A 57671-nucleotide genomic window follows, 5' to 3' on the forward strand; every position below is an offset into this window, starting at 1 on the left:
TTATATATAGAAGATTGTTGCCCGATTGTGTTCATTATATATTGGTAACCTAAGAAGGCACCGTCCATATTCCAATGATGATCTGTTTTGAAATACATGTCTTGTATTTCTTCGTTTGTATAGTTCTGTTTAAAGTGTTCCATCAGTTTTATTGGCTTTACGTCTGCTGGAAGCTTCTTTAGAAAGTAATTTAAATTTTCCTGTGCATATGTGTGAATATGAGAAGGTAATTTAAATGATAATGCATTCGTTTTTGACGGTGGTAAAGCAAAGTAAAACTCAACGTTTTGTTCTTTTAAAAACTGAGACAAATCGTTTATAGCGGGCATGGATTGGTCAATTTCATTATATTTTTTTGTCCATGCCGGGTTTTTCAGGAGCCATTTATCATCAGTTAAAATAATGTCGTTAATGAGAGATTTGCCCATATTAATTTGAGCAATCGTATAGTTTTTAATAAGCTCATCTCGTCCAATTAGTTGATCATTTGTGTATGTTTCGAAATCTTTAAAGAAGCTACCAGTTAGGAGAGCTTCTTTCGTAAGTGCTGGTTTTTGAGCGAGCGGCCGATTTTCAACTGGTGAAATGTCTCGGTCTGTTTTGAGTAACGATAATATGCCAAATGAAAAGATAATGGTGAGAAAACCGATAAACAGGATGAGGTTCCCCAATTTTTTCATAATAACTTTTCCTTCCTACATCAGTTAAAACCTGAAATAAATAAATGGATTATATGTTGAGTTAATCAAGTACATAACCGAAATCATAAATAATGTTAGTAATAATATAGGACGTACAAATTGCATTGTGAACATATACGTTTTTGGCGCAAGTTCTAGTATATTTTTCATTCTTTTTAAAATTGGTGTCGCTGCGATAAAGGCAATGAGAAATACGATAATGTATTCATGTACGTATAACATCGTATTGTCATCGATGAAAGATTGGCCGCTTATGCCGAACATCGCTTTTAAATATTGGAACGAGTAAGCGAAGTTGTCAGCTCGGAAGAAGACCCAACCGATCATAACGATTAGTAATACGTATGCATGTTGCAGCGGCTTCCATAGTTTGTTTAATATTTTTTCGAATCCAGCTTTTTCAATTGAAATAATAAAGCCGTAATATAAGCCCCAGGCGATAAATGTCCAGCTCGCCCCGTGCCATAAACCAGTTAACCCCCATACGATGAAGAGGTTACGATAATTCGCTAGTTTTGAAACGCGGTTTCCGCCGAGCGGGATATATATGTAATCGCGGAACCAAGAGCCGAGTGTAATATGCCATCTTCTCCAAAACTCTGAAATAGATTTAGAGATGTACGGATAGTTGAAGTTTTTCGGGAAATCAAATCCGAACATTTTTCCAAGTCCGATTGCCATATCAGAGTACCCTGAGAAATCAAAATAAATTTGCAGGGTATAGGCGATAATACCAATCCATGCCGTTCCAACACTCATTTCAGATGGTGGTAAGGCAAAGATTTTATCAGCGACGAATCCAACTTGGTTAGCGATTAATATCTTTTTTGCTAGTCCGAGAACGAAAATTTGAATACCTTCTGTGAATCGTTCAAAAGAATGGATGCGCGTTTTAATTTGCTCAGCGACGATATTGTAACGAACAATTGGTCCGGCAATAAGCTGAGGGAAAATAGAGATATATAGCGCTAAGTTAAGTGGATTTTTTTGAACATCCCCATCTTTACGGTATATATCGATGACATAGGACATCGCTTGGAATGTATAAAATGAAATTCCAATTGGCAGTGGAATAGGTTCCACATGAATAGATAAGTGCAAGACGTTGTTTAAAATGTCTGTGAAAAATGAAATATACTTAAAATAAGAAAGTAATAGTATATTTCCGACCACAGCCATAATTAAAAATGTGACTTTCATATTTTTTCGTTTATCATAATGATGCACGAGTAGGCCGAAGCAGTAGTTTAATACGATGGAAAAGAGCATTAAAAGAACGAAACGTGGTTCGCCCCATGCATAGAAAATTAAACTAAATGCAAGTAATACGAAATTACGTAGCTCGGCACGCACTATAAAATAGAGAAATAATACGAGAGGTAAAAAGATAAATAAGAAAATCGAACTACTAAATACCAAAGGACTCTCCTCACTTTTTCGAAATACATTTCGTACAAAAAAACCGACATATCTATTATATATTCTTTTTTATAATAGCGCCTTTAATATTTTAGCATGTTAATAATTCGATTAAAATAATTATCCTATATAATAGAAGGAAAGCGGTATGGAATCCTTTTGACACCCACTATCTGGATAAGATAAGATGAATAAGGTGTGATTTGTTTAGAAGGGAAGAGATGGTGTGTTATTTAACTCGTTTGAGTTTATTTTTTTATTTTTACCGATAGCATTTCTTTTATATTTTTTATTAAATAAATTTGGACAAACTACTTTAGCGAAAGCTTGGCTTGTGGCAGCATCTTTATTTTTCTATAGTTATTGGAACATAAAGTATTTGCCGCTTATGTTAGTATCGCTCATTGTGAACTACTTTATCGGAATGAGGCTCGTGAAGCATAAGAGTAAATTTCTTTTAACAGTAGGCTTACTATTTAATATCGGAATGCTTAGTTATTTCAAGTACTATGATTTCTTTTTGCAAAATGTAAATTCGTTATTTGGAACTCATTTTACATTATTATCATTAACGTTACCGCTTGCGATTAGTTTCTATACATTCCAAAAGATTGCGTTTTTAGTAGATACATATCGCGGGGAAACGGAGGCATGTCATTTTCTTGATTACGCTCTGTTTGTAACATTTTTCCCGCAACTTATTGCAGGACCAATTGTACACCATGCGCAAATTATGCCGCAGTTTGCGGATCGTAGTAAAAAGCGTTGGCAATCAAATTATATCGTTCTCGGTATTTTTGTATTTGCCATCGGTATTTTCAAGAAAGTAGGGATTGCAGACGTTTTATCTCCTGTCGTACGGGAAGGGTTTGATGTACAGCAGTCGCTAACTTTTGTTGAAGCGTGGCTTTCATCATTAGCGTTTACATTTCAGTTATACTTTGATTTCAGTGGATATAGCGATATGGCAATTGGAATTGCGTTAATGTTCAACATTAAATTGCCTCAAAACTTTAACTCACCTTATAAAGCGGTGAGTATACAAGACTTTTGGCATCGTTGGCATATGACATTAAGCCAGTTTTTAACGAAATATGTGTATATTTCTCTTGGAGGAAATCGAAAAGGTATTACGCGTACATACGTCAATATTATGATTGTCTTCTTAATAAGTGGACTTTGGCATGGGGCTGGTTGGACATTTATTTTCTGGGGATTTCTGCACGGATTAGCTTCTGTTATTCATCGTTTATGGAACAAAGCAGGAGGGCGCATGCCGGCCTGGGCGGGATGGCTCGTGACGTTTTTCTTCATTAATATAACGTGGGTATTCTTTAGAGCAACATCGATGCATGATGCGGTGAAAGTGTTAAAAGGAATGTTTGGATTTAATGGATTCGAACTAGCCAATAGCGTATTCCCGGTATTTATTATTGAGAAGCTACAATTTTTAAAAGGGTACGGTGTTTCATTTACTGAAGCATACCATGTTTCATTATTAAATACGGAAATAGTAGCGTATATTTTCGGAGCATTATGTATTAGTTTCTTCTTAAAAAATTCAATTCAGTTAAAAGACTCATTCCGTCCGACAGTATGGACGGCGTTATTTACTGCAATATTACTTGTGTATAGTGTATTGCATTTAACGAGTATTAGTGAGTTTTTATACTTTAATTTCTAGGTGGAGAATATGAAAAACAAACAGTGGCTTATTTTCGTTTTTGTATGTGTTTTTGTTCCCCTTGCAGGTGTTGGAATATTTAATGGCTATGCAGATTCACTTTGGTTATTCTCGCATAAAAATAAGTGGAATGATGTTCAGTTTGGGTTTAATGAGAGACAACAAAAAACGAATTATATAACATATCGTCCGTTTACTTATGATGGCGTTATACTTGGAAGTAGTAGAACAACGTTTATCAATGAGAATGATTTTACTGGATTAAACGCATTTAATTATGCGGTAAGTAGTATGGATCCGCGTGAGTACGATGCGTACATTGAATATGCAAAAGAGAGAAAAGGTAGTGAATTATCTTCTATTGTGATTGGTTTAGATTTCCTTGGAACGAACAAAAATAGAGAAATCGGTTTTGAAAAGCCAGAAGTATATATTAATGAGGCGCAAAGCTTACTATATCCAATTAAATCGTATGTGAGTATGGATGGAATTACATATTCCCGAAATACAATTCAAAACTCCATTCATCACAATAAGACTATTGATGTATATAATCGTGATAACATAAAATCGATGCGTGAGTATACGAAAGAAGAGCGTGACACACAAATTGCCGCGCAAGTAGATAAATTTAGTAGAGAGATTTATGGCGGGAATTATGAGTATCAAAATATGAAGGAAATATTAGGAACTGTAAAATCTCATAATCCGAATGCAAAGTTTTATATTTTTACAACTCCTGTTTCAGAGCCATTGTTCCGTGCGATGATTCAATCAGGACGTTGGGAAGATTATAAAAGGTGGCTCCATGATACTGTCGATGTATTTGGAGAAGTACATCATTTCATGTATTTAAATTCAGTAACAAAGAACTTAGATAACTATATGGATGGACATCATTTCAGACCAGAAGTCGGAAAGATAATTGCACATAAAGTTGTAAATGAAGAAGATCGTAATGTGCCGAAAGATTTCGGTATTGTTATTACGAAGGATAATATTGATGAGGTGCTGGAGCAGATTCATGCATCGTTTCAATAGAAAGAAATAGTTTTGTTTCAAAGGTCGAATCGTAATGTGATTCGATCTTTTTTTAGTAATCCACAAAAAATTTAATTAAGCGAGAAAAAGCAATTATGACTGGAGTAGAAAGAAGCAGCATCCAAATAGATGCTGCTTCTTTCTATTCTATTTCTAAATCAACAATTAAGTAGGCAAGTATAACAACGAAAAAAATGCTAACAGATGGCGCTGTTAATACGTGACCGGACATAAAGCCAATGCCAAGTGATAGGATGAGTGTACTAGCTAATAGCATATATTTTACAGTTATAATTTTCTTAAAGTTTGTGATCATACGGATGAATAGTTTAATACCGAAGTATAGAAGTGGTATTAAGTAAATAAGGAAACCGATAATTCCAAAGGCGAAAAATAGGTCATGGAAGTCCATTTCAATTAATTTAATTTTAACTGTGTAGTTACCAGCGTAACCCATTCCAAAAAGTTTTTGTGAGAGCGGTGCTTCTTTATAGTATTGTTTGTATACTTTTAAGAATTTGTCCCGATCACTATAAATTAAACTCTTCACTTCAGAGTCTGTTAGTTCACCTTTTGCGTGTTTTTTTGCATCCTCTAGATCTTCTTTAATTACTTTTCCTTCTTTTTTATCTTGTTCTTCTTGTACTGATTTTTTGTATTCGTATATTTGCATGTGGATTCCCATATTTTTTGCGATAGGAGTATGCGGTGTAAGAACAATTAAACCTCCTAGTACAACTGCTGCAACGATGGTGTTTACAAGATATGTGAATCCTTTTTTTTCTTTTTTACGGTTTATCATATATTCAATGAACGAGAAGAAAAGTGCTACGCCTAATGTTAGCACAATTGCACCATATCCAACTTTTGTTCCGACCATAATACTTGCATACATCGCAAGTATTGTTGGAATCCAGTAATATATTTTCGAGAAAGAAGTTGTTTTATAAATCGAATATAAGACAACGATTGGGAACATAATCGCGAAGAGAGCACTTAAATCATTTCCAGCAAAGAACCATCCTCTTGAACCAATTTTTGAGTGAGGATAGCTTGGGAAATCAGTGCCAGTTTGCATTGCGATAATCATTGTGATGCTTAAAATTAAAGTTGCATATAAGAAATATGTAATGATTTTATGAAACACATATTCTTTATTTTTTAGCTCTTTAAAGACGATAATATATCCAAACAGTAGCACAATTGGATATATGCTCTTTAAAATAAATTTAACTTCTTCTCCAAATGAAACTGGAGATTTAACCATCATATTGTTTACAAGACCGATTGCCAGTGCAATTCCGAGTAAACATAAATAGAGAATGTACTTTTTCGCGCCTTGTTGTTTATGATGAAGAAGTAGATAACCTAATGCAAGAAGCATAAAGGCGAAACGGACTACGATTCCGACTGTTGCGCTCATGTGTAATATATAGATTGAAAAAGACGTTAATAAATCTAAAATTGGTTGAAACACGATGAATAGCAGTAGGAAATGCGGGAAGTAGTTATCCGTCTGTTTTAACTTAGTAACCATATGTTCCTCCATTTCTTCATTCCTTTATTTCAGCACCCCTCTATATAATAGGAAGGGGAATGAATTTCTATATTTAATTTTTATATCAGACTTAAGAATACACCATTTCATTGTAATGGTAAATAGATGAAGAGCCGGGATAAACCGACTTTAATTTCTATATTTTTCAACGAAATTGTATGTTTTATGCAAGGCGATATACAAATTACGAGATTATTAGACAGAAAATTAAGAAAAAAGAAGGGTTTTTCACATCCTTTCTATAATTATATAAGTATAATCTTTGTGTAGAAAAGAGGGGTATATATAATGGAAGTAACAAGTAAAACAGAATCTGTCATTGTGAAATATGAAGGGCACGTTGCAACGGTTATGGTCAATCGCCCAGAGGTGTTAAATGCATTAGATGAGCCAACGTTAAAAGAGCTATTACAAAAATTGAAAGAAGTAGCGGAGAGTTCTGCACACATTGTTGTGTTATGCGGGAACGGCCGTGGTTTTTCTGCGGGTGGAGATATTAAATCGATGCTTTCAAGTAATGATGAAAGCAAGTTTGATGGTATTATGAATACTATTTCTGAAGTCGTTGTGACTTTATATACGATGCCGAAGCTTGTTATTAGTGCGATTCATGGACCAACTGCTGGTCTTGGATTAAGTATTGCACTAACAGCTGACTATGTGATGGCAGATATATCATCCGTTATTGCGATGAACTTTATTGGAATCGCTTTAATTCCAGATGGTGGCGGCCATTTCTTCCTTCAAAAACGCGTCGGTGAAAATATGACGAAGCAAATTATTTGGGAAGGAAAGAAATTATCGGCGAGCGAAGCGCTTGAAATCGGTTTAATTGATGAAGTAATCGGCGAAGATTTCCAAACAGCTGTGAAGCAAAAAATTAGTGAATGGTCACAAAAGCCGATCAAAGCGATGATTCAAACGAAACAAATTTTATGTGAAGTAAACCGTTCTAATTTAGAACAAACGTTACAACTTGAAAAACGCGGCCAATATGCAATGAGACAAACAGCGGATCATAAAGAAGGCATTGCTGCATTTTTAGAAAAACGTTTGCCAGCATTTAAAGGAGAATAAAGTGTAGTGGCAGTTTTACTGCCGGTTAATTTAGGATAAAGGGGAGAAAGTGCTAACACATTTTAGTATAATTGTGTTAGCACTTTTTTTAGGAGTAATATATGAAGAAATTGATTGGTGTTATCGTTATTATTTTATTTACATGCATAGTACACCATCTCTTGCGGTACGGACTGCACTATTCTTTGAAGGGCATCCAATTGTTGCTTTCTCAGGTGAAGTGGAGAAAGAACGGGATGTGAAAAAAGAGGCGATTCCTGATGAGTACCAAACCTTATATGGAGAGAAGAAAGAAGAAACAGAGCATTATTTCTTTCCGGCAGTAAGGGCACATGGATCAGGAATTGATATGTTAAGTGCTTGTGTGAAAAAAGAGTGGTTATTTTATAAGGCAGAGCTCGGCTGCTATTAAACATAGGAGGATGAATGATGTCAGCATATAACAAGTTAGTAAGAGATCGTGTTCCAGAGAAGATTTTAATGTCTGGAAAAACATATACAGCACAAAAATTAACAGGACAAGCATACATACAAGCTTTAGCGAAAATTGGAACAGAAGAAATTCGTGAATTTGCTTCTATGAAAGAGCGTGAACATGCGCTTGATTCTCTTGCGGATGCACTGGAGGTAATCATATCATTAGCGCGTGCAGAAGGTGCAACAATTGAAGATGTAGAACGTCTTCGTAAGCAGAAAGAGATAGAGCGCGGTGGGTTTGAAAGAGGTATTTACTTGTTGGATGTTTCAGAAGAATAGATTTGTAGGGAAAGCATAGCGTTACTCATTAACGCTATGCTTTTTTGTTGCAATTAAGCTAATAATGAAGAAGATAGCTGTTAATACCCAGCCAGTTGTAATAGAAGTAGTAGTATGAACTGCATAAGAAACTTGTAAACAAAGTAATGATGCTAGAAACCAAATGAGTGCAATGTGTACATATTTTTTTGATATATTCATATTGTGTAACTCCTTTTATATACTAAAGTGAATTTTATTATAATTTAGAAAATTAAGCTATATGAGTAGAGGATTTATAGTAAATTCGGTATACTAAATAATAGGAAAAATGAGGAGGAAATGACAATGGCACATCATACGAAAGAAACGATGGAATTGATTAAGGAGCTTGTCTCTATTCCAAGTCCATCTGGAAATACAGAGAAAATTATTCGTTTTATTGAAACCTATGTAAGTGAGTGGAATGTAGAAACGAAGCGTAACAATAAAGGTGCTCTTATTTTAACGGTAAAAGGGAAAAATGATGCACAGCACCGTTTATTAACAGCACACGTTGATACGTTAGGTGCGATGGTAAAAGAAATTAAGCCAGATGGTCGTCTCAGTCTTTCTATGATTGGCGGATTTCGCTGGAACTCTGTAGAAGGGGAATATTGCGAAATTGAAACATCAAGTGGTAAGACGTATACAGGAACGATTTTAATGCATCAAACATCTGTACATGTATATAAAGATGCAGGTGAAGCGAAACGTGATGAGAAAAATATTGAGGTTCGTATTGATGAGCGCGTATTTTCAGCTGATAAAGTACGTGAATTAGGAATTGAAGTAGGAGACTTCGTTTCATTTGATCCACGCGTTCAAATTACAGAGAGTGGGTACATAAAATCACGTCATTTAGATGACAAAGTAAGTGTTGCGATCCTATTAAAATTAATTAAGAGATTACAAGACGAAAACGTAACATTACCATATACAACTCATTTCTTAATTTCTAACAATGAAGAGATTGGATACGGTGGTAACTCTAACATTCCAGAAGAAACAGTTGAATATTTAGCGGTTGATATGGGAGCGCTAGGTGATGGACAAGCATCTGACGAGTATACAGTATCTATTTGTGCAAAAGACTCTAGTGGTCCGTATCATTATGCACTACGTAAACATTTAGTAGAGCTTGCGAAAACGAACAATATTGAATATAAAGTAGACATTTATCCTTACTATGGATCGGATGCATCAGCTGCGATTCGGGCTGGATTTGATGTGAAACATGCATTAATTGGAGCGGGTATTGATTCTTCTCATGCATTTGAGCGTACACATGAAAGTTCGATTGCTCATACAGAAGCACTTGTTTATGCATATGTATTATCAGAGATGATTGCAGAATAAGAAAAGAAATAGGCTACCTCTAGTAGCCTATTTTTTGTTTGCAGAGAAATCGACTTTATTTAACAAAGAGTAAGTTAATTGTAATTTATTTTACAATATTAAGAAAGTAGGTTTACTACATAATTCGAGTATTATAAAATAATAGAGGCGCACTAATTTTTTTTGTTCGGATTTTTCGAGATTTATATATTAAGATTACGCGTTATTAAAAGATGATTGTCGAGAGGAGTATTATTTTTTATGAAGTATCGTGCAGTCGCGGCAGGTATTTTAGCCGCAAGTTTATTATCGTCTCCAGTAAGTAGTTTCGCAGCAGCGAAGAAGTTTTCTGATGTTCCTTCATGGGCGCAAGAATCAGTTGATTATTTAGTAGGAAAAAAGGCGCTTGATGGAAAGCCAGATGGAACGTTTTCTCCATCTGAAGCAGTAGATAAAGGGTCAGCTGCAAAAATTTTAGCAGTCGTTCTTGGTTTACCAATTGATCCAAAAGCAAAGCCATCTTTTAAAGATGCACAAAACCATTGGGCAGCTCCGTACATTGCTGCAGTGGAAAAAGCAGGTGTAATTAGTGGAGATGGTACTGGTAAATTTAATCCATCAAGCCAAATTAACCGTGCATCTATGGCATCTATGTTAGTACAAGCATACTCATTAGATAAGAAAATTATTGGAGAACTTCCAACACAGTTTAAAGATTTGGAACCCCATTGGGGTAAGAAACAAGCTAATATTTTAGTAGCTTTAGAGATTTCTAAAGGTACGGGAAATGGCTGGGAGCCTGAAGGAACTGTAACTCGTGCAGAAGCAGCTCAGTTTATTGCGATGGCTGATCAAAATAAAACAGATACATCAAAAAGAATGTATATGAACAGAAACTTTATTACATATCATCAACCATCATTATCATCTGGTATTACTGATGTTCAGCATAAGCCACAAATGGTTGTAGTGAAAGAACAAAGAGCAGACGGCTGGTTAAAAATTGTAACAAGTAAAGGTGAGAAGTGGACACCTCTAACAGAAAAAACAGAAACGATTAATGAAGGATTTACTACTTATGAAGCAGCTTCACATAGTTCTAAAGTGCTAGGTACATATAATGCACAAACAGTAACGGTTATGGAAGAGAGTGGAAGCTGGATTCGTATCCGCGTAGGCGCTGGTTTCCAATGGGTTGATAAAAATCAATTAAACCCAGTAAAACAAGAGAACTTCTTAGAAGGTAAAGCAATTATTATTGATCCAGGTCACGGTGGAATTGACTCGGGTAATGTTGGTTATTATGAGAAAGAAAGTGAAACTGTATTAGATGTATCATTACGATTAAAGAAAATATTTGAGCAAAAAGCACCATTTACTGTTATGTTCACTCGTACAGATAATACACGTCCAGGAGTAGACTCAACAGATTCATTGAAAAAACGAGTGGAGTTTGCACAGGAACATAATGGAGATATTTTTGTAAGTATTCATGCTAATGGCTCTCAATATAAAAATGGACAAGGTACAGAAACATTATATTATCAGTCAGCAAGAGCAAAAGTAACGAATCCGCATGTAGAAGACAGTAAGTTATTAGCACAAAAAATTCAAGATCGTCTTGTAGCAGCACTTGGAACAAAAGATCGTGGTATAAAACATCAGGACTTATACGTAACTAGAGAAAATACAATGCCAGCTGTATTAACAGAATTAGCATTTGTAGATAATAAAAGTGATGCAGATAAAATTGCTACACCAAAACAGAGACAAGCTGCAGCGGAAGCGATTTATCAAGGTATTTTAGATTATTACGAAGCAAAGGGTAATAGCGTATCTTCTTTCCGTTAATACATTAAAAGAGATTGCCAATAGGCAGTCTCTTTTATTTATTAACGTTTCTCTTTATTTCAGGTATGTGATATCATTTAATTTTATCCGACTTTAATGGGCAGTAAGACCCCCACCTCAAAATGCAGCGAAAGCAGAGAAGTTAGGTGGGGGTCGGGCTGTCCATAAAAGTCCGATTGGTGAGGGCTGATAATCAGTGGGGATGAAGAACCCTCCACTGATTAAAGTTTCACTTTATACGAAACATTATTGTAATTATAACGATATAGAGGATGATCATAGATTGAATAATCATAGGAAAACACCTGCATGTATATATACGTATGCATTTCGCGAGGAGGAGCGTGCTTTATGTTACTTGGAAATGCGCTCGTTCTTTGGAATGGAGTCCCACGTTAATATTTTGAAAAGTGATGTCAAAATTGACCCGAGTAGAAGTCCTTTTATGAAAGAGCGCGTTGAGGTTATGTATGAAGGAGACGACTTAGAAAGTATTCTAAAACAAGTGGAACAAATTGATTTGGCGGGGGCGTCGTTTAAAGTTATTTTCGTTAAAATCAATGACCTCATTGGAGAAAATAAAATTGAATATGGAGAAAGACGTCTCATTGAACGAGACCTCGGCATGCATATTGAAGGAGAAGCGGATGTTCGTAATCCAGAGCGTGTATTCGGGATTGTTCCTCTTGGAGGACGTTGGTATTTCGGACACTATGTAGAAAGTGAGCCAGTTTGGTATCATCACATAAAAAAACCGCATAGTTATTCGACATCTCTTAGCACACGTGTTGCGAGATCAGTTGCAAATATCGCTGTACCAAATCCAGATGGAGTACGAGCAATTGACCCGTGCTGCGGCATTGGAACAGTAGTAGTAGAAGCACTTTCTATGGGGATTAACATCGTTGGTAGAGATATAAATCCACTTGTAGTGCTTGGAACGAGAAAAAACATCGCACATTTCGGGTTTGAAGGAACAGTAACAAAAGGCCCAATCGAGGAAATTACTGAGAACTACGACGTTGCAATTATTGATATGCCATATGACCTATTTACGCACGCAACACCAGAAGATCAATTCTCCATTCTTTCAAGCGCGCGCCGCATTGCTAAAAAGGTAGTCGTTGTCACAATGGAAACGATGGACGACATGATCTATGAAGCAGGATTTGAAATTACAGATCGCTGCATTACAAGAAAAGGATCATTTACTAGACAAATTCTTGTTTGTGAATAAGAAAGGAAGGTCACCCGTTTGGGTGACCTTTTTTTGCTTTGTATGAATGTGTGATTGGTTGGTGGTGTAGATAGATGAATTGGCGGAATTTGTCGATAAGTCGATATTCCATGTCGAATCGTCGGTAAATTTAAAAAATCGCCGATATATTGCGTTGAATCGCTGATATATTCCGAGAATCGCCGATATCGTTACATTAGAATGTTACTGTTCTTTTAATTTCTCTTGTTGTGCAATGAGTAAATTACGTAAGACGTGTCCGCGGTAACTTTCTAGTTTTCTTCCTTCATGATAGCGAACACCTAATTTTTTTAGTTCAGCTACGTACCAGCCTTTTGTTCCGTAATACATGGGATCACTTCCTTTTTGCTTTTGAACAGTATATGTTGGGGATGGAAGTAACTTTCCATTGAAAATAATAAGCCTGGCTGTATCAAGTGGTTCCATAAAATAGCTTCTGGATCGTGTATAAAAAAATAGACAGTACTGTATGTTTTTTTAAACAATGTATACAAATTCATACCCTATGCGTTGGCATGATATTTGCAATGAAAATAGTATCAACATATAGGGGAGAGATAGAAATGAAGATTAGTAAAGTGTACACGACGATTGATGCTCACGTAGCTGGGGAACCGCTTCGAATTATTACAGGCGGCGTGCCGGAAATAAAGGGAGAAACGCAGCTAGAAAGACGCGCATACTGCATGGAACATTTGGATCATCTTCGCGAGATTCTTATGTATGAACCGAGAGGACATCACGGCATGTACGGTTGTATCATTACACCGCCAGCAAGTGCACACGCTGATTTTGGCGTATTATTTATGCACAATGAAGGCTGGAGCACGATGTGTGGTCATGGCATTATTGCTGTTATTACAGTCGGAATTGAAACTGGTATGTTTGAAGTGACAGGTGAGAAACAAAAGTTCATTATTGATAGCCCTGCTGGGGAAGTCATTGCGTACGCAACATATAGTGGGAGTGAGGTAGAGTCCGTATCATTTGAAAATGTTCCTTCATTTGTATACAAAAAAGATGTTCCTATTAAAATAGATAACTATGAGTTTCAAGTAGATATCGCATTTGGCGGAGCATTCTACGCGGTAGTAGATAGTAAAGAATTTGGCTTGAAAGTCGATTTTAAAGACTTATCTGCTATTCAAGCGTGGGGCGGTAAAATTAAGCGCTACATTGAGAGTCAGATGGAAGTGAAGCACCCACTTGAAGAAGGGTTAAAAGGAATATACGGTGTTATTTTCTCAGATGAACCGAAAGGGGAAGACGCAACGTTACGAAATGTAACGATTTTTGCTGACGGGCAAGTAGATCGTTCTCCTTGTGGCACAGGAACTTCCGCAAGAATCGCAACTCTTTTTGCAAAAGATGCCCTGCAAAAGGGAGAAATTTTCGTCCACGAATGCATTACTGACGGGAAATTCGAGGGAGAAGTATTGTCGGTAACAGCGGTAGATACATATGAAGCTGTCGTTCCGAAAGTAACGGGGCATGCCTTTATTACAGGATTTCATCAGTTCGTTGTAGACCCGAGAGATGATTTGAATCGGGGATTTTTGTTAGGATAGAAGGAGGAGGTGGAAATATATGCTAGTCATAAGCGCGAACGAACAACGAAACTTAGTAAATATGAAAGAAGTCATTGCATACGCGGCGCTTGCTTTACAAGAATTTTCTGCAGAAAGAACGATCACGCCAATTCGTACTTCGCTGCCATTTGCGAATGAGAAAAATACTGCATTAATTATGCCCTCAGTAGCGGAAGGACTTGAGGCACTTGGCTTAAAAGTAGTAACAGTAGTCCCCGAGAACAAAAAGATAGGAAAGAAAACGATAAACGGGATTGTGATGCTATCAGACTTTCAAACGGGAGAACCACTCGCACTTTTAGAAGGTTCGTACTTAACGATGATCCGAACAGGCGCCTTATCAGGAGTAGCGACAAAATATTTAGCACGTCATAACGCAAAAACGTTATGCATTATCGGAACGGGTGAACAAGCGAAGGGAATTGCCGAAGCAATATTTGCGGTTAGAGATATCGAAAAAGTCATTTTATACAATCGCACAGAAAAAAAAGCGTATGTATTTGCGCAATATATACAAGAGAAATTCAATACACCTGCTTATGTTAAAACAAATGCAAATGAAGCAATAAGCGAAGCAGACATCATCGTCACAACTACGAACACATCCACACCAGTCTTCTCAGAAAAACTACAAAGAGGCGTCCACGTAAACGCCGTCGGCTCATTCAGACCGAACATGCAAGAACTACCATCTCACGCCATCGTGGGCGCTAACAAAGTAGTAGTCGAATCAAAAGAAGCAGCATTAGAAGAAACAGGGGACCTTCAAGTTCCAATAAAAGAAGGTCTATTTGAAGCAAGCGACATCCATGCCGAACTTGGTCAAATTATAAGCGGAGAAAAAGCTGGTAGGGAGAACGATGAGGAGATTACTGTTTTCAAATCGGTTGGTTTGGCGGTGGTGGATATTATTGTTGCGAAGTATTTGTATGAGAGAGCGGTGGAGCGTGGAGTTGGGGAGAGGATTGAGTTTTGAGAGGGGCTGCCTTTTGGTGGTCTTTTTTTGCATAAAATCTTGTAAAGCAAGAAAAAGTAGAGCATCTATATGAATTCAATTACATATCCAGTAATAACTACAACACGGCCCTTCAATTAGCATCTAGTATTGCTACTGGTCTGGCTGAAGTTCAAAGTAGAAAAGAATTTAGTCCTGTAAGTGGTATATTTAGTACACAAGGGTTGAATATGGGTTGAACAACTTCTATCCAAGCAATTACAGAAAAAACATTATTCTAAAGAAACCGGTATTATAGAAGAAACGTTGTTTGATAAACTTAAAGATACTGTTGAAAATAACGTAGAAGCGATGGATCAGTTGTACGAAAAATTTATTCGCCAGATGAAAATTTAGGAGGCTATTTATGAATGATAGAGATTATATTTATGAAGAATTAAGTGATTTTTTAGGTGGAACATTCCATCAAGATATGGAAACACCAGAAAAAGCCTTACACGAATTTATAGAAGAAGCTCACAAAATTTGTATAGAAAATACTATAAATTATATAACTGTATTTTTAAACAGTAATCTATCCACGGAAAAAAAAGAAGAATTCATTGAATATTATACAGATATTTATTTTCCTGCTTTAAAACTAGCGCCCCTAGAATGGCTTGAACAAACAGGTGAAACATTAAAACAAGCATTAAAAAATACTTAGTGAAAATCGACCGCTTATAGTAGGCGGTCGTTTCTTCGTCTTAATTTACATTCACATACGCATCGCTAATTGGGGTACCGCCAAATGCCCGTCGAGCTAAAATTTTGAAGTACCCCCAAATGAAAACTTTCTTTCTCTAGAGTTAGTTACTTTGAAAAATCGGCAGTTTTTTCGTTTAGGGGTATTTGCTTTCCTTAGCTTGAGGGCGATGTGGGATTTTAGATTAATGGTCAGTGACTGTCTATATTTGCATGTCTTATCATATAATGCCCCTGATTTTCAAATGTAATTTTAATGACATGCTAGATTATATATTCCGCCCTTAATATATTTAAAGGGTGATTGGGTATTAAGATTAATTAATGGAATGAAAGATTTGGATTAAATGCACCTATTATTACATTCGGGAATAATATCACTAATGCTGAAAAGATATTTGATCTAGGGGTTATTTTGAGTATTTTAAAAATAATTAAGGAGAGAAAAAGTAGAATGTTTCATGATTAAAATTGATTATATGCTAATATTTCAATAGAAAGGGGAAATATTTAAAAATTCACAAAAAATATTATAATTTATTTAGTGAAATTAACCAGTGTATATTATACTCATTATGTATTAAAGGGGAAATGAAAAAAGCTTGGTCAACAGTAGCGGGGTGGTTTAATTAACATGAAAAAAAGTATAGATTTTAATAAGAAAGCTTTTGCGCATTATATGGCACTTTATCCTGTAAATGAAATAAGAGTCCACGTAATTGTCCTTGTCCTTTTGGGGGCAGACGTGTTTGTTCTTTTGCCTGCGTTCGCAAATCCTTTTCGATTACTCTATGTATATATAGTAACTCATCCAGTTATTTTTTTAAATTTGTGGGCAATATGGATTGCTATCAATCCTCGGAAACGACAATTACAATACACTCTATTTCGAGGAGTATATGGTACCATATGTTCAGTCGGATTATTGGTTATAACTCAAAAATATGCCTATGAAGTGTTACAATTACAAACTCCCATCTATTTTATTCTTTCATTTGGTTTGTATGGTTTTGCTTTGTATCATTTTTATAAAAATCATATTGAAAAACTTCAGGAACCAAGAAAAAAATCAAAATCATCGAAAGGAACTGGTGGTGTAAAAGTAGCAGCTATTGCAGCGGGATTGGGGCAGTTAATTGCTAATATAATTCTTAGCATTGCAACACAACAGATGGGGGCAATTGTATTTATGTCTGCATGCACAGTGATTTCGTTTGGTTTGTTTTATATGATTATAGAACTCCATAAGTATTATTACTTACAGAAGCATATAGAAGATGGAGGGAAAATACGTATAGGCTTTTAAAGAGAATTTGTTGCATTTCAAGTATATAATCGCATTCTTCTTATAGTTGGTTAAAGGATAGAAGAAATAGGAGGAAAGTTAATCTAATAAATGAAAAAATTATTTTATCTGTTGTATTTTGTTTGGTAATGCTATTATCTATTTTTATAGTTTAAATGTATTTTTTAATCATAATCAAATTGATAGTTTATTTTTTAAAGGTTTTGAAACAGTTGAAGAGTTAGAGTTAAGAGATAAACTATCAAAATTTTAGTGAAAAGGTAGATTAATTATATGTTTTCAGGATTTCAATGGTTTCCTAAAAAATGAGGAAAAAGAAAAGTTTCAGAACAGTTTCATCAATCAAAGTTTGCTGATGAAGGTAAAGGTATTTTGATTACTATTTATGCTATAGATTTGTATTTTATATCTATTCCTTTAAAGGTAAAAAAATATAATTAGTTTTAATCATAAATATATTCTTTATTTGAAGGTTGGGGTAGTACCCCATCGCCATCAACTTAAGAATTCACAATTACCCCAAAACAAAAAAATGAGCTCTTTGTTATAAGTTAGCATAATTTTTGGTTCTGGGGGGACTATAAAATTCTATTTTTATTTACCGATTACTACCAATAATTTTGATAAGCGAGAGCTTCAACTTTTGTAGAGGTAGTAGCAACCACTAAATAATTGTTATCTACTAAAATGGTATATGCATTTTGTGGGATTACGTTGCTGGGATTTAATTATCTTGTTTGTATCAAATTGATTTTGCGGAAATATTAAATCGTCGTAACAAGACTTTAATTCGTTATATATATAATATTTATATTCTAATAAAATATATTTTGCTAATGACTAGATGTTAGAGATAATGTATTTTGCTGACTATCTATAAAATCGCTGGTTATTACTTATAAGTATCTATAAATATCTATAAAAATATTTAAAATATTTTTATAGATATTTATAGATACTTTTGATAAACTATTTTACGATAAATTTTTTTTAGCGGGTATAAAATATGAGGACTTATGATGTGAAAAATTCAATGTTTAGCTTACTAGATTTTTATATTGAAAATCTAGAGATAAGGGAGGAAATATATAAGTTTATTGAGTCTAAAGAAGAACACGGATTTTATTTTAGTAGATTAACAATTTTACATTTTGAAATGTTTAATGGCAGTTCCAATGAAATTATTAAAGCGGCTTCAGCAGTTGAGTACTTAAATTTAGCTCTTGATATCATAGATGACATTCAAGATGAAGATTATGCAGGAAATGCATGGGGAAGCATAAATAAGGCAACCTTGCTTAATTATGCTATTTTGCTTATTTTTATTAGTCAAAAAATTTTGATAGATATTGAGTTAATGAAAAAAGATGCAATTTTACGTTATTTTAATGAGCTTACTATTACAGCAATTCAAGGACAGCACTTAGATTTAAATATGATTTGTACAAATGAGGAACAATATTTAGAAATAATAAAAAAGAAATCTGGTGCATTAACGTCTTTAGCAGTGGTAATTGGTGTTTTAATTGCTCAAGAAAATTATGCATTAGAAAGTATCATTGAGTATGCAACATACATAGGGATTTCAGGACAACTGCTTAATGATGCTTCAGATGTAATTAGATTAGATGATAAAAGCGATGTAAGAAATAAAAAATTGACGTTTCCCGTTTTATATTTATTAAATCATCCAAGTCAAAACCTTACTATTGTAAAATCCTACTATAATGATGAGATCGGTTTCGGTGAATTGATTGAAAATAGAGAATTAATAATCAGGGAAATATTAAATTCAAAAGCAATAGAATATACACTAATTTACAAAGAAATTTTTGTTCAAAAAGCACTTGAAATAGTAAAGGGAATCGCTTTTTCTAATCAGAAAAAAAAATATGAATTTATAGACTTTTTATTAGGTGGGGGAAAATAATGAAAGAGTTAATGTATTATTTAAGTCAAAATCCAGAACTTGTTTATAAATTAGAGAAAAATGAGTTAAGTTTAGTTATCGATCCTAAATGGGGAGTTAGCAATGAAACGATAGTAAATGTTTTGAAAAAATCTATTGCTACTTTGCGTAGTGAGTATTGGCAATAACATTTTTAACCGATTAGGGATTTCCTAATCGGTTTCTTAAGTAGAGGGGGAGGAATAGTGAAAAGAAAAAATATTTATATATCAATGATAATAATTACCTATTTTTCTTTTTTGCTATATATTGGAGTGAAAATAATTTTCAATCCATACATTGGAGTAGAGGTTAAAAGAGAAGGGGCAACTTTAACTATTACGGATGTTTATAAAAATAGTTGGGGCAGTGAATATTTGAAAGTTAATGATAAAATAATTGAGGTATTCCCTTATTATGATGAATCTTCTGGGAATTTAGAAGGTGCGAAAAAAATAAAAGTTATAAAAAACCACAAAATTATAGAGTATGAAGTGAACTATAATCATTTGTTTAGCCAATTATTTTATCATTTAATTATTCCTTCAATTTTTATTGGGGTTTGTTTAATATATTGTTTTGTATTGTATCGAGATGAAAATTTTAATGAATTACATAGAAATATTATTTTTATTTGTTTAATGCTGTCAATTGGCTATTTTAGTGCTGGTGCTTCGGCGAGAGGAGATATACTATCAAGAGAAATAACAGGTTTATGTTTTAACATAATACCAGTTCTATTAGCCCATAATTTATATTACACTTTTTCATATTTGTTTATAAAAAAACATATTTATAAATTTTTCTATTTTGCTTATATACTATCATTTATTATTTGTATAACTGATTTGCTTGGTCATTCAGTAGATATAAGTAAAGTTACAACTGTAATAAGATTAGTTTTTTTTAGTTTAAGTAACTTATTATTATTTATTTTTATTATAAAAATATATTTTCAGGTGAAAGAGAAAAAAGATGGTCCGGTGCTAAGGATATTTTTATGTGGTCTTTGCATTTCCTTCTTACCGATTTTCATTTTATATGTTATTCCTAAAATATTGTTCGATAAATGTATAGTTCCTGCAGATACTGCTGCATCTTCTTTGATAATTTTACCAACAACATTGTTCTATTTAACTAAACAAGAAATATATTTTGACGTGGATTATTTATTAAAGAAAATTAAACAGTACTCGTTATTTGCGCTGTTTCCTAGCGTTATTATTGTAATGCTTAGTACTAATATAGAAAATGAATTGAGTTATTTATTTTTATTTATTATTTGTTTACTTATATGCTTTAATATTATTTTCTTTTTAAGGGATAACTTAGAGGAAAAATTTAAAAAGCATTTTACTCATCAAAATAGTTTATATAATTTTATAAAAAAGACATCATATATTTATTCATTAGAAGATTTAGTAGATTGCATGAATCAGGAAATACAGGAAGTATTTAATGGTGTAGAGGTTACTTCTTTTAAATTAAGCATGAAGACAAAAATGTGTTGTAGCGAAGTTGCTTTAAACTGTAGTCATGTTGATTTATTGTTTCAAAAATTACTAAACAAAGGAAATGATATATACGAATTAAATAATGTTATTAATGTGGAGAATCAAGTATATTTAGTTTTAGGTGAAAATAAATCAATCTACACGATACTGCATTTAACGGAAAAGTTAAATAGCATTCAATTTAACCCTGAAGAAAAAAAGTGGATTGAAATGCTTATGTATTACGCGTGTATTGTGTTTGAAAACTTGAAGAAAATAGATGTACTTCTTTTAGAAATTAAACAATTAGAAAAAGATACTTCTAAATACCCTTATTGGGTTTCAAGGTTATTCTGTACCATTTCAGAAAAGGAACACATGAAATTAGCAAACGAGATACATGACAATATCTTACAAGATCAACTCTTGATTTATAGAGAGTTCGAGCAAATAACAACTACTTTAAAAGATGGACATGAAATTCCTATTGAAAAAATAGATGTTCTAAAAGAAAATTTATTAGATAATATTTATTTAATTAGAGAAACTTGTAATAATTTAAGACCTGCATTTTTGCAAGAAATTGGAATTAATGAGGCGTTGAAGAATTTAATTCAAAAAATTCAACTTCATGCTAATTTTGAGGTTATATATTACTTTGATGAGTTGCAAAATTTCTCTAATGAGGTAACTATAAATGTTTATAGAATTATACAGGAATTATTAAATAATGCTATAAAACATTCGTATGCAACTAAAGTAATAATAACGCTACAAATAAAGGATGGTAATTGTATTTTAAATTATAAAGATAATGGAGTGGGATTTAATTCTAGGTATACGGAAAACACCAGCTCAATTGGACTTTTTAGTATAAAAGAAAGAGTTCATGCGATGAAAGGAGATATCACTTTTACTTCAGTACCAAGTGAAGGATTAAGTGTAAATATTTCTTTTGTAGAAACAAATATTTGGTAGGAGTTGTAAACAAGGATTATGACTAAAGTAATAATTATTGATGATCATCCAGCTGTAGCGCAAGGAACTAAATATATTCTAGAACAAGAAGGTAATTTTAAAGTTGATATGACCTTTTCTAGTATAGAAGGATTAAAACTGATGGAAAGAAATAAATATGAAGTAGTAATTTTAGATTTACATATGCCTGAAATTAACGGTATAGATTTAGCAAAAATGATTTATAAGAAACATCAGGCTAAAATTATTATTTATACAGGATATAATATAGATAACTATTTTAATTTACTTGTAGAGTGTGGAGTAATTGGATTAGTTAGCAAAACTTCTTCTCCATCACAATTAGTTAATGCAATAAGGTGTGCAATTCGTGATGAAGCAGTGCTACCTGTTACTTTACTAAGGCAGTTACGTCGAACATCTTTAAAAGTATTAGACGATCAGTCTAATATAGATGTAACAGTTACTGAAGAGGAACAAGCTATCCTTATTGAAATAGATAAAGGATTGACTAATAAATCCATATCTCAAAAATTACATGTAAGTCAAAGGACTATAGAACATAGATTGACATTAATATTTCAAAAACTAAACGTCACATCTCGAATAAAGGCAGTAGCAAAAGCAAAAGAATTAGGATTAATTCCTGATAATAAGAATTTAAATGATTAAAGCTCTATTATTTTAATAGAGCTTTAATTATTTAGAAATCAGAAAATTAAATTTTTTAAGATAATTTAGACCGCCAATAAAATGTGGTAATCCGCATTATGTTGGCGGTCTAAATTGTTTGTAAATTCTATATAATAAGAAATTGAAAGGAGGGCTTCATATTTATCTTATTGGTAGCGATATTATTGAAGTAGATAAAGTGAAAGAGTCTATTAATTATTTTGGAAAAAAATATTTACTAAAACTATATACTGATAAAGAGATAGATTATTGTATGAGATTTTATAATACATACGCTCAAAATTTTGCTGCTAGATTTGCTGTAAAGGAAGCAGTTATAAAAATACTTAATCCAAGTGATTATCACATTAGTTTCAGAGATATTGAGTTAGAAAAAAATAATGATGGTTCTTGTAATGTAAGACTTCATAATAATGCAAGGATTTTAGCTAAAAACAAAAATATTAATGATTTTTCTGTAAGTTTAAGTCATGAAGAAAAATATGCATTAGCTACTGTAATAGCTAGTGTTAAACGAGGAGATTAAAAAATGGAAGAGCAAATTAAAATGATTTTGAAAAAATATGGAAAATTAACAGTGGAAGTAGAAGAGTTAAATGAAAATAGTAACTTATATGAAGCTGGTTTGTCTTCTCATTCTAGTGTTAATGTCATGTTAGCATTAGAAACGGAATTTGATATAGAGTTTTCAGATGAACTACTAAGCAAAAAGATGTTTGCTAGTATTACGAATTTAAAAGAAGCTGTTCAAGCAGCCCAGAATTAATTAAAGGAGAGATACTAAAATGATTATTGAAGAACTATCAAAAAAAGATATTATTTTTTCTAACCTTAAAGAAATTGGGAAAGTTATGCAAGATAATGCTGATGATGTAGATAAGAAGGGAAGATTTCCTCATGAAGCAATAAATGCAATGAAAGAGTTTAAACTAATGGGGGCATATATTCCAGAAAATCTTGGTGGTCTTGGATGTAATATGAGGGAATTAGTTGAAATAGGTAAAGAACTTGGTAGATATTGTGCTGCATCAGCAATGATTTGGGCTATGCATCAAATTCAATTAGCTTGCTTAGTACATCATGGTATGCATATGGATTCCATCCGTGATTACCTAAAACGTGCTGCAGAAAACCAACACCTTATTGCATCTATTACTTCAGAAGTAGGTGTAGGAGGAGATATTGGTAGAAGTATTGCAGGTGTGGAGATCACAAATCAAATTGGGACTTTACATAAAAAAGCATCAGTGATTTCTTATGGGAAATATGCGGATTCTTACTTAACGACTGCAAAAAAATCTCTAGATGCTTCTGAAACAGATCAAGTTTTAGTGTTATTTGAGAGTAAAGATACAGTGGCAGAACAGACTACTGTATGGGATCCTATGGGAATGCGTGGAACATGTAGTCCAGGGTTTAATATTCAAGCTACCTTTCCTACAGACTATATCCTAGATACACCATTTAAGGATATTGCAGTCCAAAGTATGGTACCTGTAACTCATATCTTGTGGGCTTCAGTTTGGAGTGGTATGGCAAGAGATGCCGTGTCAAAAGCTCAAAAAGCTACTAAATACAAAATGAAACAAAATTTAAAAAATGGAATTCAGGGCACAGTGAATAGTCAATTAGTAGAAGTTGATAATAAGTTGACACTAATGATTAATAATTTGGATATTTGTACTGATAAATACAGTGGATTAATTAATGAGATTAATACAGATTCTCGAGGCTTATATGCATTAGATTTCACTTTACAACTTAATAATTTAAAAATGGTATCTTCAGAAATGGCTGTAGAGATTGTACAAAAATCAATGTATATCTGTGGAATTGTAGCTTATTTAAATAATACACCATATAGTCTAGGGAGAAGTTTTAGAGATATTATGTCATCGGTAGTTATGATTCATAATGATCGTTTATATGCAACAAATTCTTCATTACTTATGTTACAAAAATAAATTTAGATAGGGGAAATAGAAAATGGAAGCAGTACTTACAAAATCATTATTAGATGAAGTTATTGAAGCAGGACATTTTATTCCAACAGGTGTTAAAGGTGTTTATGGTAAAGGAAAAGATATGAATCAGTTACTAATTAATCTGGAAAAATATATTTCAGATATAGGTCGTACTTCTGATACAGAAATAATGATGTTCCCTCCAGTAATGAATAAATTGAATATAGAGAAAACGGAATATTTAAAATCTTTCCCGCATTTATTAGGGAGCGTTCATGCTTTCTTTGGAGATGAGGAAAATCATAAACAAATGTTAGATAAAATCAGTAATCAAGAGGATTGGACAACTGAATTTAAACATACTGATGTGGTTATGACACCAGCTGCATGTTATCCTGTTTATCCAAATCTATCTGGTGATTTACCTGAAAACGGAAGGGTTGTTGAGGTATCATCATTTTGTTATCGACATGAGCCATCTGATGAACCAACAAGGATGCAATCTTTTAAAATGATTGAGTTTGTAAAAGCAGGTACACCTGATGATGTGAAAACTTGGAGACAAGAATGGCTTGAAAAAGCTCAAGTGGTTTTATCTAATTTAGAATTAAACTATGAAGTAGAGATTGCGAACGATCCGTTTTTTGGAAATGGAGGTAGATTGCTTAAAATTAATCAAAATCAATTGGAACTGAAATATGAGATTGTTATACCTATAAATAGTTTTGAGAAACCTACTGCGGTTGTTTCTTCTAATTATCATCAAGATCATTTTGCTAAAAAGCATCAAATTTTCACAGAAACTGGAGAGGTAGCTCATACATCTTGTATTGGTTTTGGCTTAGAAAGGTTAGCTTTAGCGCTACTTAAAACACACGGTCTAAATGTATCTCTATGGCCTGAAAGTGTCAAAAAAGAGCTTAATTTATAAAGATGAGGGGGTGTTTTAACTGAAAAAGTATACACTAATTGGAACACTGGTATTAATACTCTCAGCCTTTTTGTCTTCAATTAATCAGGTTTTCTATGCAAAGTGGGTTCAAGATATAGATCCATTTGTATATAGCTTTTTAAGCTTTTCTATAACATTGCTATTTTTCTTAAGTTTAACTGTTCTTAAAAGTATTAAAGTTAAAAAATCTAATATTAAGTTAAATAATAAAATAACAGGTATGAATAGTATAGTCGTATTAAATATAATTACAGCGATAATATTTATATGTTTTTATTATGCGAACAAGTATATAGAACCGGCTATTGTAAGTGCAATTGAAATAGGGATTGGCCCTATAATAGCATTAGTTTTAAGTTTAATTATTCAAAAAAGTAATATATTAAAATTTGATATTTACGTCTGTCTGGGTATATTGATAGGAACTTTAATTCTAGTTTGGGCTTCGTTAAGCGGTAAGTCAGGGATAGCAAGTGACGCTTCATTCACGTATAAAGGTTTATTGGCAACATTTACGGCTGGAATAGGTATGGTTTTAGCAACTATTTATTCTAAAAAGTTAAGTCAAGCTGGATGGAGTACATACGAAATTTTAGCTCACAGATTTTATATGTTAGTGCCTGTCACAATAGTTTTTGTTCTAAATAAAAAAGCTTCTTATATCCTTGATGTATTTCAAAGTAACTGGAATTGGATAATTTTATTTACATTTTTAGGTTTAATTATTCCATTATACCTAATTCAGGTAGGAATAAAATATTGTAATCCACTTTTTGTGTCGGTCACTCTAACACTCGGGCCAGTCTTTACTTTTGTTTTTCAATTGTTAGATCCAAGAGTTAAGTGGTCATGGATATCGCTATCTGGGATTGGATGCCTTTGTGTATTTGTAATAATCAAAATGTTCATTCAAAATGTGGGTTTAAATAAGGAAAAACCAAAAGGGGAGAAATTAAAGCATGCGTAATGATGATTATTGTGTCATTGTAGATGCCTATTCTACAGGAAATCAAATGGCAAAACATTTTAAAGAATATGGATTTGAGGTAATTCACGTACAAAGTTCAAAAATTATCTCTTCTGTTTTTGAACCTTCATTTAGAAGAGAAGAATTTGAAATTAATATTATTCATAATGGAAATCTAATAGAAACATTAGAACAAATTAAACAGTATAATCCTAAACATATTGTTCCAGGTGCTGAAACAGGGGTAGAACTAGCTAATGAACTGGCTAAGGAATTGTATTTACTAAGAAATGATGATGATAAAGTACATGCTAGACGAAATAAATTCATAATGAATGAATTAATTAGGGAAGAAAAGCTTCCAGCGGTAGAACAGTTGAAAACTAACGATCCAGAAAAAGCTATCGACTGGGCTCTTGATCTTAATAAGTGGCCTGTTGTAGTTAAGCCTCTTCATAGTGCAGCTTCTGATGGAGTAGCCTTTTGTTACAATGAGAATGAATTAAAAGATGCTTTTAATAAGATTGTTAATATAGAGAACTCACTTGGAATATTAAATGATGAAGTTTTAGTTCAACGCTACCTTGAAGGACCTCACTATGTAGTTAATGCTATGACACATGAAGGAAAACATTTTATAACAGATATATGGAGACATGATTTCTTTAAAGGAAATGGCACAACTGTCATTTATGACAAAATTCAACTGATGCCATATGATCGTAAACATTATTATGAGATGACTAAATATGTTGAGGATATTATTACTATTTTGGGAATTCAATATGGTCCAACTCACACGGAGGTTAGATTGACAAATGAAGGGCCTAGATTAGTTGAAGTGAATTGTAGAACTATGGGTCTCTCATTAAAAGAAGAAGTAATTTCAGATGCACTATCTTATAGCCATTCTTCATTAGCGGTTGATTGTTATGCTAATCCGAAAAAATTATTAGAGACGTTACAAAACCAAGAAAACTATTGTATTAAAAAGTATATTTCTGTAGTATTTTTAAATTCGCAGCAAGAAGGAGTAATTGAAAGTATCGATGGAATAGACTTCGTCAAAGGATTATTATCTTTTGCAGATATACAATTAAGTAAAAATGTAGGAGATAATTTATACAAAACTACTAATGTAGAGACGCATCCTGGATTTGTTATATTAACTAGTACATCAAAAGAGCAAATTGAAAATGATTACCTTGAGCTACGTAGACTTGAAGAATCAGAAGGATTCTTTAAAACTAAAATGCTTGTCAAAAAATAAATACCTATATATACAGCATGTTTTTAGTAAAAACATGCTGTATATAATTTCTATAAAAGAGGTTATATCTATGGGCGGATACTTTGAATTTTTAAGAAAGAAAGATGATGCAGAGTTTACGTTATTCTGCTTTCCTCATGCTGGAGGAACAAGTGAGTTATATAAGAATTGGGATGAAATTATAAACGAAAATTGCAATGTGTGTATACTAACTCTACCAGGAAGAGGGAGAATGGCTTTAGAAAGGCCGTTTCAAGATATAAGTAAGGTGTTAGAACAGCTGAGCCGAGATATTGAAAGCCTTTTAGAAAAACCATTTATCTTTTTTGGTCATAGTATGGGCGCATTAATAAGTTATGAATTAGCTAAATTATTACAGAAAAATTTAAAAAAACAACCAGATCATATATATGTATCAAGCTATCCCGCTCCTCATTTATTAAATGAAAATCTAATTAAAGATGAAATAAATGATGCAGAGTTAATAATAAAATTAAAAGAATTAAATGGAACACCAAAAGAAATATTAAGCCATAAAAGGTTTATAAAAATGTTACTTCCTATTATAAGGGCGGATTTTGCAGTTTTAAATTCTTATAACTTTAAAGAAGGGGTAATTCTTGATTGTCCAATAACAGCTATTATTGGTACTAATGACAATTTAAATATTGAACAGGCAAAAGAGTGGTTTAAGCATACTACTAATATGTTTACTTTAAAAATTTATCATGGGGATCACTTCTATTTAAATGATTTTAGTATACAAAATGAGTTGGGGCAATTAATTGAAAAGGATTTCGCAAAATTATAAATGAAAATTTAATTTAGTTTACTAATTATTGAACCAGGGGGTATTTATGCGACAAGATGAGAATTTGCCACATTTGCATCAAAGCTTAAAAGAGAGGCATATTACACTTATGTCTCTTGGTTCTACTATTGGAGTAGGATTATTTTTAGGTTCCGCATCTGCTATTAAATTAGCCGGTCCATCTATTTTATTTGCATATACTATAGCTGGATTTGCTATTTTTTTTATAATGAGAGCGTTAGGGGAAATGACTATTCATAGACCCATATCAGGATCTTTTGGCCAGTATGCATATGACTATTTAGGTCCACTAGTGGGATACCTAACTGGTTGGAATTATTGGTTTTTATGGGTTATAACCTGTATGGCTGAAATAACCGCTATTGGTGTATATATGCAATATTGGTTTCCAAATACACCACGTTGGTTATGGGCCCTATTGGCACTATTATTAATGAGTATTTGTAATTTTATGGCTGTAAAGCTTTATGGAGAATTAGAGTTTTGGTTTTCGCTTATAAAGATAGTGACTATTATTTTTATGATTGTTGTTGGGACAGGGATGATTTTATTTGGTATAGGTAATCAGGGGATTCCTACTGGAATTCATAATTTATGGGATCACGGCGGGATATTCCCTAATGGTATAAAAGGGTTTTTACTTTCATTACAAATAGCATTATATGGATATTTAGGAATAGAGATGATTGGTCTAACAGTAGGAGAAGCCCAAAATCCTAAAAAGTCAATTTCAAAGGCAATAAATAATGTGTTTTGGAGAATTTTAATATTTTATGTAGGAGCTTTATTTGTAATAATGTCAATTTATCCATGGAATAGTATTGGAGATCAAGGAAGTCCATTTGTATTGACTTTTGAGCAAATAGGTATAGCTAAGGCAGCGGCTATAATAAATTTTGTAGTGGTAACAGCAGCACTTTCTTCATGTAATGGAGGGTTATTTAGTACAGGTCGAATGTTATTTACATTGGCGAGACAAGGTAAGGCACCTCGGGCATTTGGAGAATTAGGTAAAAATGGAGTTCCTATTAAATCGACGTTAGTAACATCCGCTGTTTTATTAATAGGAGTAGTCCTAAATTATTTGGTGCCAGGAAAAGTGTTTACTTGGTTAACTAGTATTGCTACATTTGCAGCGATTTGGACATGGATAATAATAATAATATCTCAGTTGCAATTTAGAAAAAAATTATCTAATACGGAAAAGAAAAAGTTATCATATAAAATTCCCTTTTTTCCGTATAGTTCCTATATGACTCTAATGTTTTTATTAGTTATTTTAGTAACTATGCTATATTCGGATGACAACCGCATAGCGTTAATCGTTGGTCCTATATGGATTTTAATGCTAACAGGAATCTATTATAAAAAGTTTAAAAAAGATAGCACGTTAAGTCATCGAAATCAACGAACCTCCTAAATTGATTTTTAAAAAATTTAAGGGGATGACTATTATTGTGGGATGGGCCACCATCCAAAGTAAGAAAATCTTGGGCATGTGCTTAATTATTAAAGAATGCAGATCTAATAGGTTAGCAGATGGTGGCTCATTTTAATTTAAAGTTAGTTAAGAAGAACTAGGGAAGGGTAAGAACTCTAGAAAGATTTTTAATTGCTTTTTTTAACTATGGTTTGTTTATTTTCAACAAAATAATATCATTAATAAATAAAAAAACTTTATACTTAGATTTACATTTTTTTATTTTGTCTGAAATTTTAAAGATAATTATATATTTATTAGAAAAAAATTAGGTTTAGGAGTGTTAATTATGCCAAAAAATACAGTAGAAGAAATTATGAAAGCAAGAAAAAGTGTGAAAAAATACGAAAAAGGAATAAAAATCCCTCAAGATCAAATAGAAGATATTTTAAAATTAGCTACTACTGCCCCTTCAGCTTGGAATTTGCAGCATTGGAGATATATAGTTATTTCGTCAGAAGATGGTAAGAATCGCTTATTACCAATTGCGTATAATCAAAATCAAGTAGTAGATTCATCTGTAACAATAGTAATTTTGGGAGACTTAGAAGCTAATAAATCTGCCTATGAAATATATAATCAAGCAGTTAAAGAGGGACATATGAATCAGCAAGTTTGTGAAACTTTAATCGATCAAATTGAAAGTGCCTATAAACATAATAAATCATTCGCAAGAGATGAAGCTATTTTAAATTCATCATTATTTGCAATGCAGATTATGCTGTCAGCGAAATCAAAAGGGTATGATACCTGTGCGATGGGGGGATTTAATAAAGCAGCGCTTATAAAAGAATTAAATATTTCAAGTCGCTTTGTACCAGTTATGTTATTGACAATTGGTAAGGCGGCAGAACCGGCTTATCCAAGTTCTCGTATTTCATTGGATAGATTGGCACTTAGAGAAGAATTCTAATAAAACAATAAGAAATGGAATGATGAATAGCTATGCGAGAAAAAAAGAGATTAGCAATAATTGGCTCGGGTGTTTCTGGTTTGTGTACCTTTAATTATTTAATTAAGGAATTCAAACTTTTAAACGTAGACCTAAATATAACAATGTATGACAGGAACGCTATGATTGGGCCTGGATTACCATATCAGGAAGATTATGATGTCTTATTATTAAATAGACATTCTCAACAAATGTCCGTGTTCAATGAAGAACCTGATGACTTTTGGCAGTGGTATAAAAAGAAACATGAAGTACATTTTTTTCTAGATGAATTCCTTCCAAGACGTTTTTTTGGACAATACCTTAATGAAACTTTTCATAAATCATTAAAAATAGCTAAAGATAAAAATATTTATGTAGATGTTAAGTTTGATGAGGTTGTTAATATACAAGCCATAAATGATGATAAATTTATTGTAACATCTTTGAAGGATAGAACAGAGTATGATTACGTGGTATTGTGTCTAGGTCACACTAAATTATCTGATTATTACGAATTGGAAGGTAACGAAAAATTTATTTATGACCCTTATCCGTTAATAAAAACCTTAAATAATATAAATGATAAAGAGGACATAGGTATTTTAGGATCTAGTTTGACTAGCATTGATGTTAGTGTAGTTTTGAAAGAGAAAGGGCATCTGGGGAAAATCCATATGTTATCAAGAAATGGATTGCTTCCAGCTGTTAGGGGGAATATTCAGCCGTATAAATTAAACTTTTTTACTGAAGAAACTCTAAATGAGTTACTTTTAAAGAATAATAATGAAATTACACTTGAACAGATAATTAATATTCTAAGTAAAGAATGTCAGTATGTCGGTTTGGATTTGAATAACATGATATACAAAAGAAAACATAACCTAACACCTAGTCAAGCAATAGAAAGCGATATGAAAAATCTAAATGAGATAGGTTTATGGCAATCGATTCTAATGACGGTAAATGATGTGATTAGTGAATATTGGTATTATCTAAATCCAAATGATAAGATGGTGTATTTGAAAAAATATGAACGCTTATTTATGAGTGAAAGGAATCCTATGCCTATATTAAATGCAAAGAAGATTTTAGAAATGTTAAAAGAAAACAGGCTTGTGGTTAAAAAAGGAATAAAAGATATAAAAATTATAAATGATCAGTTTCAAGCTTATTTTAAAGATTCTGAAGAAAAATATGGATACATTGTTAATGCAGTGGGATCTACAAAGTATTTACACAAATCTTGTAGAGATCAATTATTAGATCATTTAATAGAGTTTGGAACAGTAAAACTAAATAATTATGGTGGTATTGAAGTAGATTTTAAATCTGGAAGTATTATTAATGCAAATGGTAAGGTAAATAAGCAGCTAAAAGCTTTAGGGCATATTACTTGTGGAACTTATTATTTCACAAGTTCTGTTGAAATGATATCTAAGCAGGCAAAACTAATATCAAATGATATTTTAGAACATATGTCTAAAATCGCATTGGTGAGTGTATGAAATTGAATTTCAGAATGGTTAAGAATAAAAATAATTTACTTTTAATAACTTTAATTTGCTTAGTGTGTATACCTCAACTATCTATTAGTTTATATTTACCTTCATTACCTCATATGTCAAATGATTTTAATACTGGAAATGATTTAATGCAATTAACATTAAGTATATATATGGTTGGATATGCCATATCAACTTTAGCTTGTGGAATATTTTCTGATAGATATGGGAATAAACCAGTAATTACTTTTGGATTGTTCTTATATTTATTGGCAACAGTTATTTGTTTATATACCTCAAATATTTATGTTTTAATTTTGGGTAGATTTCTTCAAGCACTTGGAGGCGGTTGTGGTACGGTACTGGCTAGAGTTATTGCTAAAGAAAAGTTTAAAGATAAAGAACAATTGAATGTACTTACAAATTTATCGACGGCAATTGCAGTTACACCAGCAATTGCACCAGCGATTGGAAGCTTTATTCAGACGTATTTAAGTTGGAGATATTGCTTTGTATTTTTATTAGTTCTTGTGTCTATCGTTTTAATTTTAACTTTATGCATTTTAGAAAAAGAAAAAAATGTACAAGGTAAAAAGAATATAAATTTAAAATCTATATTTAATAATTATAAATTATTACTAACACATAAAATATTTTTAGCTTATAGTGTTGCTATAGGACTTGCTTGGTGCGCATATTATACATTTATTCAATCATCTTCTTTTGTATTACAAGGATTCTTTCATGTTAGCCCAAAATCATATAGTTTAATGTATGCTTTGGTAATTATAGGATATATTATGGGGACCACTTTTACTAGAAGAAATGGGAGTAGGGTAGGCCTAAATAAAGTAATTATGTATGAAAGCTATATTGCCCTTTTTTCTTCAATATTAATGGTAATAGCCGTTTGGATTATTCCTTATAATCCATTTGGTATAATATTCCCGATGATGTTACTAATGATTGGTGTAGGAGGGATTTTTCCTGCATGTCAGGCTGCAGTAATGAAACCATTTAATGAAATTGTAGGGACCGCTTCAGGATTGTTTTTCTTTATACAAATGATATTTGGCTTCTGTTGTGGCCTTATACTTAGTGCTTTTAATATGACATCGCAGCTTCCAATGGTCTTAACTATTTTAGTTTGTTGTATTCTGTTAGTTGCAAGCTTTTACCAATTAATTTATAGGAATTTTAAAGAAATAAAACGTGCTTAATAGCATTCAATTTAATAAACCTTCAAAATAACTACTTAAAAACCAGTTATCTGAAGATAACTGGTTTTTATTTATATAGATCAAGATTTTAAAAAAGCTATTATTGTAGCTACACCGATGGTTGTTATAATTGTATTTCTTATAAGAGTATTTAGAAGTTACATCACTTACAGGTTATAGTAATAATCAAATTGTACTAAAAATTTAGTTAGTATGCAAAAAATGAGAAGAATGTTTGACACTCTTCTCATTTTCTGTGATTAGGGTCTGCATACTCACCAAATATGCAGTTGAGTAGATTGATGGATAAACAATCTACTCAACTATTATAACAAAATAATTAAAGCATTAGATATGTAATGTTACATATTTGGTGCTAATAAAGTTGATATTCGTTCTTTTAGTTAGAAAGATGTTATTGCCTGAAGTAATTAAGAATATTAATTTAGAAATTGTTGAGGGAGTATTTCAACTGTATAACAACATTTATAAATTCTAATATAAGGTTGTATATTTATTACCTGTTGTGGTAGTTATAAGATTATTTTTAATAATAAAAATGAGAAGAATATTTATCATTCTTCTCACTTTTAGTAATTAAGGTTGCCTACATACATTTTCGTATGTGTGGATTCGATGAATGTAAGATCCACATAACTATTATAACAAAATGATTAAAGGTCTTCATATGCAATATTGCATATGAAAAGTAGATATAATAGCACGGTTTTTTTTATGATTAGAATTATTATTGTATTCTTTCTGTTTTTATCTGTGAAATTATGAAGGGCTATGATGTTTCATTGTGGGTGAAAGAATACAAATCTTTCGTAAGTGAACCTAGTATTATTAATTTCTAGACACACATCTTTTTATGAAAATATAGAAGTGAATTTCAATAATTCTTATTTATCTTATAAGAATTATAAGGTATAATAAAATTAGGTGCAAAGATGCACTATTTGAAAAAGAGTTCAAGGCAAAAAAGGAATCCGTAAAGGATTCCTTTTTTTGTTTTTTAGAAAATGAAACAAATTTGTAATTATCTCCTTTAATTCACTGGTTTTAAAGTTAGTTACTATATACTTTATTAAAAAGCCAGTACAACCATAATGTGAAGTCTCGATAATATTGAACTTGAATATACAATTGCGATTAATTATTATACTAGTCTGCCAAATAATCAATTTAAATCAGAACATTCAGAATTTAAGGGGTTGCTTTTAAATTATATATTAATGAATTATGCCTCCGTAGATAAAACAAATTGAGTTCAGATAAACGAAGAACATAGAATACATAATTTTTAACTAGATTTATTGTTAACTAATTTATCCCCATCACCAAGCTCCGCCTCAATCTGCGAAGTTTTCGATGACTCATCCATACGCCAATACGTAATAAAGCTGATCGCGATACATCCAGCTACGTAGAAGTAGAATAGTGATTCCATTCCGATACTTTTTAGCCATAATGCGATGAACTCAGCTGTTCCGCCGAATATCGCAACTGTTAGTGCATAGGGTAAACCTACGCCTAGTGCGCGAATTTCAGTTGGGAAGAGTTCTGCTTTTACAATTGCGTTAATTGATGTGTAACCAGTAACGATAATGAGGCCGACCATCATGAGTAAAAATGCTACCATTGGTTCTGTCGTTTTTTCCATGAAGAAGAAGATCGGCGCTGTTAGTAATGTTCCGAGAATACCGAATGCCATTAATAGTGGGCGGCGTCCGATTTTATCGGATAGTAGACCCGCAATTGGTTGAAGTACGACGAAAATAAGTAGTGCGACAAAGTTAATCCAACTTACAACTTCTTTTGGAAGACCGACTGTGTTTACCATGAACTTTTGTAAATATGTTGTGTACGTATAGAATGCGACAGTGCCTCCGAGTGTTAGGCCGACTACTGTTAATACTGCTTTAGGATGTTTCATAAGCGCGCGAACGGTTCCTGCGCTTTTTCGATTTTGTGATTTTACGTTTGCGAACTGCTCCGATTCATCCATCGTGCGGCGAAGCCATAATACAGCTACTGCGCCCATCGCTCCAATAATGAATGGAATGCGCCAGCCCCAAGCTTTCATATCTGGTTCGCTTAGTAATTGCTGAAGAACAATTTGAACGCCTAACGCAACCATCTGTCCAGCAACGAGCGTTACATATTGGAAACTTGAATAAAAACCGCGGCGTCCACTACTAGCCATTTCAGATAAATACGTTGCGGAAGTTCCGTACTCTCCGCCAAGTGATAATCCTTGCAGTAAACGAGCAAGAACTAAAATAATAGGTGCCATAATACCGATACTTTCGTAACTCGGTGTACAGGCGATAATGAAAGAACCGCCGGCCATAACGGTAATAGAAAGCGTTAGTGCTGCCCGGCGTCCGTGCCGATCCGCATAACGTCCCATTAATAAACTTCCGATAGGGCGCATTAAAAATCCAACTGCGAAAATAGCTGCTGTGTTCAGTAACTGACTCGTTGGATCGCCTTTAGGAAAGAACTCCGCTGAGAAGTAAACAGCGAAAGCAGAGTAAACGTACCAGTCGTACCATTCAATTAAATTGCCGACAGAACCTTTGAAAATATTGCCGGCGACTCGGTTAGATTTTGCTTGAGCCATAATTATTCCTCCTCTTGCTTAGTAATAAAAGGTATATATATGAAAGCGTGTTCATTGTAGTTGAATTGTACTGTCTATAGAATTAAATCTCAATATTATGACAATTTTATTCTTTTTGTACTTTATGTACATGGAGAGTTTTAATAGTTGCTTCATTATTCGTTTTGTCATAATAATAGAAAAAGGAGATTGATAGTTTTGAATATTTTATCAAAGGATATGAAGTATGAAGAAATCACGCAAAGTGTCATTACAAACGAAAATAGTAAGTTTAATTATTACGTTAATTTTATTTGTCGTTCTCCTGTTAGCGGGGATATTTGTTTACATTCAGTCCGTTGATACGAAGCGCCAAGTGGAGCAGCTAGCACTGCAAACGGCTAAATCTCTTTCTTTTATGCCAGCTATAAAAGAGGCTTTTCAATATAACGAACATAAAAGTACAATCCAATCCATTGCGGAACAAGTTCGTGAGCAAGCTGGTGCAGATTATGTAATTGTGGAAGATCGGTATGGGGTTATGTATTCCCATTCTAATTCGGAGTTAATTGGCACAAAGAGTAACAATCCATATAACTATGAAGCACTCACTTTTGGTGGCTATTATACGCTCGAAGGAAATGGTACAAGTGGTCCAGCTTTAATGGCTAAGGCACCTATTATTGTTCATAACGGGGACTATGATCAAGTAGTAGGCGTTGTGACAGTAGAGTTTTTAATAAAAGGTATTGAATCTAACATATTGAGTAGAACGAAAGAAATTATACTCTTTTCCTTAGCGGTATTAGTAGCCGGCATTGTTGGTGGCATTCTTTTAGCGCGTAGCATTCGTAAAGATACACTCGGTTTAGAGCCGAATGAAATCGCAGCGTTATACCGGGAAAGAAGCGCGATACTACTATCTATAAAAGAAGGAATTATCGCCATTGATCAAAACGGTTTTATTACGATGATGAACACATCAGCAGAAGAAATGCTTCATGTACATGATGATTATATGCAGCAGCACATTTCAAAAGTTTTACCGGAATTTCATATGGAGAGAGTACTAGAAAACGATCAAGAAATCGTATTTCAAGATAAAGTGTTTATTTTAAACATGACACCGATACTTGAAAACAACAGTACGGTAGGAGTTGTATGTAGTTTTAGAGATAAAACAGAACTGCAAAACCTTGTAAACACAATATCTGAGGTGAGAAAGTATTCAGAGGACTTACGTGCTCAAACGCATGAATTTACAAATAAACTTTTCGTCTTATCGGGATTATTGCAATTAGGGCATTACAAAGAAGCAATTGAATTTATCCAACAAGAATCTAATATTCATCAAAGCCAAAACCATATTTTATTCCATCAAATTCATGATGCGAAAGTACAAGCTATTTTATTAGGAAAAATCGGAACAGCGTCTGAAAAGAAAATTGATTTTCATATTGAAGGAGATAGTGCACTTCATCCGTTACCAGACCATATAAAAGTTTCACACCTTATTACGATCCTTGGAAACATAATCGATAATGCATTTGATGCGGTGAATGAACGAGAGGAAAAGAGTGTTTCTTTCTTTGTTACAGATATTGGGCACGATATTGTGTTTGAAGTGATAGATAGCGGGATAGGAATACCGGAAGAAAAAATCACGACCATTTTTCAAAAAGGATTTTCAACGAAAGGAAATAATCGTGGTTATGGGCTAGCAAACGTGAAAGAAATGGTAGATGTACTAGAAGGAACGATTGAAATTCAAAACGAGAAAAATGGGGGAGCTATTTTTACAATTTACCTTCCGAAAACATTGAAAGAAAGTACATGACAAACAGGGAGATGGGCATATGTTGAAGGTTGCAATTGCAGAAGATGATTTCCGCGTCGCGCAAATTCAGGAAGAGTTTTTATCAAAAATAAAAGACGTAAAAGTGATTGGAAAAGCATTGAACGCGAAAGAAACGATGGAATTACTACAAAGGGAAGAAATCGATTTGCTTCTATTAGATAACTATTTACCAGACGGAATTGGCACAGACTTATTACCGAAAATTCATGCAGACTTTCCAAACGTTGACGTCATTATGGTTACAGCGGCGAATGAAAACCATATGTTAGAAAAAGCAATTCGAAACGGCGTAAGTAACTATCTTATAAAACCGGTCACGTTAGAAAAGTTCGTTCGCACAATTGAAGACTATAAAAGAAAGAAACAATTATTACATAGTAACAATGAAGTGAATCAAACACTCATCGATAACTTCTTCGGCATTTCGCAAACACAAGATATAAAAAACTTACCGACAGGCGTTGATCCGTTAACACTGCAAAAGGTAAAAGGAATTATAAAAGGATTCGAAGAGGGTATTACAATAGAAGAAATGGGAGAACAAATGGGGGCCTCGAGAACGACCGCAAGAAGATACTTGGAATATTTAGTAGCGACAAACGAATGCACAGTAGAGTACACATACGGCATTATCGGACGACCAGAACGAAAGTACCGAATAGGAAGAGGACTATGAAAAAACGATTATTACTATGTATATGGATCATGACAGGAGTAATAGCTGGTTGTTCTTCGGAAAAATCTCAAACGAATACAGTAAACATAGACAAAGTAGAAATCGTTGCGCCGAACGTTCAAGGAGCCGGATGGGACCTAACAGCACGGGCAATGCAAAAAACGCTGACGGAAGAAAAAATCTTCACAAAACCAATTACTGTCACAAACAAAGTAGGTGGAAGCGGTGATGTCGGATGGAAATATACGAAACAAAAAGGCGGTCACGTACTGGCGATTAACTCAAGCTTACTCATAACGAACAACCTACTAGGCCACAGTAAACTAACATATAAAGACTTCACACCGCTCGCCACACTTGCATCGGACTGGGAAGTCGTTGTCGTATCAAAAGACTCAAACATAGAAAACGCAAACGAACTAATGAAACAACTGAAACAAGACAAGGAAAACTTCAAAATCGGCGTTGCCCCCGGCCTAGGAAACGACGATCACCTATCATTTGTACAAGTAAGCAAAGCATTCGGCATAAACCCAGCCGAACTACAATTCTTCGTCTACGAAAACAAAGAAAAAATCATAAACGCCCTAACGAACAAACAAATAAGCGCCGCAACCATGACCCTATCCGAAGCCGAAAAACAATACAAATCCGGCAAAATAAAAATACTAGCCGTATCCGCACCAAAACGACTAGACCGACTACCAGAAATTCCAACATGGAAAGAACAAGGAATCAACGTCATCTTCCAGCACTGGAAAGGAATTATGGGCCCAAAAGATATGACGGAGGAAGAGGTTGCTTATTGGGATGGTGTTATTAAGAGGATGGTTGAGAGTGATAGTTGGAAGTTATTAGTGTGTACAGTTGTAATGTTTTCTTTACTTGTGACAGATATATTAATTAGTCATAATGTAGAACGGGCAACAGAGGATAGCCAAGCAGAGAAAGCAAAAACGATTGCACGTATTGTGGCGAATGATTCAGTTGTAATCGATGGTTTAACAGGCAAAGCAGATACTTCCGCAATCCAAACGTATACAAATAGGATATTAAAAAATATAGATGTTCAATTTATTGTCGTTATGGACATGGGCGGAATAAGAAAGTCTCACCCAGATCCAAAGAAAATAGGTCATCATTTTATTGGAGGAGATGAGGGACCTGCATTGAAGGGACAGGAACATGTTTCACTTGCAGAAGGAACTTTAGGGATTTCTATGCGAGTATTCGTACCTATTTTTGCTGAAACAGGTCAGCAACTTGGTGCGGTCGCTGTTGGCATTTCAGCTGATAATGTGAAAGAGAGTGTGAAAAAAAGTAGACATATTATTTATATCGGTGTTGGAGTAGGAATATTAGTTGGTATTATAGGGGTGGACTTACAGGAGATATTATCGGTAAAAACCTTGAATCATATACACCAAATTCACGTATAAAAGAAGTGTTGCAAACAGGAGATGTTCAATTAAACGAGGAACAGACTGTTTATGGGATTACGATTGTTACGAATCGAGTTCCTTTATATGTAAAAGGAGAAATAGTTGGTGCAATTGCAACATTTCGTGATAAAACAGAGATTAGACAATTAGCAGAAGAACTAACTGGTATTAAGCTATATGCGGAAGCATTACGGGCACAATCTCATGAGTTTATGAATAAAATGCATGTCGTTTTAGGCCTTACACATATGAAACAGTATGAAGAATTGCAGAAATATGTAAGTCGTATGGTATCAGAACATCAATATGAGATTGGTGGTGTTATGAAAAGAATTAAAAGTCCAGTATTTGCTGGTTTTTTACTGGGTAAACTTAGCTATGCTAGGGAGAAAAATATAAAGTTAATTATAAGTGAAGATTCGGACTTACCAGATATATATGATGAGTGTATCATCCATGAACTTATTACGGGATAAATTGTTTACAAAAGGTTATTCCACAAAGGGAGATAATCGCGGTTATGGCTTATATCTTGTAAAGGAAAGTACGCAGCGAATAAATGGGGAGATTTATATTTATTCATCGTTAGGAGAGGGAACAAAGATAACAATTGAGATACCTAATAGTAGGGATGAGGGGCAAATATGATTAAAGTTTTAATTGTAGAAGATGATCCGATGGTAGCAATGTTAAATACACATTATTTAGAACAAGTAGGAGGGTTTGAACTTGTTCAAGCAGTTAACTCAGTAAAATCGGCGATAGAAATATTAGAGAAATCACGAGTAGATTTAGTCTTACTTGATATTTTTATGCCTGAAGAGACTGGATTTGAGCTTTTAATGTATATTCGAAATCAAGAAAAAGAAATCGATATTATAATGATTTCAGCTGTACATGATATGGGGAGTATTAAAAAAGCATTACATTATGGCGTAGTAGATTATTTAATTAAACCATTTACATTTGAAAGATTTAAAGAGGCATTAGCTATATATCGAGAAAAGCTTACTTTCATGACAGAACAACAAAAAATTAGTCAATCGGAATTAGATTCGTTAATTTTACAAAAGGAAAAAAGAGAGCCTATTGTCACTAAAGAGCTTCCAAAGGGATTAACAAAACAAACGTTACAATTAATTTGGGAGAAAATCGAGTCACTGAATGGACGGACGTTTACAACAGATGAAATGGCGCAATTAGTAGGGATTTCAAGAGTCTCTATCCGAAAGTATGTCATGTTTTTGACTGAAATCGGAATATTAGAGAATAAAATGTTTATACATAGGAGGTTCCACTTCATGAATCCAAATAATCGCTTAACAACAAACCAAGGTGCTCCAGTTGGAGATAACCAAAATTCTCGTACAGCTGGTCGCCGTGGATCGGTATTATTAGAAGACTATCATTTAGTAGAAAAGCTTGCTCATTTTGATCGTGAACGTATTCCAGAGCGTGTTGTACATGCACGTGGTGCAGGTGCTCACGGTGTATTTGTAACTAAAAACAGTATGAAGCAATATACGAAGGCAGCATTTTTACAAAATGAAGGAACTGAAACGCCTGTATTCGTTCGTTTCTCAACAGTTATTCATGGCCAAGGCTCTCCAGAGACAGCACGTGATCCGCGTGGATTCGCTGTTAAATTTTATACAGAAGAAGGAAACTACGATATCGTAGGTAATCATTTACCAGTTTTCTTCATTCGTGATGCAATTAAATTCCCTGACATGGTGCATTCTTTAAAGCCAGCACCTGATACAAATATTCAAACGCCAGATCGTTATTGGGATTTTATGACGTTAACACCAGAATCTACTCATATGATGACATGGGTATTTTCTGATTACGGTACACCAGCAAACTATCGTGAAATGGAAGGTTTCGGTGTCCATTCATTTAAATGGATTAATGTAAAAGGTAAAATTGTTTACATTAAATATCATTGGAAACCACAGCAGGGTGTACGAAATTTAAGTACAAAAGAAGTGGAACAAGTACAAGGTAAAGATTTCAATCATGCAACTCGCGATTTATTCGATGCGATTGAAAAAGGAAATCATCCAAAATGGGATCTATACGTACAAGTGATGCAATTAGATCAAATGGATTCTTTAGATTTCGACCCATTAGATCCAACAAAAGTATGGCCGGAAGATTGTTTCCCACTCATTGAAGTAGGGACAATGACACTAAATCGCAACCCACAAAACTTTTTTGCGGAAGTAGAGCAAGTGGCCTTTACACCAAGTGCAACTATACCTGGTATTGAACCATCTGAAGATAAACTATTACAAGGTCGTTTATTCTCTTACCCAGATACACAGCGTTACCGACTTGGTGCAAATTATTTACAAATCCCTGTAAACTGTCCATACGCAACTGTTCGTAATCAACAACGTGATGGTGCGATGCAAGTAAATCAAAACCCATCTACAATAAACTATGAACCGAGCCGCCATACTGAAAATCCAGTTGAAGACCCAACTTACCGCGATTCAACTATGAGAGTAGGAGGCTATGTATCTCGTGAAAAAAATGAGAAACCGAACGACTTCAAACAAGCCGGTGAGCGTTATCGTTCATTCTCTAAAGAAGAGCAAGACAATTTAATTGCAAACTTAACTAATGACTTGAAAGACGTAAATGAGCGTACGAAACTACTAGCTATTTGTAACTTCTTCCGTGCAGATCGCGAATATGGTATTCGCTTAGCAGAAGCATTAAATGTTGATAGTGGGGAGAGTAGGGGATTTTTGGAGGAGAGTAGTGGGTGGTATGGGGGGATGGTGAAATTTAGTGACTAATACTCTTCTATTGGTTTGTTTGTAAAAATTAGTATATTCAACGTTAATAATGCTGAATTTTAAGGTATACTTTGGGAGTAGCAAATTAATTGAATGCTAGAGAAGTATTGTAACTAAGATATTTAGGGAGATAGAAAAATGAAAGTAGAAACATATTCTTATAGGTATGCAGAAGAGATTTTGCAACATCCCCGTTTTGAAGCTGCATATAACGAATTGATAATGGTTTGTCGTGATTGCCCTGTTCCAATATACAAGGGGAAATCGGGCAGTCAGTCACAGCTGGAAGTTATACAGCAGATAATGAATACTTATTTTCTTTTGAGATTCGAAGAACTTGGCTGGGAAAAAGAGCCTCGAGCTACACCGAATACATCTGATGATGCATTACGCTCTGATTTTCGAAAATACTATATTGATCCTGATACAGGAGAAGTTATTCTTAAACTTCAAATTGAAGTTGAGTTTGGTAACGTTGCTTCCAGTTATCGTAACTACTTCAAGTTTCAACTTAGCTTTTCTTATGATTTAACAGATATATGTATTTTAATTGTTCCTTCTTATGAACTTTGTAAGAGAATTGATAGTGGTGTTTCAAATTATGAAAAAACAATAAGGGAAATACCAGCTGCAAAACTATCTGTTACTGTTCCAACACTAGTTATTGGACTTTTTGATGATGGCTCTACAGCCTGGAATGTAAAAGATATTACAGAAGATTTAAAAGTTTTGAAAGGAGCACTAAAAGATACATATCCTCAGCATTGTGAGATAGTGAAAGGATACATAAATGATTTAAAAGTATAAAAGGTTAGGGAAAGTACTTATTTTTATTGGGATTGTTTTTTGAATATTCATCAATTATTAATTATATTATTAGGGATTTCAACTTCAATTAATGTTGGAATAACTAGATAATCGGTCATTAGAGATACGATTTGTAAAATCGTAACAAATTGATAAAAGCAGATATCTTTAGGGATAAAATTGATATCTGCTTTTTATCATGAATGGTAATTTCTTTATAAATTAAATTAAATCCTTATGATTTTTTATCAGTAATAATATCAGCTATGTATGAATTATTTAACCAATAACACTGCTTTGTAATTTGCTGGCCATCAGGTAAAGTTACTTTATCGGCACCGTTGCGGGCTTTTGGTCTAATATGCGTGACGCCGTTAAAGTTTATTTTTGGTAGGTTATTTGCTTCGACGACTTTATCACCACGTTTTCTATATTCAATTTGAATACCCTCATGTATTACTTTATTAACTTCTTCCCATAGTTCGCGTATTTCTTTTTCTATTGTAGGCACAGGCATGTTCCAAAGCTTAATGCCTTTAAAGTAGAGTTTACGGTTTGGGTTTTCTTTTTTTGTTTGGTTAAATTCAAAAATTACGAATAAAAATTTGGTTTGATAGAAGCGTTCTCGGATTTCGCTTTCTTCCCATGATTCATTTGTCCATTGATGAAAATCAATTGTTTCAAATGACATGCTTTGTTCTGGCTTTCCGTTTGGTTCTAAACGAATTGTTTTGAACTCTATATTGGCTTTTGCAAATTCTTCAATTTTATCGAGTCGAGTTCCTTTAATACCAAGTAAAGAGCTTACTAATAGTGGAACAAAGCTTTTAGTTGTAGGTTTGTAATCAATAGATAATTTTTGAGCGATTTCTTGATCAGTTAAGCCTATGTAATTTTCAAATTTTGAATAAAGGATTTCTTCTAAAGATTTTCCTTTTAGTTCATTTGTTGTTGTAAAACTTACTAGTTCTTCGTTTAGGTGATACCTGCGAACTAGTGCTGTCATATAAGAAGGCTTTAACGAAAAAGCTCTTTGCATTGCTGGAATTTCAGAATACGGTTGTGAGCGAAGTGAATTTTTATTAGAACCCTTAGTGCAAGCTCCTAAATAGTTTGTATCACCTTCAGATAATTCATGTGCTTTGCCGGCACGAATTTTATTTACGATGGTTTCCCAGTCTTGTCTGATTATTTCTAAATCAGCTTCGGGATAGGTGAATAAAAGGCTTTTTGTAATGTGAAAATTTTTACGGTCTACACCAGGTACCCATTCATAAAACATTAATAGTAGCTTTTTGTTTTTCTTCCAAAAGCTTGAGGTTTCAAAGTGTGTATGAACTTCTTCCATATAGTTGATAATATTTAAGACTAGCCGCTCTTTGGCAGATAATGAACCGTTTTTATTTTGTTTAAATGCAGTTACTTTAAGTTCAATACCAAGGTGCTTAAAGTCAGCTTCTGCATTTGAATTGACTTCATATCCAAAAAAGCTTTCTTCGATTACTTGTCCTAGTCCACCTTTCGATTTAGCATTTGCAAGTCGGTTAGTGGAATCAATCTCACCAAATGTTTTTCCTTCAGCTTCATGTGCTTTTCTCATTAGTTCTTCTATTGTAGTATAGTCCATAATAAACTCCTTTCTGTATCCAGTGCTGCGGTGTATGATTTTAAACAATACATATTAAAGTTATGCTATAATAAAAAGCTGTTTCAATTTTATATAAGTAAAATTTATAAGAAGGAAAAGACAATTAGTTTTATTAGGTAACGGCTATATTGGATCTGTTCAAGGGAAGTTTCTTCCTTTATAATATTGATATAGTAGCGAACTGCTTTCTTAATTGTTACAAGCCAAAATAAGGAATTGTAAAAAAGTATGGTTCTTGAAATGTTATAGTTGATCTTTTCCTCACTTTTTATTATAATGAAGCATAGATAAATAAAATACCGAAAGGATGTTCGTGTATTTATGGTGAAAGTAGTAGAACTTTTCGCGGGAGTAGGAGGTTTTAGATTAGGACTAGAAGCAAACGAAAACTTTGAAGTTCTTTGGGGAAACCAGTGGGAGCCCTCAACTAAAGCACAACATGCATTTAATTGTTATGCAACTCGCTTTGAAAATAAAGGAATACATGTAAATAGAGATATAGCTGAAGCTTGGCCGGAAATACCTGAGCATGATTTATTAGTAGGAGGCTTCCCTTGTCAGGACTATTCTGTAGCACGTACTTTATCGAATGAAAAAGGAATACAAGGGAAAAAAGGTGTTCTTTTTTGGGAGATAATGAACATAGTTAATTCTCGCAAGCCAAGATTTGTTTTGTTAGAGAATGTAGATAGATTATTGAAGTCACCAGCAAAACAAAGAGGTCGTGATTTTTCTATTATGCTGGCTAGCTTTAGAGATGCAGGTTATGTAGTGGAATGGAGAGTCATTAACGCTGCGGATTATGGAAATTCACAAAGAAGACGAAGAGTATTTATTTTTGCGTACTTAAAAGAATCTCATTTCACATCTGTTCAAAGTAAAATGAAGCCGTTAGAGATATTGTGTGAAAATGGATTTTTTGCTCCGATTTTCAAAGTGCATGAAGCGCCTGAGGAAAACAAAAAAAGAGGGCAATTTGAGTTGCCGGTCGATATTATTGAGGTTTCTGATACATTTAAAGCTGAATACTATAATTCTGGCGTAATGATGGACGGGCAAGTATATACGGAAGAAGTAGTTCCGGTAACTGAAAATCCAGAGACTTTAGGTGAAGTTGTTCAAAAAGTATATGATAAATTTGGTCCTGCAGATGAATCATATTATTTGAAAATGGATAAGATTAACAAAAAGGGAAGAACGGAATTTGAGGAACTCAAGTATCTTAAAGGTCCGAAAAAAGAAGAAAGAGTATCAAAGGCGACAGGTCATAAATATTTCTACTCTGAGGGAGGAATGGCTTTCCCTGATGATTTAGATAAGCCTGGACGCACAATGTTAACAAGTGAAGGAACATGTAATAGAAGTTCCCATGTAATAGAGGATCCTCATACAAAAAGACTAAGATATTTAACGCCAGTTGAGTGTGAATTGTTAAATGGTTTCCCGATGGATTGGACGAATACAGGAATGCCACAAAGAAACAGATACTTTTGTATGGGAAATGCTTTAGTTGTTGATTTGGTGGAACGAATGGGTCAAAGGATTTTAGAGATTAACGAAGAAGAAGAGAAGATGGATAGTATTGTGCAGTTGAGTTTATTCTAGGGAATAAACCATATGCATGCTTATTAAAAATTTGAAATAATAAAGAGTTGAGATAATCTGGGTTATATAGCTAGCTATATAACCCAGATTATTTTTTTGCAAATTTCTAATTGAGAATGAATAATCCACTAATTTCCTTTTTTCTTAATACCAACAATTCTTCTATAGATATTGTATAATATGGAATATATTCGAAACGTATTTTTAGATTAAGAGGTGTTACATCATTGGAGAAATATACATTTGATTTTCTACAAGAGGTATTCCCCGAGTTAGCGGAGATGGGGAGAGATATTGAAAATGTTTTTTATCAAGATCCCCAATCGGTTTTAATTAAGGGAAGAATATTTGCAGAGCTATTATCAAAACGCATTGCGGAAGAACATGAACTGCACGACGTACAATACTTAAAGCAAGTAGAGCGTATTCAAAAATTAGAAAGAGAAGATATCTTATCAAAGGAAATTTCACGTTCATTTGATACTGTTCGCTATTTAGGAAATAAAGCGGCACATGAACATATTGAAAGTGGGGTAGAGAGTGCTTTTAAAATGCATAAAAATCTATTCCAAATTGCAGTGTGGTTTATGGAGGTATACGGGAGTTATGAGTTTGTTGTCCCGAAATACAAACATCCACAGCCGAAGAGTAGTGTACATATTGTGGAGAAATTAGAAGAAAAGATATCTGCTAGTTTAGAAGAAAAGTTAAAAATGCTAATTGAGATTGCAAGTAAACAAAATACATCAAATCAAACTGAGGAATTAACAGAAATAAATAACGCTGAGATTGCGGTAGGGTTAGAAATTGAAGATAAACAGTCTGTAGATAATGAAGAAGAAGCAGATAACAATTTTGTGTATGATGATTTTATTTTAGGAGAAGGAGAGAGTTATTTACTAGCAGAACTCTCGAAGCTGAAAGAATCATCTCAAGAGGCTATCGAAAATCCTAATGAATTTAGTTCCTTTAAGGATTATTTACATGTAGAAAGAACGATACAGAACGATATGATGTCTGCTCTAACAGCAGCAGCTGGGCAAAATACGAGTCAATTAATTTTCTTGTGTGGTAGCGTTGGAGATGGGAAATCACATTTATTATCGTATGTGAAAAATAAATATCCTGAATTGATGGAAGAGTTTTCGGTGCATAATGATGCTACGGAAAGTTTTGATCCACAAAAGAGTTCCCTTGATACATTAGCGGAAGTATTAAAGCCATATAGTGATAGTGAGATTGATGGTTCTAGATTTAAGCTAATTTTAGCTATTAACCTAGGAGTTCTGCATAACTTTATTGAATCAGATTATGCAAAAGAGCACTATCAAATTTTAACAAAATTCATTGAGGAATCAGGAATATTCGAGGCAAATGAAATTGCTACTAATCAACAAAGCGGTAATTTCCACTTGATTAGCTTTAGTGATTATCAACCTTTTGAATTAACCAGTGAAGGGCCAAAATCAGATTATTTTTCATCTATTTTAAAGCGAATTGTGGTTGAGTCAGAAAAAAATCCATTCTATCAAGCTTATTTAAAGGATAAGCAACGTGGTATAAATGGATTCTTTATGGTGAATTATGAGTTATTGCAACAACAACAAATACGAGATGGTGTTTTAAGTATATTAATTGAAGCAATAGTTAAGCATAAGATGATTATTTCGACACGTTCCATGCTTAATTTTATTTATGATATTTTAGTGCCTTCTCATGGGAATGAAGATTTTCTTGGGGCAGGTATGATGGAAAAAACCGAAGCCTTATTACCGAATTTATTATTTGATGGTCAAGAAAAATCAAATTTACTAGCAGTTATTTCTAAAATGGATCCTATTCATCTACGATCAAATAGTGTAGACCAAATGCTAATTGAGCTAAACAATTCAGTAAATATGAAGAATACTTTCCAAAAGCATTTGAATTTACATGGACTTGATGGATGGATAGAAGGGCTAGAAGAGATGGGACCTTTCTTCGAGTTAAGTGATTCATCTAGACAGGTATTCAATAAAACATTAATACGTATGTCATTATTTTTATCTCCGGTTTTAAATGAAATATTTGGGGATGAAAATTATAAAAAATATATGGAATATTTATATGCTTTTAATAAAGGAAATCGATCTGATTTAAAAGGTATGTATAATTTAGCGAGAAAATCAATTTTCTTATGGAACGGAAGTCCGAAGTCAGATTATGTATTCATGGATTACTCAAATGATACTACTCAGGTTGCACAGTCTCTTAAAATTAAGCCGTTTGTAGGACATTTGAAAGGGGTAGAACCGGAGGTTTTAAATCGATTTAAATTAAATATATTACTTGCTTTTTCCAATGAAGATAAAGTAGCTCCTGTATATTTAGAAATTGATTATCCATTATATGAAATGATGGTCAAACTTTCAAAAGGTTATCGCCCGAATAAAAAGGATAAAGAAGATTGTATTCAGTTCGTTGAATTTGTGGATAAGATAATGAAATTAGGAAATAGAGAAAAAGAATTATTGTTTGTTCAATCTAATGAAAATGGAATGTTTAGACTAACATACGACGAAGATTTTGAAGAATTTACGTTTAGAAGGGATTAGAAAATGATTGTAAGAGAGAATTTAGAAGATTTGAAAAACTCGCTGAGTATTAAACCAGAAAAGTTAGGATTAAAACATACAATAAATAAAAAAGCCCCTCTGTTACCTTTCTCTACCCGAGGAACAGAGCGGGCAAAATTCGCAAAAGGGTTTCAGGGAGTATTAGGAGAGTTTACGCGTCTAGTCAGCGGAAATAAGTTGAAAATGGAAGTTAATCTAGAAGAACTTATTGGAGAGATTAGTAAATCTGTTGATGTATCAAAGCAAGATAAGTCGCAATTTGAACAAATACTACGTACCTTTTTGCAGGATAGTGATAATACAATTAAAATTTTTCATTTGCATTTGTTTCAATATTTACCATTAAGTGATAAGGCTGATAAAAAAGGAGAACAAGATATTGCTAGATTCCTTTTAGACGTCTTATTAGGTGAAAAAGAAACAGTAGAAGAGATTTTTGGAAAAAGCGATTCAACAGATTTAATGTCACGTCTTGTGTTAAAACAATTAAATCATTTGGAGAGCGACGAAAAAGAACGCCGTCCTTATATTAATCAAATTCCATTTATCTCAAAGCTATTCAAAGAAGATTTTCAATTTTTAGCAGAACATAAAGATTATTTTAGAACTCATTATCATTTGTTTCTTAGTTATTATTACTTTTTATATATTACTCAATTGACTTTAAAGCTTTCACAAGTTGGGAAAGCGAACTTTAGTGAGAACAACGAAGTTTATTTTACACTTGACTGGGAGTCTACGAGTAAGAATAGAAAAGGTTATACTCATGGTTATCAAATGATTAAAGATACAGGTAGACATTTACTACTACATATTAATTGCTTAGAACATTTAAATTTCCTAATGGGAGTAGAAAAAGCGGGTGGCTATCCTGAGTTAAAGGAAACATATCAGCAATTATCCGATGAGGATAAAAAAGTATTTTTAGAGATGCTTTGTGATTGGGTTATGGAATATAGAAGACATTTAGGTCTTGGGGCTTATGAAGGAAATTTAGAATTAGAATATGATACGCTTGTACAATCCTTATTCCGTAGTATAGAAGAAGCCTATGAAAAAGATACGATGCAAGGCCCTCGACATAGATACTCTTTATCAATAGAAGAGGTTGGGAAAAAATATTTCTTAAAAACTCGAGGTTCACTTGGTTATATGCTTAATCTTAGTCAAGATATGTTATTGCTACTAACAGCATTGAGTTTAAAAAAGGAAAGAAAACCTTTGAAGCAAGTATTTATAGATTTAGAGGCTAGAGGTTTATTCTTCGATCGTTACTCAAAAGAAGAAATTGTACAGTTATTTGATAAGCTGAATTTAATAGACAAAAAAAGTGATAGCGGTGATGCACAGTATGTTAAACCAATTTTATAATTATCTTTCAGATAAACTAATAAATTATTTACAAGCAGAAAATCTTAGAGGTGGAGAGCGGTTTTACCTTCAATTTGATAATCATGAACAAGTACAAGCATTTTATGACACATTAAAAGAACAAGATTTATCGCAGGCGTTTTATTATCAGCATAAGCAAGGAACTCCATACGAAACGATTGCTATTAAGGTTTCAGAGGAAATGAAAGTAGTTGTTGCGACTACATCGGCAAACGTTACTCCGGACTTTTTAGTAACACTTCGTAATGAAGTCGGTGAACAAAAGGATATTTGGGAGAAAACAGCTTTACTTAGTATATGTCATGAGACACTGGACAGTATTAAGGGTGGTAGCAGTGATTTGCAAAAAGAAGGTATGCCATTTAATGTAAAATCAATTTTGAAAACATTAAAAGAAGAAATTGAAACTTCTTCTTTAAATAAAGAAGAGAAGGAAGTACTTTCATTTTATTTACGTAAAAAATTAGATGATACAATTGTGCGACCATCTCTTTGGGATTATGAAGAAATTCTTGGGTTTTTATCAAAACAAGAGATTGCGAGAGAAGACTATTCTAATCTAGGTATTTTCTATGATGAAAATTTAAATCAATTTACTTCAGCTCAAATGAAAAAAAGGCTAGAAGAAAATGCTTCATTCTTTGAGAAAGTTCAACATATGCATGAGTATGAACATTTAGAGAGTCAATTAGAAAAATTATTTGATGAGAAAGGTGTTTCTCGCCTGAAGAAAGAAGATTGGCAGCAAGCAGATTATGTTCTTGTTAAAGATTCTTACGACAAAATGACTGAGATAGATCGTCCATTAGAATATATTGAATCACCAAAGAAATATTCAAAAGAAGGTCTGCTATATTGGGAGAAAGCACAAGCTGAGACAAAGGCTGGGAGACGTAAACGCCATATTATCGTTTTTAATCCTACACAGATAGAAGATATCAACCTGAACTTTGAATTTGAAGAAAAGTTGAAGAAGGAATACATTCATAAAAATTCACAGGGGTTCTGTGGGATATCTGGGAAAAAACTAACTGTTAGTTTAGTGCATAAGCAAAATGTGACTTCATTCCATAAAGTTGTATATACGCATAAGATGCAATCTAAGTCGAAATATGAGTTTCATATTGCTGTTATAGAATGTGAAGCCGCGTTTTTACAATCGCTTCAAACGATTTATGAAGTGAATGTAAATAAGAAATACGTAGTTATGAATAAAGCTGAAGAACGTATTGTTTTTGGAGATATTTCTAATGAGCCAGAAGAAGTATTTATTGAGGAAGATGCACAGATTATAAATTGGCAAGGTGGAAGTTTTGAAGTCTCTGAATCTTCCCCTGCATGGAATGATGATAGCTTATCATTTTCTGTTCAAATTGAAACCTCTTTAATTCCTATTCTTATTAGAGAGCAAGTTGCAAAGACTGTTCCAGTATCAGGAGAAAGGGTATGGAAATTAAAAAGAGAACATCAAGAAAGCTTTGAATATAACCTTGATACAAATAAATTAAAACAAGGTGCAAGGGAATTTTCAGCACGAGAAGGATTTCGAAATTATTTACAAGACGAGAGAGTATGGATTGAAAATGAAATCGCTTTTGCAGTTAGAGGGGTATCAGGCCTAAATAAGGTTGAATTATTAATGAACCCACCATTGAGAGATGCGTATCAACAATTATTAAATTACTATAAGTTTAATAATACGGTTCCTAGTCTTTGTTTTGTGGATGATCAATTAAGAGACCTATCTATAAGATACTTGAAGGCTTTTAACGAAAGCGTTGCTCATATACAAGAAAATGTAATGTTAAAAGAAGAAGAAAAGAATCTGTTTAAATTGGGAGTTATTGAAGAGGAACAAAGAGTCATACTAACACCGTTGCATCCTCTTAATGTTGCCTATCAGTTAAGTATTAATGATGAAATTAAAAACGAAGTAGTTGAAATGCATATTTTAAACCGTTTGCATCCTAATAATCTATTGCCATATATATATGGACAGAATGATGAATTGTATCGACCAGTTTCTCAAAATGAAGCACCTGAATGGACTGTTTATGAACCACTTCATAAGGTTGCGATTGGGGAATCTAATGCATTTTTAGCTAATGTAGTTGAAGAAAAGCTTCAACAATTTGTGGAGCATTTCCAATACTTATTTTTACAAGAATCTAAATCTCCGATACGAATCAATGTGATTAATATAAATAATGATAAAGAAGTTGTAAGAGGTTTAGTACAGTTTATTAAGAAGCAGATAGATAAAAAAGGGCCGTCCAAAATCATACCAGTAGAGGTTGCTTTATATCATGAGAGTAATATACTAAGCGCTTTTGAAAAATTTTCTATATATGATGATGTTCAAAAATTCGAGGAGTTCTTTGAGTTATCGTTAGCATCAAAGAATCTCGATGCTGTAGACGTATTAAGGCTGATTCGAGAAAATGTTTTTTATTATAAACTTATTGGTACGAAAGAATATGGTTACGCTCATATTTCATTCTATAAAATGATTTCAAATGAGAAGCATGCGAAAAGTACAATGGAAGATATTGAAACAGGATTATCTTTAAATGGAATGTTATCATCTCTATCATCTATTAGTACAGAAGTAGATTATCGTACAGGATTTGGATTAAAAAATGTATTGAATAATGAACATTTGTTAATTCAAACTGCTAGAGGAATGAATGAATTAGGAAGTAATTTAAATAACGATGGTACAAATCCTTATCGTAAGAATGAAACAATTGTTACGAGAACATCTACCTATGATGAACAAGTTCTAGAACATTTATATGAATCTTCTTATTGGGTAACATTTATTGAACCTAATGTAGGTTTAGATTTCTTCCAAGATTCATCACGTAATTTATTGGTCATTCATTATAGTGATCAATATTCTTCATCAAGCCAGTATGATGCAATTACAGTAACGGATAAAGCGAGACAATACCGAGCGGTTATTGAACAGTATCTGGCAGAAAAAGAAATTGTATCAACACCTGAAAAAATTAATACAGCTATTAGAGCTTTCAATAGTTTAAATGGTGAGTGGTTACTACGAATTATAGGAAGTAAGGGACAATTCTCAAGAGAAAAGTTAAGCATTATTTCAGCTGTGAAGTATATATTAAGTGCTTTAGATCATGAGAATATTTTATGGGTTCCTATCTCATTAGAAGAAATATTGCGTGTTGCTGGAGCGGTGAAATTAACGAAAAGTGAAGGTGTATTTTCTGCAAAAAATCTAGGCGGAAAAGGTGCACATAGTGACGATTTACTGTTAATCGGAGTAGAAATGCAAGATGATAAATTATCAGTGCATTATTATCCAGTGGAAGTGAAAATCGGCTTAAATCAAGACAGTGCTATTGCGAAAGCAAAAGAGCAAATTAATGCTACTAAGCAACTATTTGATACACAACTTTCTAAAACAAGTGAAGACGGTTTACATGTGTTTAAACATAAGTTTTTCCGAAACTTCTTTGTGCAGTTATTGCTAGCGAATGCCGAGAAATTCATTGCAAACAACATTTGGCCAGAAAAATCTTATGAGAAAATTGAAGAACTAAAGAAAAGATTATTAAATGATGATTATGAAATGAGTGGACATTTAGATGATAAAATCGGAAAAGGAGCAATTTTATCATTCAAAAAGGAACAATCATGGAGATCCATTAAAATAGAAGAAGATATTTTATTAGTGGAATTAACCGAAGAGGATGGATATGAAGGAGTAGTCGAAGAAATTGAGGCACTTAAAATGAAAATCCATTCTGGCGGAACTGATATTAATCCAAATAGATTATTGAATCAGAATCATGATTCTAATCAAGTGTTAAAAAAAACTAGCAATAAAGTCGTTCCAACTGTACCTCATTCTGAAGAAGAAAAGGAAGAAAAAGGAAGGGGAGGAACAAAAGAATTAAAAGACATCCGCGTTTTGTTAGGAACAGTAGAGGGATCGACTCAAGAAATATATTGGGAATTCGGAAATTCAGAGCTAGCAAATAGACATATTTTAATTTCGGGTAAATCAGGACAAGGTAAGAGTTACTTCATTCAATGTTTACTACTTGAGCTGGCGCAAAATGGAATTTCTAGTATGATATTTGACTATACAGATGGATTTAAGAATTCTAAGTTAGAACCGGAATTCAAAGAGAAACTCCAAGATAATATTGAACAATTCCTAGTAGCAAAAGATAAATTCCCAGTAAATCCATTTAAGCGAAATCAAAAAGAATTGGATGAAGGAATTTATATCGATGAAGATAATACAGATGTTGCTGAAAGAATTAAAAGTGTATTTTCAGCTGTATATAAAGATTTAGGCATTCAGCAACAAAACGCTATATATGAGGCGGTAATGCGCGGTTTAGATAAATATGGCGAAGGTATGAATTTAAATTATTTATTAGCAGAATTAGAAGAGGATACTTCTGGGCCGGCTAAAACAGCCAGGTCACAAATTAAGCCATTTATTGATAAGAATCCATTTAATCATAATGCTGTATATAATTGGGGGGATATACTGAACCAAAAAGGTAAAGTGTTTATTGTACAATTAACAGGCTTTAATAGAGATGTACAGCTCATGATTACAGAGTTTATCTTGTGGGATATTTGGAACTACCAATTGCATCACGGAGATAAAAATAAACCATTCCCAGTTATATTAGATGAAGCGCAAAATCTTGATCATAGAGAAAAATCACCGAGTGCCAAAATTTTAACTGAAGGAAGAAAATTTGGTTGGTCAGGTTGGTATGCAACACAATCATTAAAAGGGCAATTTACAACAGATGAAATTTCACGACTACAGAATTCAAGTCAAAAGGTGTATTTCATGCCACCAGAAAATGAGATTAGTGCCATTGCATCAAACCTTGCTCAAGATTCAGCTATGCGAAAAGAATGGGAAAAGCGACTTGCAACATTGAAGAAAGGTCAATGTATCACTTCTGGGCCAATGTTACAGAAAGATGGAACGTTGAAGTCGGGTAGCCCTGTAATCATTAATATTAGTGCGTTGCAGGATAGATTGAAGTAATAATTTAATAGTGATATGAAAGTTTTAGAAAACCACCTTGGACGGTATATTTGTTTGGGGTGGTTTTTGTATTGTTAAGCATGTTGAAAGCTAGAAATAATAAGAGGTCCTCCTTGCCAAGGGTTTTAAAGTTTTTAAGTGATTTTCATAGGGAGCAGGGTGAGAGGCAATTCGTGACTAGATAAACTCTTAGTATTTAAAGAGTTTGTATACGGTTAATCTTTTAATTTAGCGGAGATATAATAGGTGAATCATAAAAATGAAAGGGGGAAGAGGGGTGAATTTTATGATTTCTTTGACTGGTATCTCAATTTTGTTTCTCTTCTATTGGTGTATTGTGAATCAATATATTGTTGTTAAATGGAACTTTATTTTTAAGAAATTTAATGAAAATATAGCGTTTGGGATGTTTATTACATGTATGTTATTTTGGCTGCAGTATGTATTTAAAATGTTTTTTGATAGATAATCAGTTTTTTATGAGGTAAATAGACACAATGGAGTATGTAAGGTACTTCATTGTGTCTATTTTTTCAGAACTAATTATAGTTTATTTCTTGAACCTCCCCCAACGTCACCCCCTAACCTAAAGAAGACAAATCAAAAAAGGGGGATCAAACCACTCATGAAAACCACCACAAAAGAAAAAAGAAACACCATCATCATGCTATTACTCTCAGCCGCAATAGGAATCTTTTCACCACTACTCATGTACATCACGCTGGCACGTAAAAATGAGGTATACAAATACCACTGCCGAAAGGCTTTTAACTTTCATTTGTTAATTTTTCTTCTATTTAATATTAGTTCACGTATTAGTGATGTATTGTTTTGGATCATATTTGCCTTCGAGGTCGTTCAAGTGATCATTGTTACGTGGAAAGTAATACGCGACGAGCCATATCGTTATTTCATTCGAATTCCGTTATTTAAAAAAGATAAGTATGCGGTGGAAGGAGAATAGGTGATGAAACAAGAAGTGGAGATAAGGGGAAAGCGATTTTTCGTTATGATTGCAGTATTGTTTATTGCGATTTATATTGTTTTACGAAAAAGAAAGTATGAGTACTTTTATGATGGTATTAGCGAGTATGAAAATCGTTATAGAGGGAATGTTCCTTTGTTATTGCTTGTTGTAGGTTTGTTTCAATATTGTAGGCAGAATGAGATTAGTTTTTCTCATATGCTTCAGTATGTGAAAGAGAAGTTAGCGGAGTAGGTGATGATATGGCGTGGTTGATTAGTGAGTTTGCACATGTTGGGGATGTTACGGTGCGGACGCTTCGTTATTATGACAAGATTAATTTATTAAAGCCGAGCGATTATACTGAGGGGGGACATCGGCTATATACGAAAGATGATTTGTATGTGCTGCAGCAAATTCAATCGTTTAAGCATCTTGGTTTTTCGCTTGGGGAAATTCAAAATATTATATTGCAGCGTGATATAAAGACGGAAGAATTTTTAAGACAAATGCATTTTCAAAGGGAATTGCTTTTGGCAGAGCAAGAAAGGATTGCGAAGGTGCTTTCGCATATGGATGAGATGACGAAGAAGTTTCAAAAGGAGAAACGAGTGGATGTCGCTTTGTTTTCTTCGTTTTTGCAAACTTTTATATGGGAGAAAGAAAAT

44 protein-coding genes and 5 pseudogenes (2 of these 49 cut by a window edge) are annotated in these 57671 nt (G+C 33.2%); 42 read left to right on the forward strand and 7 right to left on the reverse strand.

All coding sequences use genetic code 11. The annotated features are described in order from the left end of the window. Window positions 1-680: the 5' portion of a secondary cell wall polysaccharide O-acetyltransferase PatB1 gene (patB1, locus tag EKQ63_RS06135; RefSeq protein WP_143880844.1), read on the reverse strand. 511 nt of this gene lie to the left of the window's left edge; only the first 680 of its 1191 coding nucleotides appear in the window; the start codon lies at window positions 678-680; its stop codon lies beyond the left edge, outside the window. Window positions 681-704: 24 nt separating this feature from the next. Further along, window positions 705-2120, reverse strand: coding sequence for an MBOAT family O-acyltransferase (locus EKQ63_RS06140; RefSeq protein ID WP_000232141.1), 1416 nt, complete (start codon window positions 2118-2120; stop codon window positions 705-707). A 226-nt stretch (window positions 2121-2346) separates the two neighbouring features. On the opposite strand from EKQ63_RS06140, the gene EKQ63_RS06145 reads away from it, so the two are divergent. Both EKQ63_RS06145 and EKQ63_RS06150 read left to right on the forward strand, forming a co-directional pair. After that, window positions 2347-3804: an MBOAT family O-acyltransferase gene (locus EKQ63_RS06145; protein ID WP_087995504.1), complete on the forward strand. Its 1458-nt coding sequence runs from the start codon at window positions 2347-2349 to the stop codon at window positions 3802-3804. Between the two features lie 9 nt (window positions 3805-3813). Continuing rightward, window positions 3814-4845, forward strand: a complete 1032-nt coding sequence (locus EKQ63_RS06150; RefSeq protein WP_143880845.1) for a hypothetical protein — start codon at window positions 3814-3816, stop codon at window positions 4843-4845. Window positions 4846-4987: 142 nt separating this feature from the next. Here EKQ63_RS06150 and EKQ63_RS06155 read toward each other — a convergent pair whose 3' ends face one another. After that, entirely contained in the window at window positions 4988-6382 is a 1395-nt protein-coding gene (locus EKQ63_RS06155) for an O-antigen ligase family protein (RefSeq protein WP_087951495.1), read from the reverse strand. A 309-nt stretch (window positions 6383-6691) separates the two neighbouring features. Between EKQ63_RS06155 and EKQ63_RS06160 the strand changes: the two genes are divergently transcribed. From EKQ63_RS06160 to EKQ63_RS06170, 3 genes and pseudogenes are all read left to right on the forward strand, one after another. After that, entirely contained in the window at window positions 6692-7480 is a 789-nt protein-coding gene (locus tag EKQ63_RS06160; RefSeq protein WP_087951496.1) for an enoyl-CoA hydratase, read from the forward strand. Window positions 7481-7581: 101 nt separating this feature from the next. After that, window positions 7582-7892: pseudogene (locus tag EKQ63_RS06165) on the forward strand (hypothetical protein). A gap of 17 nt (window positions 7893-7909) precedes the next feature. After that, window positions 7910-8236, forward strand: a complete 327-nt coding sequence (locus tag EKQ63_RS06170) for a nucleoside triphosphate pyrophosphohydrolase (protein ID WP_001277353.1) — start codon at window positions 7910-7912, stop codon at window positions 8234-8236. Between the two features lie 21 nt (window positions 8237-8257). Here the strand turns inward: EKQ63_RS06170 and EKQ63_RS06175 are convergent, their stop codons facing one another. Further along, the gene (locus EKQ63_RS06175; RefSeq protein ID WP_001027103.1) at window positions 8258-8437 is read right to left on the reverse strand and encodes a hypothetical protein; all 180 of its coding nucleotides are present in this window, start codon (window positions 8435-8437) and stop codon (window positions 8258-8260) included. Between the two features lie 126 nt (window positions 8438-8563). Here EKQ63_RS06175 and EKQ63_RS06180 point away from each other — a divergent pair, with 126 nt between their 5' ends. The 3 genes from EKQ63_RS06180 to EKQ63_RS06190 all read left to right on the forward strand — a co-directional run bounded on the left by EKQ63_RS06180 (window position 8564) and on the right by EKQ63_RS06190 (window position 12680). Then, window positions 8564-9613 (forward strand): M42 family metallopeptidase, encoded by a 1050-nt coding sequence (locus EKQ63_RS06180; protein WP_143880846.1) that lies wholly within the window; start codon window positions 8564-8566, stop codon window positions 9611-9613. A 240-nt stretch (window positions 9614-9853) separates the two neighbouring features. Continuing rightward, window positions 9854-11443 carry an N-acetylmuramoyl-L-alanine amidase gene (locus EKQ63_RS06185; protein WP_087951499.1) on the forward strand — a complete coding sequence of 530 codons (1590 nt, stop codon included), beginning with the start codon at window positions 9854-9856 and terminating at the stop codon, window positions 11441-11443. Between the two features lie 283 nt (window positions 11444-11726). Further along, on the forward strand, window positions 11727-12680 hold the full coding sequence (locus EKQ63_RS06190) for a TRM11 family SAM-dependent methyltransferase (protein WP_143880847.1): 954 nt from the start codon (window positions 11727-11729) through the stop codon (window positions 12678-12680). Between the two features lie 204 nt (window positions 12681-12884). Here the strand turns inward: EKQ63_RS06190 and EKQ63_RS06195 are convergent, their stop codons facing one another. After that, window positions 12885-13127, reverse strand: coding sequence for a YflJ family protein (locus tag EKQ63_RS06195; protein ID WP_140168615.1), 243 nt, complete (start codon window positions 13125-13127; stop codon window positions 12885-12887). 89 nt (window positions 13128-13216) lie between these two features. On the opposite strand from EKQ63_RS06195, the gene EKQ63_RS06200 reads away from it, so the two are divergent. The 20 genes and pseudogenes from EKQ63_RS06200 to EKQ63_RS06295 all read left to right on the forward strand — a co-directional run bounded on the left by EKQ63_RS06200 (window position 13217) and on the right by EKQ63_RS06295 (window position 33528). Further along, complete coding sequence (locus tag EKQ63_RS06200) at window positions 13217-14269, forward strand: proline racemase family protein (RefSeq protein WP_143880848.1); 1053 nt, start codon at window positions 13217-13219, stop codon at window positions 14267-14269. A gap of 19 nt (window positions 14270-14288) precedes the next feature. Further along, window positions 14289-15266, forward strand: a complete 978-nt coding sequence (locus EKQ63_RS06205) for an ornithine cyclodeaminase family protein (RefSeq protein ID WP_143880849.1) — start codon at window positions 14289-14291, stop codon at window positions 15264-15266. Between the two features lie 385 nt (window positions 15267-15651). Next, on the forward strand, window positions 15652-15951 hold the full coding sequence (locus tag EKQ63_RS06210) for a contact-dependent growth inhibition system immunity protein (RefSeq protein WP_141548991.1): 300 nt from the start codon (window positions 15652-15654) through the stop codon (window positions 15949-15951). Window positions 15952-16623: 672 nt separating this feature from the next. Next, complete coding sequence (locus EKQ63_RS06215; RefSeq protein WP_143880850.1) at window positions 16624-17295, forward strand: hypothetical protein; 672 nt, start codon at window positions 16624-16626, stop codon at window positions 17293-17295. Between the two features lie 154 nt (window positions 17296-17449). Further along, a pseudogene (locus EKQ63_RS30665) lies at window positions 17450-17548 on the forward strand (DUF4176 domain-containing protein); the annotation flags it as partial. Between the two features lie 768 nt (window positions 17549-18316). Further along, window positions 18317-19225 carry a polyprenyl synthetase family protein gene (locus EKQ63_RS06230; RefSeq protein WP_223290779.1) on the forward strand — a complete coding sequence of 303 codons (909 nt, stop codon included), beginning with the start codon at window positions 18317-18319 and terminating at the stop codon, window positions 19223-19225. Further along, window positions 19225-19392: a hypothetical protein gene (locus tag EKQ63_RS29815; protein ID WP_017674467.1), complete on the forward strand. Its 168-nt coding sequence runs from the start codon at window positions 19225-19227 to the stop codon at window positions 19390-19392. Before EKQ63_RS06230 ends, EKQ63_RS29815 begins: the two co-directional genes overlap by 1 nt. 57 nt (window positions 19393-19449) lie before the next feature. Next, window positions 19450-21714 (forward strand): sensor histidine kinase, encoded by a 2265-nt coding sequence (locus EKQ63_RS30140; protein WP_223290780.1) that lies wholly within the window; start codon window positions 19450-19452, stop codon window positions 21712-21714. Between the two features lie 18 nt (window positions 21715-21732). Continuing rightward, window positions 21733-22386: a response regulator transcription factor gene (locus tag EKQ63_RS06240; protein ID WP_000169852.1), complete on the forward strand. Its 654-nt coding sequence runs from the start codon at window positions 21733-21735 to the stop codon at window positions 22384-22386. Window positions 22387-22528: 142 nt separating this feature from the next. Beyond that, window positions 22529-22933, forward strand: coding sequence for a holo-ACP synthase (gene acpS / locus EKQ63_RS06245; RefSeq protein ID WP_000675803.1), 405 nt, complete (start codon window positions 22529-22531; stop codon window positions 22931-22933). 3 nt (window positions 22934-22936) lie between these two features. Beyond that, the gene (locus tag EKQ63_RS06250; protein WP_000392448.1) at window positions 22937-23173 is read left to right on the forward strand and encodes an acyl carrier protein; all 237 of its coding nucleotides are present in this window, start codon (window positions 22937-22939) and stop codon (window positions 23171-23173) included. A 19-nt stretch (window positions 23174-23192) separates the two neighbouring features. Then, window positions 23193-24371, forward strand: coding sequence for an acyl-CoA dehydrogenase family protein (locus tag EKQ63_RS06255; protein ID WP_078421633.1), 1179 nt, complete (start codon window positions 23193-23195; stop codon window positions 24369-24371). A 22-nt stretch (window positions 24372-24393) separates the two neighbouring features. Beyond that, a complete protein-coding gene (locus tag EKQ63_RS06260) occupies window positions 24394-25302 on the forward strand; it encodes an amino acid--[acyl-carrier-protein] ligase (protein ID WP_143880852.1) in 909 nt (302 codons plus the stop codon). A gap of 46 nt (window positions 25303-25348) precedes the next feature. Next, window positions 25349-26290, forward strand: coding sequence for a DMT family transporter (locus EKQ63_RS06265; protein WP_143880853.1), 942 nt, complete (start codon window positions 25349-25351; stop codon window positions 26288-26290). Beyond that, window positions 26283-27560: an ATP-grasp domain-containing protein gene (locus tag EKQ63_RS06270; protein ID WP_143880854.1), complete on the forward strand. Its 1278-nt coding sequence runs from the start codon at window positions 26283-26285 to the stop codon at window positions 27558-27560. The genes EKQ63_RS06265 and EKQ63_RS06270 overlap by 8 nt, the downstream gene beginning before the upstream one ends. A gap of 70 nt (window positions 27561-27630) precedes the next feature. Then, the gene (locus EKQ63_RS06275) at window positions 27631-28371 is read left to right on the forward strand and encodes a thioesterase II family protein (RefSeq protein ID WP_143880855.1); all 741 of its coding nucleotides are present in this window, start codon (window positions 27631-27633) and stop codon (window positions 28369-28371) included. Window positions 28372-28417: 46 nt separating this feature from the next. Further along, window positions 28418-29812 carry an amino acid permease gene (locus EKQ63_RS06280; protein ID WP_001248298.1) on the forward strand — a complete coding sequence of 465 codons (1395 nt, stop codon included), beginning with the start codon at window positions 28418-28420 and terminating at the stop codon, window positions 29810-29812. A gap of 349 nt (window positions 29813-30161) precedes the next feature. Beyond that, entirely contained in the window at window positions 30162-30785 is a 624-nt protein-coding gene (locus EKQ63_RS06285; protein WP_143880856.1) for a nitroreductase family protein, read from the forward strand. Between the two features lie 32 nt (window positions 30786-30817). After that, window positions 30818-32311 carry an FAD/NAD(P)-binding protein gene (locus EKQ63_RS06290; RefSeq protein WP_143880857.1) on the forward strand — a complete coding sequence of 498 codons (1494 nt, stop codon included), beginning with the start codon at window positions 30818-30820 and terminating at the stop codon, window positions 32309-32311. Beyond that, a complete protein-coding gene (locus EKQ63_RS06295; protein WP_143880858.1) occupies window positions 32308-33528 on the forward strand; it encodes a multidrug effflux MFS transporter in 1221 nt (406 codons plus the stop codon). The genes EKQ63_RS06290 and EKQ63_RS06295 overlap by 4 nt, the downstream gene beginning before the upstream one ends. A gap of 1306 nt (window positions 33529-34834) precedes the next feature. Here EKQ63_RS06295 and EKQ63_RS06300 read toward each other — a convergent pair. Next, complete coding sequence (locus EKQ63_RS06300) at window positions 34835-36157, reverse strand: MFS transporter (RefSeq protein ID WP_143880859.1); 1323 nt, start codon at window positions 36155-36157, stop codon at window positions 34835-34837. A 226-nt stretch (window positions 36158-36383) separates the two neighbouring features. Here EKQ63_RS06300 and EKQ63_RS06305 point away from each other — a divergent pair, with 226 nt between their 5' ends. The 7 genes and pseudogenes from EKQ63_RS06305 to EKQ63_RS06325 all read left to right on the forward strand — a co-directional run bounded on the left by EKQ63_RS06305 (window position 36384) and on the right by EKQ63_RS06325 (window position 43726). Next, a complete protein-coding gene (locus EKQ63_RS06305) occupies window positions 36384-37973 on the forward strand; it encodes an ATP-binding protein (RefSeq protein ID WP_143880860.1) in 1590 nt (529 codons plus the stop codon). Window positions 37974-37992: 19 nt separating this feature from the next. Continuing rightward, complete coding sequence (locus EKQ63_RS06310) at window positions 37993-38670, forward strand: response regulator (protein WP_087995486.1); 678 nt, start codon at window positions 37993-37995, stop codon at window positions 38668-38670. Then, window positions 38667-39521, forward strand: a pseudogene (locus tag EKQ63_RS29820) (tripartite tricarboxylate transporter substrate binding protein); the annotation flags it as partial. The gene EKQ63_RS06310 and the pseudogene EKQ63_RS29820, both read left to right, overlap by 4 nt. Next, a pseudogene (locus tag EKQ63_RS06315) lies at window positions 39498-40760 on the forward strand (Spo0B domain-containing protein). The pseudogenes EKQ63_RS29820 and EKQ63_RS06315, both read left to right, overlap by 24 nt. After that, window positions 40757-41089, forward strand: a pseudogene (locus tag EKQ63_RS30145) (response regulator); the annotation flags it as partial. The pseudogenes EKQ63_RS06315 and EKQ63_RS30145, both read left to right, overlap by 4 nt. Window positions 41090-41413: 324 nt before the next feature. Further along, the gene (locus tag EKQ63_RS06320) at window positions 41414-42919 is read left to right on the forward strand and encodes a catalase (RefSeq protein WP_223290793.1); all 1506 of its coding nucleotides are present in this window, start codon (window positions 41414-41416) and stop codon (window positions 42917-42919) included. Window positions 42920-43057: 138 nt separating this feature from the next. Then, a complete protein-coding gene (locus tag EKQ63_RS06325) occupies window positions 43058-43726 on the forward strand; it encodes a BglII/BstYI family type II restriction endonuclease (RefSeq protein WP_061660999.1) in 669 nt (222 codons plus the stop codon). A gap of 235 nt (window positions 43727-43961) precedes the next feature. On the opposite strand, the gene EKQ63_RS06330 is transcribed toward EKQ63_RS06325, so the two are convergent. After that, window positions 43962-45353, reverse strand: coding sequence for a Sau3AI family type II restriction endonuclease (locus EKQ63_RS06330; RefSeq protein WP_087951507.1), 1392 nt, complete (start codon window positions 45351-45353; stop codon window positions 43962-43964). Between the two features lie 342 nt (window positions 45354-45695). Here EKQ63_RS06330 and dcm point away from each other — a divergent pair, with 342 nt between their 5' ends. From dcm to EKQ63_RS06370, 7 genes are all read left to right on the forward strand, one after another. Continuing rightward, a complete protein-coding gene (gene dcm, locus EKQ63_RS06335) occupies window positions 45696-46979 on the forward strand; it encodes a DNA (cytosine-5-)-methyltransferase (RefSeq protein WP_075720198.1) in 1284 nt (427 codons plus the stop codon). 227 nt (window positions 46980-47206) lie between these two features. Next, on the forward strand, window positions 47207-49573 hold the full coding sequence (dptF, locus tag EKQ63_RS06340) for a DNA phosphorothioation-dependent restriction protein DptF (protein ID WP_143880862.1): 2367 nt from the start codon (window positions 47207-47209) through the stop codon (window positions 49571-49573). Window positions 49574-49576: 3 nt separating this feature from the next. Next, window positions 49577-50965 (forward strand): DNA phosphorothioation-dependent restriction protein DptG, encoded by a 1389-nt coding sequence (dptG, locus tag EKQ63_RS06345; protein ID WP_088356427.1) that lies wholly within the window; start codon window positions 49577-49579, stop codon window positions 50963-50965. Further along, the gene (gene dptH, locus EKQ63_RS06350) at window positions 50946-56039 is read left to right on the forward strand and encodes a DNA phosphorothioation-dependent restriction protein DptH (protein WP_143880863.1); all 5094 of its coding nucleotides are present in this window, start codon (window positions 50946-50948) and stop codon (window positions 56037-56039) included. The genes dptG and dptH overlap by 20 nt, the downstream gene beginning before the upstream one ends. Window positions 56040-56664: 625 nt before the next feature. Beyond that, window positions 56665-57003, forward strand: a complete 339-nt coding sequence (locus EKQ63_RS06360) for a magnetosome magnetite crystal formation protein family (protein ID WP_071726493.1) — start codon at window positions 56665-56667, stop codon at window positions 57001-57003. A 3-nt stretch (window positions 57004-57006) separates the two neighbouring features. After that, window positions 57007-57258 (forward strand): hypothetical protein, encoded by a 252-nt coding sequence (locus EKQ63_RS06365; RefSeq protein WP_142940629.1) that lies wholly within the window; start codon window positions 57007-57009, stop codon window positions 57256-57258. Window positions 57259-57266: 8 nt separating this feature from the next. Then, window positions 57267-57671, forward strand: partial view of a MerR family transcriptional regulator gene (locus EKQ63_RS06370; RefSeq protein WP_143880864.1) — the 5' portion only. 339 nt of this gene lie beyond the right edge of the window; 405 of the gene's 744 nt are visible here — the first part of the coding sequence; the start codon lies at window positions 57267-57269; the stop codon falls past the right edge of the window.

Origin of the sequence: Bacillus sp. BD59S (genome assembly GCF_007363175.1) — a bacterium.
Classification (GTDB): Bacteria; Bacillota; Bacilli; order Bacillales; family Bacillaceae_G; genus Bacillus_A; species Bacillus_A pacificus.

What these genes read in the sequence shown, in the direction of transcription:
- EKQ63_RS06150 (WP_143880845.1), top strand. Translation starts at nt 3,814, where the DNA reads ATGAAAAACAAACAGTGGCTTATTTTCGTTTTTGTATGTGTTTTTGTT.
- EKQ63_RS06155 (WP_087951495.1), bottom strand. Translation starts at nt 6,382, where the DNA reads ATGGTTACTAAGTTAAAACAGACGGATAACTACTTCCCGCATTTCCTA.
- EKQ63_RS06160 (WP_087951496.1), top strand. Translation starts at nt 6,692, where the DNA reads ATGGAAGTAACAAGTAAAACAGAATCTGTCATTGTGAAATATGAAGGG.
- EKQ63_RS06170 (WP_001277353.1), top strand. Translation starts at nt 7,910, where the DNA reads ATGTCAGCATATAACAAGTTAGTAAGAGATCGTGTTCCAGAGAAGATT.
- EKQ63_RS06175 (WP_001027103.1), bottom strand. Translation starts at nt 8,437, where the DNA reads ATGAATATATCAAAAAAATATGTACACATTGCACTCATTTGGTTTCTA.
- EKQ63_RS06180 (WP_143880846.1), top strand. Translation starts at nt 8,564, where the DNA reads ATGGCACATCATACGAAAGAAACGATGGAATTGATTAAGGAGCTTGTC.
- EKQ63_RS06185 (WP_087951499.1), top strand. Translation starts at nt 9,854, where the DNA reads ATGAAGTATCGTGCAGTCGCGGCAGGTATTTTAGCCGCAAGTTTATTA.
- EKQ63_RS06195 (WP_140168615.1), bottom strand. Translation starts at nt 13,127, where the DNA reads ATGGAACCACTTGATACAGCCAGGCTTATTATTTTCAATGGAAAGTTA.
- EKQ63_RS06200 (WP_143880848.1), top strand. Translation starts at nt 13,217, where the DNA reads ATGATATTTGCAATGAAAATAGTATCAACATATAGGGGAGAGATAGAA.
- EKQ63_RS06205 (WP_143880849.1), top strand. Translation starts at nt 14,289, where the DNA reads ATGCTAGTCATAAGCGCGAACGAACAACGAAACTTAGTAAATATGAAA.
- EKQ63_RS06210 (WP_141548991.1), top strand. Translation starts at nt 15,652, where the DNA reads ATGAATGATAGAGATTATATTTATGAAGAATTAAGTGATTTTTTAGGT.
- EKQ63_RS06215 (WP_143880850.1), top strand. Translation starts at nt 16,624, where the DNA reads ATGAAAAAAAGTATAGATTTTAATAAGAAAGCTTTTGCGCATTATATG.
- EKQ63_RS29815 (WP_017674467.1), top strand. Translation starts at nt 19,225, where the DNA reads ATGAAAGAGTTAATGTATTATTTAAGTCAAAATCCAGAACTTGTTTAT.
- EKQ63_RS06240 (WP_000169852.1), top strand. Translation starts at nt 21,733, where the DNA reads ATGACTAAAGTAATAATTATTGATGATCATCCAGCTGTAGCGCAAGGA.
- EKQ63_RS06250 (WP_000392448.1), top strand. Translation starts at nt 22,937, where the DNA reads ATGGAAGAGCAAATTAAAATGATTTTGAAAAAATATGGAAAATTAACA.
- EKQ63_RS06255 (WP_078421633.1), top strand. Translation starts at nt 23,193, where the DNA reads ATGATTATTGAAGAACTATCAAAAAAAGATATTATTTTTTCTAACCTT.
- EKQ63_RS06260 (WP_143880852.1), top strand. Translation starts at nt 24,394, where the DNA reads ATGGAAGCAGTACTTACAAAATCATTATTAGATGAAGTTATTGAAGCA.
- EKQ63_RS06270 (WP_143880854.1), top strand. Translation starts at nt 26,283, where the DNA reads ATGCGTAATGATGATTATTGTGTCATTGTAGATGCCTATTCTACAGGA.
- EKQ63_RS06275 (WP_143880855.1), top strand. Translation starts at nt 27,631, where the DNA reads ATGGGCGGATACTTTGAATTTTTAAGAAAGAAAGATGATGCAGAGTTT.
- EKQ63_RS06280 (WP_001248298.1), top strand. Translation starts at nt 28,418, where the DNA reads ATGCGACAAGATGAGAATTTGCCACATTTGCATCAAAGCTTAAAAGAG.
- EKQ63_RS06285 (WP_143880856.1), top strand. Translation starts at nt 30,162, where the DNA reads ATGCCAAAAAATACAGTAGAAGAAATTATGAAAGCAAGAAAAAGTGTG.
- EKQ63_RS06290 (WP_143880857.1), top strand. Translation starts at nt 30,818, where the DNA reads ATGCGAGAAAAAAAGAGATTAGCAATAATTGGCTCGGGTGTTTCTGGT.
- EKQ63_RS06295 (WP_143880858.1), top strand. Translation starts at nt 32,308, where the DNA reads ATGAAATTGAATTTCAGAATGGTTAAGAATAAAAATAATTTACTTTTA.
- EKQ63_RS06300 (WP_143880859.1), bottom strand. Translation starts at nt 36,157, where the DNA reads ATGGCTCAAGCAAAATCTAACCGAGTCGCCGGCAATATTTTCAAAGGT.
- EKQ63_RS06305 (WP_143880860.1), top strand. Translation starts at nt 36,384, where the DNA reads ATGAAGAAATCACGCAAAGTGTCATTACAAACGAAAATAGTAAGTTTA.
- EKQ63_RS06310 (WP_087995486.1), top strand. Translation starts at nt 37,993, where the DNA reads ATGTTGAAGGTTGCAATTGCAGAAGATGATTTCCGCGTCGCGCAAATT.
- EKQ63_RS06320 (WP_223290793.1), top strand. Translation starts at nt 41,414, where the DNA reads ATGAATCCAAATAATCGCTTAACAACAAACCAAGGTGCTCCAGTTGGA.
- EKQ63_RS06325 (WP_061660999.1), top strand. Translation starts at nt 43,058, where the DNA reads ATGAAAGTAGAAACATATTCTTATAGGTATGCAGAAGAGATTTTGCAA.
- EKQ63_RS06330 (WP_087951507.1), bottom strand. Translation starts at nt 45,353, where the DNA reads ATGGACTATACTACAATAGAAGAACTAATGAGAAAAGCACATGAAGCT.
- dcm (WP_075720198.1), top strand. Translation starts at nt 45,696, where the DNA reads ATGGTGAAAGTAGTAGAACTTTTCGCGGGAGTAGGAGGTTTTAGATTA.
- dptG (WP_088356427.1), top strand. Translation starts at nt 49,577, where the DNA reads ATGATTGTAAGAGAGAATTTAGAAGATTTGAAAAACTCGCTGAGTATT.
- dptH (WP_143880863.1), top strand. Translation starts at nt 50,946, where the DNA reads ATGTTAAACCAATTTTATAATTATCTTTCAGATAAACTAATAAATTAT.
- EKQ63_RS06360 (WP_071726493.1), top strand. Translation starts at nt 56,665, where the DNA reads ATGAAAACCACCACAAAAGAAAAAAGAAACACCATCATCATGCTATTA.
- EKQ63_RS06365 (WP_142940629.1), top strand. Translation starts at nt 57,007, where the DNA reads ATGAAACAAGAAGTGGAGATAAGGGGAAAGCGATTTTTCGTTATGATT.